The 57,671-nt window shown below is 44.6% G+C and carries 55 protein-coding genes and 1 pseudogene; 46 read left to right on the top strand and 10 right to left on the bottom strand.

Annotation, left to right across the window (positions count from 1 at the left end):
- Nucleotides 1-117 precede the first annotated feature (117 nt).
- The 11 genes from rpsF (at nt 118) to ACESPQ_RS16995 (ending at nt 9,156) form a co-directional block, all read left to right on the top strand.
- Complete coding sequence (gene rpsF / locus ACESPQ_RS17045; protein WP_002607226.1) at nt 118-411, top strand: 30S ribosomal protein S6; 294 nt, start codon at nt 118-120, stop codon at nt 409-411.
- A gap of 19 nt (nt 412-430) precedes the next feature.
- The gene (locus ACESPQ_RS17040) at nt 431-907 is read left to right on the top strand and encodes a single-stranded DNA-binding protein (protein ID WP_118001764.1); all 477 of its coding nucleotides are present in this window, start codon (nt 431-433) and stop codon (nt 905-907) included.
- A 20-nt stretch (nt 908-927) separates the two neighbouring features.
- The gene (gene rpsR, locus ACESPQ_RS17035; RefSeq protein ID WP_002607228.1) at nt 928-1,158 is read left to right on the top strand and encodes a 30S ribosomal protein S18; all 231 of its coding nucleotides are present in this window, start codon (nt 928-930) and stop codon (nt 1,156-1,158) included.
- Nucleotides 1,159-1,268: 110 nt separating this feature from the next.
- Nucleotides 1,269-2,192 (top strand): DUF2232 domain-containing protein, encoded by a 924-nt coding sequence (locus ACESPQ_RS17030; protein ID WP_002607229.1) that lies wholly within the window; start codon nt 1,269-1,271, stop codon nt 2,190-2,192.
- Entirely contained in the window at nt 2,170-4,167 is a 1,998-nt protein-coding gene (locus tag ACESPQ_RS17025; RefSeq protein ID WP_118001766.1) for a DHH family phosphoesterase, read from the top strand. The genes ACESPQ_RS17030 and ACESPQ_RS17025 overlap by 23 nt, the downstream gene beginning before the upstream one ends.
- Nucleotides 4,145-4,591, top strand: coding sequence for a 50S ribosomal protein L9 (gene rplI / locus ACESPQ_RS17020; RefSeq protein ID WP_002607231.1), 447 nt, complete (start codon nt 4,145-4,147; stop codon nt 4,589-4,591). The genes ACESPQ_RS17025 and rplI overlap by 23 nt, the downstream gene beginning before the upstream one ends.
- An 8-nt stretch (nt 4,592-4,599) precedes the next feature.
- Nucleotides 4,600-5,946, top strand: a complete 1,347-nt coding sequence (dnaB, locus tag ACESPQ_RS17015; RefSeq protein ID WP_002607232.1) for a replicative DNA helicase — start codon at nt 4,600-4,602, stop codon at nt 5,944-5,946.
- Nucleotides 5,947-6,073: 127 nt separating this feature from the next.
- Nucleotides 6,074-6,820 carry an MBL fold metallo-hydrolase gene (locus tag ACESPQ_RS17010; RefSeq protein ID WP_002607233.1) on the top strand — a complete coding sequence of 249 codons (747 nt, stop codon included), beginning with the start codon at nt 6,074-6,076 and terminating at the stop codon, nt 6,818-6,820.
- Entirely contained in the window at nt 6,817-7,905 is a 1,089-nt protein-coding gene (locus ACESPQ_RS17005; RefSeq protein WP_118001767.1) for a S1C family serine protease, read from the top strand. The genes ACESPQ_RS17010 and ACESPQ_RS17005 overlap by 4 nt, the downstream gene beginning before the upstream one ends.
- A gap of 96 nt (nt 7,906-8,001) precedes the next feature.
- A complete protein-coding gene (locus tag ACESPQ_RS17000) occupies nt 8,002-8,511 on the top strand; it encodes a hydrolase (RefSeq protein WP_373144587.1) in 510 nt (169 codons plus the stop codon).
- Between the two features lie 27 nt (nt 8,512-8,538).
- Complete coding sequence (locus ACESPQ_RS16995) at nt 8,539-9,156, top strand: TetR/AcrR family transcriptional regulator (RefSeq protein WP_002607236.1); 618 nt, start codon at nt 8,539-8,541, stop codon at nt 9,154-9,156.
- 77 nt (nt 9,157-9,233) lie between these two features.
- On the opposite strand, the gene ACESPQ_RS16990 is transcribed toward ACESPQ_RS16995, so the two are convergent.
- Nucleotides 9,234-10,067, bottom strand: coding sequence for a prepilin-type N-terminal cleavage/methylation domain-containing protein (locus ACESPQ_RS16990; RefSeq protein WP_233108908.1), 834 nt, complete (start codon nt 10,065-10,067; stop codon nt 9,234-9,236).
- Between the two features lie 350 nt (nt 10,068-10,417).
- Here ACESPQ_RS16990 and ACESPQ_RS16985 point away from each other — a divergent pair, with 350 nt between their 5' ends.
- The 21 genes from ACESPQ_RS16985 to ACESPQ_RS16885 all read left to right on the top strand — a co-directional run bounded on the left by ACESPQ_RS16985 (nt 10,418) and on the right by ACESPQ_RS16885 (nt 32,598).
- Complete coding sequence (locus ACESPQ_RS16985; RefSeq protein ID WP_257328012.1) at nt 10,418-10,942, top strand: phosphohydrolase; 525 nt, start codon at nt 10,418-10,420, stop codon at nt 10,940-10,942.
- Nucleotides 10,939-11,415 (top strand): 23S rRNA (pseudouridine(1915)-N(3))-methyltransferase RlmH, encoded by a 477-nt coding sequence (gene rlmH / locus ACESPQ_RS16980; RefSeq protein ID WP_109770906.1) that lies wholly within the window; start codon nt 10,939-10,941, stop codon nt 11,413-11,415. The genes ACESPQ_RS16985 and rlmH overlap by 4 nt, the downstream gene beginning before the upstream one ends.
- A 247-nt stretch (nt 11,416-11,662) precedes the next feature.
- Nucleotides 11,663-14,035, top strand: a complete 2,373-nt coding sequence (locus tag ACESPQ_RS16975; protein WP_373144586.1) for an ABC transporter permease — start codon at nt 11,663-11,665, stop codon at nt 14,033-14,035.
- A gap of 13 nt (nt 14,036-14,048) precedes the next feature.
- Nucleotides 14,049-14,819 carry an ABC transporter ATP-binding protein gene (locus ACESPQ_RS16970; protein ID WP_002607241.1) on the top strand — a complete coding sequence of 257 codons (771 nt, stop codon included), beginning with the start codon at nt 14,049-14,051 and terminating at the stop codon, nt 14,817-14,819.
- A gap of 6 nt (nt 14,820-14,825) precedes the next feature.
- Nucleotides 14,826-15,503, top strand: coding sequence for a response regulator transcription factor (locus tag ACESPQ_RS16965; RefSeq protein WP_002607242.1), 678 nt, complete (start codon nt 14,826-14,828; stop codon nt 15,501-15,503).
- Nucleotides 15,490-16,764: a sensor histidine kinase gene (locus ACESPQ_RS16960; RefSeq protein WP_373144585.1), complete on the top strand. Its 1,275-nt coding sequence runs from the start codon at nt 15,490-15,492 to the stop codon at nt 16,762-16,764. Before ACESPQ_RS16965 ends, ACESPQ_RS16960 begins: the two co-directional genes overlap by 14 nt.
- Before the next feature lie 375 nt (nt 16,765-17,139).
- Nucleotides 17,140-17,871, top strand: coding sequence for a MerR family transcriptional regulator (locus ACESPQ_RS16955; protein WP_002607244.1), 732 nt, complete (start codon nt 17,140-17,142; stop codon nt 17,869-17,871).
- A 643-nt stretch (nt 17,872-18,514) separates the two neighbouring features.
- Nucleotides 18,515-19,504 carry an ABC transporter substrate-binding protein gene (locus tag ACESPQ_RS16950; RefSeq protein WP_002607245.1) on the top strand — a complete coding sequence of 330 codons (990 nt, stop codon included), beginning with the start codon at nt 18,515-18,517 and terminating at the stop codon, nt 19,502-19,504.
- 265 nt (nt 19,505-19,769) lie between these two features.
- Nucleotides 19,770-20,642, top strand: coding sequence for an ABC transporter permease (locus tag ACESPQ_RS16945; protein WP_002607246.1), 873 nt, complete (start codon nt 19,770-19,772; stop codon nt 20,640-20,642).
- The gene (locus tag ACESPQ_RS16940) at nt 20,635-21,390 is read left to right on the top strand and encodes an ABC transporter ATP-binding protein (protein ID WP_002607247.1); all 756 of its coding nucleotides are present in this window, start codon (nt 20,635-20,637) and stop codon (nt 21,388-21,390) included. Before ACESPQ_RS16945 ends, ACESPQ_RS16940 begins: the two co-directional genes overlap by 8 nt.
- A 283-nt stretch (nt 21,391-21,673) precedes the next feature.
- Entirely contained in the window at nt 21,674-22,810 is a 1,137-nt protein-coding gene (locus tag ACESPQ_RS16935; protein WP_002607248.1) for a glucose-1-phosphate adenylyltransferase, read from the top strand.
- Between the two features lies 1 nt (nt 22,811).
- A complete protein-coding gene (gene glgD / locus ACESPQ_RS16930; RefSeq protein ID WP_373144609.1) occupies nt 22,812-23,927 on the top strand; it encodes a glucose-1-phosphate adenylyltransferase subunit GlgD in 1,116 nt (371 codons plus the stop codon).
- A complete protein-coding gene (glgA, locus tag ACESPQ_RS16925) occupies nt 23,927-25,366 on the top strand; it encodes a glycogen synthase GlgA (RefSeq protein ID WP_118001771.1) in 1,440 nt (479 codons plus the stop codon). Before glgD ends, glgA begins: the two co-directional genes overlap by 1 nt.
- Before the next feature lie 374 nt (nt 25,367-25,740).
- The gene (locus ACESPQ_RS16920) at nt 25,741-26,244 is read left to right on the top strand and encodes a PTS sugar transporter subunit IIB (protein WP_257335793.1); all 504 of its coding nucleotides are present in this window, start codon (nt 25,741-25,743) and stop codon (nt 26,242-26,244) included.
- 56 nt (nt 26,245-26,300) lie between these two features.
- Nucleotides 26,301-29,033: a sigma 54-interacting transcriptional regulator gene (locus tag ACESPQ_RS16915; protein ID WP_002607252.1), complete on the top strand. Its 2,733-nt coding sequence runs from the start codon at nt 26,301-26,303 to the stop codon at nt 29,031-29,033.
- A gap of 74 nt (nt 29,034-29,107) precedes the next feature.
- A complete protein-coding gene (gene agaB, locus ACESPQ_RS16910; RefSeq protein WP_002607253.1) occupies nt 29,108-29,575 on the top strand; it encodes a PTS galactosamine transporter subunit IIB in 468 nt (155 codons plus the stop codon).
- Nucleotides 29,576-29,603: 28 nt separating this feature from the next.
- Complete coding sequence (gene agaC / locus ACESPQ_RS16905; RefSeq protein WP_002607254.1) at nt 29,604-30,407, top strand: PTS galactosamine transporter subunit IIC; 804 nt, start codon at nt 29,604-29,606, stop codon at nt 30,405-30,407.
- The gene (gene agaD, locus ACESPQ_RS16900) at nt 30,394-31,191 is read left to right on the top strand and encodes a PTS galactosamine transporter subunit IID (RefSeq protein ID WP_002607255.1); all 798 of its coding nucleotides are present in this window, start codon (nt 30,394-30,396) and stop codon (nt 31,189-31,191) included. Before agaC ends, agaD begins: the two co-directional genes overlap by 14 nt.
- A 67-nt stretch (nt 31,192-31,258) precedes the next feature.
- Nucleotides 31,259-31,963, top strand: a complete 705-nt coding sequence (locus ACESPQ_RS16895; protein ID WP_002607256.1) for a 6-phosphogluconolactonase — start codon at nt 31,259-31,261, stop codon at nt 31,961-31,963.
- 70 nt (nt 31,964-32,033) lie between these two features.
- Complete coding sequence (locus ACESPQ_RS16890) at nt 32,034-32,303, top strand: type II toxin-antitoxin system Phd/YefM family antitoxin (protein WP_002607257.1); 270 nt, start codon at nt 32,034-32,036, stop codon at nt 32,301-32,303.
- Complete coding sequence (locus ACESPQ_RS16885; protein WP_002607258.1) at nt 32,266-32,598, top strand: type II toxin-antitoxin system RelE/ParE family toxin; 333 nt, start codon at nt 32,266-32,268, stop codon at nt 32,596-32,598. Before ACESPQ_RS16890 ends, ACESPQ_RS16885 begins: the two co-directional genes overlap by 38 nt.
- A gap of 221 nt (nt 32,599-32,819) precedes the next feature.
- Here ACESPQ_RS16885 and ACESPQ_RS16880 read toward each other — a convergent pair.
- A pseudogene (locus tag ACESPQ_RS16880) lies at nt 32,820-33,002 on the bottom strand (Txe/YoeB family addiction module toxin); the annotation flags it as partial.
- 210 nt (nt 33,003-33,212) lie between these two features.
- Entirely contained in the window at nt 33,213-35,636 is a 2,424-nt protein-coding gene (locus ACESPQ_RS16875) for a PRD domain-containing protein (protein ID WP_002607259.1), read from the bottom strand.
- Between the two features lie 338 nt (nt 35,637-35,974).
- Here ACESPQ_RS16875 and ACESPQ_RS16870 point away from each other — a divergent pair, with 338 nt between their 5' ends.
- From ACESPQ_RS16870 to ACESPQ_RS16835, 8 genes are all read left to right on the top strand, one after another.
- Nucleotides 35,975-36,394 (top strand): PTS sugar transporter subunit IIA, encoded by a 420-nt coding sequence (locus tag ACESPQ_RS16870; RefSeq protein ID WP_002607260.1) that lies wholly within the window; start codon nt 35,975-35,977, stop codon nt 36,392-36,394.
- A gap of 25 nt (nt 36,395-36,419) precedes the next feature.
- Nucleotides 36,420-37,187 (top strand): PTS mannose/fructose/sorbose/N-acetylgalactosamine transporter subunit IIC, encoded by a 768-nt coding sequence (locus tag ACESPQ_RS16865; RefSeq protein WP_002607261.1) that lies wholly within the window; start codon nt 36,420-36,422, stop codon nt 37,185-37,187.
- Nucleotides 37,184-38,011 carry a PTS system mannose/fructose/sorbose family transporter subunit IID gene (locus tag ACESPQ_RS16860; RefSeq protein ID WP_008818477.1) on the top strand — a complete coding sequence of 276 codons (828 nt, stop codon included), beginning with the start codon at nt 37,184-37,186 and terminating at the stop codon, nt 38,009-38,011. Before ACESPQ_RS16865 ends, ACESPQ_RS16860 begins: the two co-directional genes overlap by 4 nt.
- Before the next feature lie 13 nt (nt 38,012-38,024).
- On the top strand, nt 38,025-38,954 hold the full coding sequence (locus ACESPQ_RS16855; RefSeq protein ID WP_118001774.1) for a phosphoglycerate dehydrogenase: 930 nt from the start codon (nt 38,025-38,027) through the stop codon (nt 38,952-38,954).
- Nucleotides 38,955-38,969: 15 nt separating this feature from the next.
- Nucleotides 38,970-39,443 carry a PTS system mannose/fructose/N-acetylgalactosamine-transporter subunit IIB gene (locus ACESPQ_RS16850; RefSeq protein WP_002607264.1) on the top strand — a complete coding sequence of 158 codons (474 nt, stop codon included), beginning with the start codon at nt 38,970-38,972 and terminating at the stop codon, nt 39,441-39,443.
- 61 nt (nt 39,444-39,504) lie between these two features.
- Nucleotides 39,505-40,152: a bifunctional 4-hydroxy-2-oxoglutarate aldolase/2-dehydro-3-deoxy-phosphogluconate aldolase gene (locus ACESPQ_RS16845; protein WP_002607265.1), complete on the top strand. Its 648-nt coding sequence runs from the start codon at nt 39,505-39,507 to the stop codon at nt 40,150-40,152.
- A 137-nt stretch (nt 40,153-40,289) separates the two neighbouring features.
- Nucleotides 40,290-41,468: a hypothetical protein gene (locus ACESPQ_RS16840; protein WP_002607266.1), complete on the top strand. Its 1,179-nt coding sequence runs from the start codon at nt 40,290-40,292 to the stop codon at nt 41,466-41,468.
- The gene (locus ACESPQ_RS16835) at nt 41,461-42,507 is read left to right on the top strand and encodes a mannitol-1-phosphate 5-dehydrogenase (protein WP_373144580.1); all 1,047 of its coding nucleotides are present in this window, start codon (nt 41,461-41,463) and stop codon (nt 42,505-42,507) included. Before ACESPQ_RS16840 ends, ACESPQ_RS16835 begins: the two co-directional genes overlap by 8 nt.
- A 720-nt stretch (nt 42,508-43,227) precedes the next feature.
- On the opposite strand, the gene ACESPQ_RS16830 is transcribed toward ACESPQ_RS16835, so the two are convergent.
- The 7 genes from ACESPQ_RS16830 to ACESPQ_RS16800 form a co-directional block, all read right to left on the bottom strand.
- Nucleotides 43,228-43,998, bottom strand: a complete 771-nt coding sequence (locus ACESPQ_RS16830) for an ABC transporter permease (RefSeq protein ID WP_373144578.1) — start codon at nt 43,996-43,998, stop codon at nt 43,228-43,230.
- Nucleotides 43,995-44,936, bottom strand: coding sequence for an ATP-binding cassette domain-containing protein (locus ACESPQ_RS16825; RefSeq protein WP_373144576.1), 942 nt, complete (start codon nt 44,934-44,936; stop codon nt 43,995-43,997). Before ACESPQ_RS16825 ends, ACESPQ_RS16830 begins: the two co-directional genes overlap by 4 nt.
- Before the next feature lie 70 nt (nt 44,937-45,006).
- The gene (locus ACESPQ_RS16820; RefSeq protein ID WP_373144574.1) at nt 45,007-45,654 is read right to left on the bottom strand and encodes a TetR/AcrR family transcriptional regulator; all 648 of its coding nucleotides are present in this window, start codon (nt 45,652-45,654) and stop codon (nt 45,007-45,009) included.
- Between the two features lie 206 nt (nt 45,655-45,860).
- Nucleotides 45,861-46,616, bottom strand: coding sequence for a hypothetical protein (locus tag ACESPQ_RS16815; RefSeq protein ID WP_002607272.1), 756 nt, complete (start codon nt 46,614-46,616; stop codon nt 45,861-45,863).
- A 49-nt stretch (nt 46,617-46,665) separates the two neighbouring features.
- Nucleotides 46,666-47,235 carry a matrixin family metalloprotease gene (locus tag ACESPQ_RS16810; protein ID WP_373144573.1) on the bottom strand — a complete coding sequence of 190 codons (570 nt, stop codon included), beginning with the start codon at nt 47,233-47,235 and terminating at the stop codon, nt 46,666-46,668.
- Nucleotides 47,236-47,482: 247 nt separating this feature from the next.
- The gene (locus ACESPQ_RS16805; RefSeq protein ID WP_373144572.1) at nt 47,483-48,739 is read right to left on the bottom strand and encodes a hypothetical protein; all 1,257 of its coding nucleotides are present in this window, start codon (nt 48,737-48,739) and stop codon (nt 47,483-47,485) included.
- A 111-nt stretch (nt 48,740-48,850) separates the two neighbouring features.
- Nucleotides 48,851-51,235, bottom strand: coding sequence for a PRD domain-containing protein (locus tag ACESPQ_RS16800; RefSeq protein WP_373144571.1), 2,385 nt, complete (start codon nt 51,233-51,235; stop codon nt 48,851-48,853).
- A gap of 340 nt (nt 51,236-51,575) precedes the next feature.
- Here ACESPQ_RS16800 and ACESPQ_RS16795 point away from each other — a divergent pair, with 340 nt between their 5' ends.
- From ACESPQ_RS16795 to ACESPQ_RS16770, 6 genes are all read left to right on the top strand, one after another.
- Entirely contained in the window at nt 51,576-52,631 is a 1,056-nt protein-coding gene (locus tag ACESPQ_RS16795; RefSeq protein WP_118001778.1) for a zinc-dependent alcohol dehydrogenase, read from the top strand.
- A 1-nt stretch (nt 52,632) separates the two neighbouring features.
- A complete protein-coding gene (locus ACESPQ_RS16790) occupies nt 52,633-53,460 on the top strand; it encodes a class II fructose-bisphosphate aldolase (RefSeq protein ID WP_002607277.1) in 828 nt (275 codons plus the stop codon).
- Nucleotides 53,461-53,669: 209 nt separating this feature from the next.
- Nucleotides 53,670-54,596 carry a phosphoglycerate dehydrogenase gene (locus ACESPQ_RS16785; RefSeq protein ID WP_373144569.1) on the top strand — a complete coding sequence of 309 codons (927 nt, stop codon included), beginning with the start codon at nt 53,670-53,672 and terminating at the stop codon, nt 54,594-54,596.
- Nucleotides 54,597-54,667: 71 nt separating this feature from the next.
- Nucleotides 54,668-55,375 (top strand): RraA family protein, encoded by a 708-nt coding sequence (locus ACESPQ_RS16780; RefSeq protein ID WP_002607279.1) that lies wholly within the window; start codon nt 54,668-54,670, stop codon nt 55,373-55,375.
- A 3-nt stretch (nt 55,376-55,378) separates the two neighbouring features.
- Complete coding sequence (locus tag ACESPQ_RS16775; protein WP_373144568.1) at nt 55,379-56,533, top strand: iron-containing alcohol dehydrogenase; 1,155 nt, start codon at nt 55,379-55,381, stop codon at nt 56,531-56,533.
- 59 nt (nt 56,534-56,592) lie between these two features.
- A complete protein-coding gene (locus tag ACESPQ_RS16770) occupies nt 56,593-57,546 on the top strand; it encodes a D-2-hydroxyacid dehydrogenase (RefSeq protein WP_002607281.1) in 954 nt (317 codons plus the stop codon).
- The last annotated feature ends 125 nt before the right edge of the window (nt 57,547-57,671 follow it).

Here is a 57,671-nt window from a genome sequence, read left to right as displayed (position 1 = left end):
ATTATCACTTTACTTCATCCCTTCCCCGTGCTATAATCAATAAACGGGTAGAAATCTCTACTCCCCGCTCTATACATAACGGATATAGGGCCTTAAGACCACGAGGAGGTGTACAGAATGAAAAAATACGAAATCATGTACATCGTGAACGCATCTTTGGATGATGCAGCACGCACTAAACTGATGGACAGTTTCCACAAGATTATTACTGACCACGAGGGTACTATCGATAAGGTAGACGAATGGGGCGTGAAAGAGTTCGCGTATGAAATCAATCACATGAAAAAAGGTTACTATGTTGTCGTAAATGCAACTGCCAACAACGAAGGAATTCACGAATTCGAGCGTCTGGCACGTATCAACCACAGCATCGTACGTTATATGATTATCAAAACTCAGGACGAAGAGTAAGACTTAGGAGGATGGACATATGATCAATAGAGTCGTATTAGTCGGTCGTTTAACGAAAGATCCTGTCTTGCGTAAGACTGCAAATGGTGCATCTGTTGTTTCCTTTACTGTAGCATGTACCCGCCGTTTCAAGCAGGAGGGCCAGCCGGACGCTGATTTTATCAACACGGTTGCTTGGAATAAAACTGCGGATATCGTAGCACAGTATACACATAAGGGCTCACTGGTCGGCGTGGAAGGAAGAATCCAGACACGCAGCTATGATGATCAGAGTGGTAAACGCGTTTATGTGACAGAGGTTGTCGCAGACAGCGTACAGTTTCTGGAAAGCAAAAGCGCTGCCGCAAGCAATGCGAACAGCAATGCCTATGTACCTGACTACGATCAGGGAAGCAATCAGGGCTACCAGAGTGACAACAGCAGCTCACAGTCCTACTCCAATGACTTTACAAGCAGCGATACACTCGATATCGCAAGTGATGATTTACCATTTTAATGGTAGAAAGGAGATTTTCTATGGCATTCAAAAAACAGCGTATGGGACGTAAAAAAGTATGTTACTTTACGAAAAATAAAATTGAAAGCATCGACTACAAGGATATTGAATTATTAAAAAGATTCATTTCTGCAAACGGAAAAATCATTCCAAGACGTGTAACGGGTACACGTGCAAAATATCAGCGTATGCTGGCTACTGCAATCAAACGTGCACGCCAGATGGCTTTACTGCCTTACGTAAGCGAATAATATCGCAAGTTCACTCCATCTGTCGCAGGATGGAGTTTTTTCATAGCTGTATCCCTGCACAGAGCTGCAGGAGCATTGCTGAGGCACGGCAGAGAAAGGAAGCAGAGGGTATGAACAATCAGACACGTAAGATAACAGAAGGGGCGATGATGTGCGCCATTGTCGGACTGATTCTGTTTATCAACCGACAGCTGGGAAACATGCTGGAATATTTCATGTACTGGGTACTGACCTTTCCCATTCTGGTCTATACGGCAAAATACGGAGTGCGCAATGCACTGGTTCCCTCTGTCAGCATGCTGCTGCTTTCCTTCATGATCAGCTCACCTACAACTATCTTTTATCTCTTTAGCTGCATTGTTGTGGGACTGGTATATGGTGGCGGGGTGAGAAAAGGCTGGAAGAACGGTACGCTGCTTGTTTTCAGCGGTATCTTCACATTTTTTTCCTATCTGGTCACAACTGTTTTGCTCGCGGCTGTATTTGGTTACGATCCGGCAGAGGATATCGAGCTGGTGAAAACCATACTGGAGCTTATGAACATCCATACCGGAATCGATCTCATGAAAACTGTAACGGTCATCGTTGTTCTGGTGGCTGTTCTCATGAGCGTGCTGCAGACGATGTGTATCCACATGATTGGCAACATCCTGCTTTCCCGGCTGCATATCAGGGTACGTCCGATGAACAATATTCTCAGTATTCGTGCTCCGAAATGGAACGGATGGCTGATTCTTGTCATTTGGGTTCTATTTTACAGTGGAAATGTGCTAAAATTAAACCAGGAAGCTTCGACGATACTGCTGGGGGCCTACCTTGTCTGCAAGGTCTATGCAATCGCCTGCGGAGCGATGTGTATCATGGGACTGCTGGTGCTGTTACGAAAGCGCGCATTTGTGTTTCTGTTGATGATTGCAGTCTTTGTGCCCTATGTACAGGATGTCATTGCCGTAATCGGCATTGCGGATATCCTGTTTCTGCTAAGAGATAAAATGAAACGAGGTGTCATAAATGGATCGTTTGGAAAATTTTAAGGTTCAAATCGCAATTATTCTGATTGCGGAAGCTGCTGCATTATTTGTGCTGTATATGGCTGGGATTCCCGGTCTTCAGATTCTGCCCATGACGGTTTTGCTTATTCTGAATATTCTTGTCATTGTCTGGATCGTATTAAAATATGAGCGTGATAAGGAACAGCGGGATATTGATATCTCCCATATTCTGGGGCATGACGCTAAGGATGCCCTGTCCTTTGGTGAGGTCGGTATCATCACATACGATGAGCAGTACAATGCGACATGGATCAATGAGTTTCTGGAGGAGCGCTCTGTTAATGTTGTCGGGAAAAAGCTGACAAGCTGGATACCTGAAATCACAGATCTTTTCAACGGCTCTGTGGATGAGCTGACGGCAAGTGATCCGAATGGGGAATATGTATATGAGATTGCCCGTAAGGAAAACGGACAGGTGCTGTTTGTACGGGATATCACAAAGCTGGAAACCATAACAGAACGGTTTAAGAAGGACAGTATCGTTGCCGGGTTACTGCAGCTGGATAATTATATGGAAATTCAGCAGTATGAGGATGAAGGAACCATGGCTACCATCAATACACAGCTTCGGCAGCCACTGGTGGAATGGGCAGGACGCTACGGGATGTTTATCCGTCGCCTGCGCTCCGATCGCTTTCTCGTCATTTTGAATGAGGCGATTTTCGAACAGGTCGTACAGGATAAATTTGACATTCTGAACACGATACGTAAAAACGCTGAGGATATCGATGTATCCATAACGCTGAGTATGTCGTTTGCCCGTGGTACGGATGATTTCCGTCTGCTGGATACGATGGTGAATGATCTTCTGGAGCTGGCACAGAGCCGGGGCGGTGATCAGGCTGCTGTCAAAAAGTATGGCGAAAGTGTGAAATATTTCGGTGGGAACAGTGAGGCACGTGAAAAACGAAGCAAGGTGCGTGTCCGTGTGATGTCGCAGGCGATCAAGGAAGCCATCATGGAAGCAGACCGGGTGTTTGTCATCGGTCATCAGAATATGGATTTTGACTGCATGGGAAGTGCGCTGTGTATGTCACGGCTGGCTGCTGCCTATGGCAAGGAAGTATATGTGGTATCGGATGGCGGTGGAATCGAACCGCAGCTGCAGGAGGCTTTGATGCTGTACCGGGAGAAGCTGGAGGGACGGCACCGCTTTATCAGTGACGGTGATGCCGCGAAAATGATAGAAAACGACGATTTACTGATTGCCGTCGATCATCACAATCCAAAACAGACGGGAGCTCCGCAGACACTGGAGGCAGCTAACCGTATCGTTGTGATCGATCATCACCGCAGAAGTGAGGACTTCATCGGTAATCCGTTGCTGGTGTATGTGGAATCGAGTGCAAGCTCCGTATGTGAGCTGGCAACCGAATTCCTGCCTTATCAGAACAATAAGGTAAACCTGAGCGAGGAAGAGGCAACACTGATGTATGTCGGTATTCTGGTGGATACCAACCGCTTTAAAACAAGAACCGGAAGCCGTACGTTTGAAGCTGCTGCCTATCTGAAAAATCTGGGAGTTGACCCGATTACGGCAGAGAATCTTCTGAAGGAGGATTTTGATGATTTCGAGGCAAAAACCGAAATCATGAAATATGCAGGACAATATGCGGATGGTATTCTGATCGCCGCAGTTGATAACAACCGTGTAATCAACCGTACACTGATGTCTCAGGTGGCGGACAGTCTGCTGAATATCAAGGATATGGAGGCAAGCTTTGTCATCGGTAATATCGAAAACGGCAAAGTGGCGGTATCTGCCCGCAGTAAAGGGAAGATCAACGTACAGATTATCATGGAGAATATGCATGGCGGCGGACATTTCACGATGGCTGCCCTGCAGAGAGAACAAACAACGGTGAAGGCCGTACAGGAAGAATTGAAACAGATGATAGATACCTATCTGGAAGAAAACAAGGAGGACGACGAAGATGAAAGTGATACTGCTAAGTGATGTAAAGAAGCTGGGAAAGAAAGGGGATATCGTAGAGGTCAGTGACGGCTACGGAAGAAACTTTCTACTGAATAAAAACCTGGCGGTAATGGCAACAAAGAAAAGCATGGAGATTCTGGATGAGCAGAATCTGCAGCATGATCTGGAGGAAAAGCAGAAGGAAGCGGATGCAGAGGACCTGAAAAAGCAGCTTGCGAAGATCACGCTGGAATTCCATGTGAAAACAGGAGAAGGCGGACGTGTGTTCGGCAGTGTTTCCACAAAGCAGATTGTTGCACAGCTGCATGAAACATACGGAATTCATGTGGACAAGAGAAAGGTCATCGATAACGATGCCATCACCTCTCTGGGCTATACGGATGTAAAGGTGGATCTTTACAGAAATAAGGTAATCGGAACCATTCGTGTTCATGTGAACGGATAGGAGGCTTTATGAGTAGAGAATTGCCACATAGCACCGAGGCGGAACAGTCCATTCTCGGTGCAATGATGATTTATCCCAGCGTAACCAGCGTTGTATATGATCAGGGGCTGGATGTGCGAGATTTCTATCTGGATATCCATCAGCGTATATTCTCTGCCATGATGGATATCACGGACAGCGGTAAGCCGGTGGATGTCACCACGCTGATTGCCCGTTTACAGGATATCGAGCAGCTGAATCTGGTCGGCGGTGCTGACTATATCATCAAGCTGAGTGATACGGCGATATCCAGCGCCAACAGTGTGTATTATATTGAAATGATCAAAAGCAGAGCACATCTGCGACGCTTAATCGAAGCAGCCGAACAGATTGCCGAGGACGGCTTTGATACAGCAAATGATCTGGATGAAATCATGGATAAGGCGGAACGGGATATCCTCGGTGTTACGCGCAGCCGTCGTGCCACTGATTTCAAAAGCAGCCGGGAGGTTGTTTCCAATGTCATGCAGGAGCTGATTCGTCTGCGCTCCAGTGATAACCGTGTAACCGGAATCAAGACCGGCTATACCGACCTTGACCGTATGACCAACGGCTTTCAGCGTGGCGATTTGATTATTCTTGCGGCCCGTCCGGCGATGGGAAAGACTGCCTTCGCGCTGAATCTGGCGTTGAATGCATCCTTTTACAATCCCGGGGCAATTGCCATCTTCTCACTGGAGATGCCGGCGGAGGCATTGATGAAGCGTATTCTGAGTGCCAAGTCCGCAGTGGAATCCAATAAGCTGAGAAGCGGTGCTATTCTGGATGATGAATTCAGCAAGCTGAACGAAGCGGCGAATGAACTGATGGCCAGCAAGCTGTTTGTGGATGACAGCTCCAATATCAAAATATCCGAGGTGTTCTCCAAATGCCGTAAGCTGAAAAGTGAGCATGGTCTTGATCTGGTCGTCATTGACTACCTTCAGCTGATCAGCGGAAGCGGAAAAAGCGGAGATAACCGCCAGCAGGAAATATCGGAAATTTCCCGTTCCCTGAAGGGACTGGCCAGAGAAATGGAATGTCCGGTGATCGCACTTTCACAGCTGTCGCGTTCCGTGGAAACCCGTCCCGACAAGCATCCGATGCTGTCCGACCTTCGTGAATCCGGAGCCATCGAGCAGGATGCCGATATCGTCATGTTTCTGTATCGTGATGCCTATTATGCGAAGGATGATGAGGCGGAACAAAACAATCCGACCGATCAGACCGATCTTGATATTGCCAAGCACCGTAACGGTGCGACAGGCAAGGTGGAGCTTGCATTTCAGAAATCCATATCTGCCTTCTTCAACATCGCACACGACGGATTCTCATAGTGTCAAATATTTGTTATATAACTTTTTGCATATTGCATGTAGATAGCATACCGGCTGTGATGCGACAGCCTGTTTCCTCCAAGGGCTCAAGGAAGTGGACATATCGTATAAGAAAAGGGGGCCGCATATGAAATTTGCACTACTGGCCAGCGGTTCCAAAGGTAACTGCTGTCTGATAAAACATAAGGATACCAAACTGGTCATTGACTGTGGAACAACGCGAAAATATCTGAAAAGCTGCTTCGAACAGATCAGCTATGATCCCATGCAGAGCAATGCACTTCTGATTACGCATACACACAGCGACCATGTCGCACAGATGAAGCTGTTTGACCCCATACCAACATATGCGACACAGGATATCGCGACCAGCCATCTGCACGGCATACGCCCCTACGATCGCTTTGAACTGCAGGATTTTCGAATAACCGTACTGCCGATGAGTCATGATTGTGAAGGCACCGTAGGCTATGTCATCGAGACCGAGGATGAGAAAATGGTATATGTGACAGATACGGGATATATTAAAGATGAGGTTAAGGAATACATACGCAATGCGGACTATTATGTCTTTGAAAGCAATCACGATATCGAGATGCTGATGCAGACGACAAGGCCTGTCTATCTGAAGCAGCGTATCATCGGTGACTGCGGACACCTGTGCAATGAGGACTGCTCGAACATCCTGTGTGATGTCATGGGGGATCATACAAAGGAAATCGTACTTGCGCATATCTCCCAGGAAGGAAACACACGGGACATGGCACTTACCACACTGAAGGAAACACTGAAGCGGAAACAGAAGGATCGCGAGGATCTCCGCCTGTATCCTGCGGATCAGTTTTCCATTTATACCGGAGGGAAATCATCATGAAACGACTGACAGCCTTTCTCCTAGTGGCACTGATCGGATGGAATATTGTCCTGACGATTTTATATTTGCAATCAAAAGAGGACACAACAGCAGCAACTGCTGCACAGCAGACGAAGCAGAAGGTGGAAACCGCAAGTGTAAATATCACAAGTGATGTGACAGAGCTTGTGGCGAAGAGCGAAAATAAGGTTGTGACAGTTACTGCCAGAGCACGCGGTCAGGCACTCGACACTGGAAGCGGTGCAGTTTATAAGGTTGACGGAAAGACGGTTTATATCATCACCAACAATCATGTTGTTGCGGATGGGGATGAAGCGGTTGTCACCTTTGCGAACGGCAAGGAAAAGAAGGTGGATATCGTCGGAAAGGACGAGCTAACCGATCTTGCACTGTTGAAAACAGATGTTGATTTCAAAGCGGAGGCCTTTGTGATGGGGAATTCCTCACTTGTCAAAAAGGGGGAATATGTCATTGCCATGGGAAGTCCGCTGGGCATTGAGTATCAGGGCAGTGTATCCGGTGGTCTGATATCCGGTGTGGACAGAAGAATGGAAATGGATATCGACAACAACGGTGTTGCGGACTGGGATGTGAATGTTCTGCAGACGGATGCCGCCATCAATCCGGGAAACAGCGGCGGACCGTTAATCAATATGGCAGGAGAGCTGATTGGTATCAATTCCATGAAGATAACGGATACCTCTGTAGAGGGCTTTGGCTTTGCATTGCCGATCAATGAGGTTCTTCCCATCATTACGGAGCTGGAAAACAACGGCAAGGTGGTACGTCCGATTCTCGGAATTTCCGTACAGCCGATCGAGCAGCTGAGTATGCTGGACAAGGCATATCTGGGAATTGATTCCAAGGTGGAAAGCGGCCTGCTGATTGTCAAGGTTGCCTCACGGACACCGGCAGCCTCTGCTGGAATAAAAGAAGGTGACATCCTTGTGAAATTTGATGGTAAGGAGATCAAGGATTATAAGCAGTTCCGTCAGTATCTCTACAGTCATAAGGTAAAGGACAAGGTGAGCATTGTCGTAAACCGCAATGGTAAAGAAATCGAAAAGACGGTAATACTGGAATAAATAAAGGAACGGTATCTGATGCATGATCCTGCACGGATACCGTTTTCTAAAATAGCTGTATGTATAGGGAAAGCAGGTGACAGCAGGATATACTTCATGGCAGATTTGCACTTTTATCATGATCATATCATCCATCTTGCCAACAGACCCTATCATTATATTAAAGAAATGAATGAGGCGCTTGTGGAAAACTGGAACCGAAGGATATGCGGGGATGACGAGGTGTATATTCTGGGAGATGTAACCATGAAAAATCATGTGTATGCCCGGGAAATGCTGAAGAAGCGAAAGGGCAGAAAGTATCTGATCGAAGGTAATCACGACCGTTTTGTTCATCAAAAGGAATTTGATCAGTCTATATTTACATGGGTAAAGCAGATGCATGAGCTGAAGTATGCGGGAAATACCTTTGTCTTATTTCATTATCCGATAGCGGAATGGGACGGCTTTTATCACGGAGCAATTCATCTGCACGGACATCAGCACAATCATGCGGATGTAAATTACAGAAACCGTGATAACGGTCTGTTACGATATGATGTGGGCGTCGATGCAAACGCGATGGTCCCGGTCAGCATACAGGAAATCATAGCTTTTTTTGAATAACATATCAGGGGGTTAGGAGTATATAGTATGGAAAAATTCGAGGAGCTTTCACAGGAGAAGCAGCGGCGTATCATCGATGCCGGTATGGAAGTGTTTGGCAGATATGAATACAAAAAGGCAAACACGGAGGATATTGCGGCCAAGGCAGGCATATCCAAGGGGTTATTATTCTATTATTTCAAGGATAAAAAAAGCTTTTATATGTATCTGTTTCAGTATTGTGTAACTATCGTCACAAAGACGCTGGATGATGAGGACTTCACAAAAATCACAGATTTCTTCGCATTGATGGAATTCGGGGCGCAGAAAAAAATGCAGATAATGGTGGAGCATCCGTTTATTCTGGATTTTATCTGCCGGGCATTTTCTTCCCGCCGCGAGGCTGTCAGCAGTGATGTGGCAATGGAGCTGCATTCTCTGATGGACACGACCTTTGACCGTTTTTTTGCGCATGTGGATTTCTCAAAATTTAACAATGATGTTGATCCGAAGCAGGTGTATCAGATGCTGGTATGGATGACAGAGGGGTATATGCATGAAAAGCTCAGCTGTCAGGAAACGCTCAAGCTGGAGAACATCATGAAGGATTTTGAAGAATGGAAGGTCATGTTTAAGAAGATGGCATATAAGAAGGAGTATCAGTAAAAAAACTGCTTATATCATCAGTGATACCGGTCAAGCGTACCACAGATGCATTGCAGTTTTTTATTACATTCACATGGCTATTGTGAGATAACCTCCCAGTCCTTGATATCATCCAGCTTTAATGCAGCGTAATCGTCCTGTGTACCTCCGGAGTCTTCTCCAAGCTTAACGGAAGCATTTGCTGTCTTAACACGTGGTGTTCCGCTAAATCCATTATTTCCGGAATAATCATACTGGATAACCTTGACTTTATTTCCCTTTTTTATATCCTCCAAGGTTACCTTGCGCTCACTTATCGTTATCGTATAATTGTTATCACTTTTACTTGCATAGATTCTGAAGCTGTAATCATATCCGCTGGCTATACCAGCGTCGTTAAGCGCCTTGCGCAGACTGTTACCGGCATTTGCACCTTCCGAATTGATGAATGCCTTATCTTTTTGATCGATGAAAGCCTGAATGATGCTGAGAGGCTCTCCCTTTATTAAAGCAAGGTGAATTTCGTTTGCTTTTACAAATAGATTATCATAGGAGGTCAATATTTCATACTTCTGCTGTTGATCATCGTATCGGATATAGGTTTCCCCTATCAAAACGATAAAATCTCCGGCACCGTTATTTGCCTTGTTTTTATATATTTCCATCAGGGTCCCTTCCACTTCCGAGCGTTTCATGATATCCTTCATATTTTCATCCGTCGCCAGTAAGTCCAGCTGCTGTTTCTTTACCAGTTCGATTCCCTTCTCCTTGGAGGCTACCATGACACTTCTTGCTTCGGAAATCAGCTTGGTATCTGCCGCCTTGCGCACGTAGCTCATGACAGCCGGTACAGCAAGTGCCATCAGGATACCGATGATTACCAGAACAACAATGATCTCGACAAGTGTAAATCCTTTTTTATTCTTTTTCATACCATCACCCTTTTCTTTCATTGTACTATAAAATTCGTGGTTTGTAGACATTTTACGAAAAAATGATATGATTTTTATATTCTATATGCGTTGAAATAAACGCCTATGCATAAATGTTCATGTAGACCTGTTTCCTGAGTATCCTCACTGCTTATTCGAAGGAGATTACGAAACATTGACGCTCTTATAAAATAATCATCAGGTGATATATCCTCAGCTGCAGGTCAAAGGCTACGCTTTGAGCATTGAACATTTTTTTGCAACGGGTATTGGATACGATAAAGTACGGCTTCTGATATTTGCACTCTGATAAAAAACAGCGTACAATAATTCTCGTAGTGAGGTGGAATATGCACGTAGAGGAAGTACCGGAATTTTTAAATATAGCGAAGGAGCTGCTGGGGGATGCCAGGGTATGGGATATGCAGAAGTATATACAGCACGGATCCATCAGCTGTCTGGAGCACAGCTTCGTCGTATCCTATTACAGCTTTACACTGGTCAGAAAGCTGCGGATGTCCTGTGATGAACGCTCTTTGGTGCGGGGCGCGCTGCTGCATGACTATTTTCTATATGACTGGCATGAGGCAGAGGATTGGCACAGACTGCATGGCTTTCGCCACCCTTTTTTTGCGAATCACAATGCATTGCGCGATTTTCAAATCAGTGAACGGGAGCAGGAAATCATCCGCAAGCATATGTGGCCGTTAACCGTCATACCACCTATGTGCAGGGAAGCATGGGTGGTAAACGCAGTGGATACAGCATCCGGCATTGTTGAGGTGCTCGCAGAATATCGGATGTTTAAAAGACTGCGCCGCAGATGGCTGGAAAGTAAGCTGGAGCTATTGAAGCAGGTAAAGGAGAACTTATGATAAAAATTGTTGCAGTAGGAAAAATAAAGGAAAAGGCACTGCGTACACAGATTGAAGAGTACGAAAAAAGGCTGCGGCCGTTTACAAAGCTGGAAATCATCGAAGTAAATGATGAAGTGGCACCGCAGAGCAACAGCGATTCACAGAACAATCAGGTTAAGGAAAAGGAAGGAGAACGCATTCTCGCCAAAATAAAGGAGCAGGAATATGTAATCCTTCTCGATTTATGGGGAGAAATGGTGGATAGTGAGCGGTTTTCCATAAAGCTTGATCAGCTACAGACCTATCAGACCAGTAACCTTACATTCGTTATCGCAGGCTCTCTGGGACCGGGCAAAAATGTCTATGATCGCTGTAACTGGAAATGGAAGCTGAGTGATCTGACCTTTACCCATCAGATGACAAGAGTGCTCGTACTGGAACAGATTTATCGTGCCTTTATGATACAGAACAACAATCCATATCATAAATAGTGTACAAAGGTCATACCTGCGCCATCCTTTTCAAAGATGAATACAAAGCAGGAGCATCCGCAGAGGTTTAGAACAGCTTCTGCTTTCTTTATGAAAATATATGGCTGATATTGAAATAAATATGGTTGAATCTGATTGAAAAAGAATATATATGAATAAATGGTAGGGATGAAAGCTTTCTTCGGTATTTAAGGATTTTTTAAGAAAGACTGCGGTATTCTTAGCTTGTAGAAAGGGTGTGACGGCAATGCTGAAACGAATGTTGAAAAAAGATTTAATGCATAGAAAGAGTGTCAATCTGATTCTGTTTCTGTTTATTACCATTGCGACGGTATTTCTTGCAAGCAGTGTAAATAATATTCTTGTTGTAAGCTCCTCTGTGGATTACTACATGGATTATGCAAATATACCGGATGTGAATCTGGTGGCAGTAAATTCCGGGGAAAAAGAGAAGATCATGAAATGGATAGAAACCGAGGCTCCGGGTGTGAAGGATTACGGTTATCAGGAAATGCTCTCTGTGGAACAGAAAAATTTGCACAGGGAGAATGGAAAGAAGTTTAACGCGGAAGGACTCAGCCTTTTCCTGTCCGAGGAAAGAAGTGACTATTGCAAGGGCTTTGATCCGGATGGGAGAGATCTTCATTTAGCGGATGATGAAATCGGAATGCCTGCATTTCTGATGGACAAAAACGATTTGAAGCTCGGCGATAAGGTGCGTATCATGATCGGCAGTGAGGATAAAACCTTTACTCTGACAACCGTAGTAAAGGATGCGGCGTTTGGAAATGATATGGTTGGTATGTCAAGAATCTTTCTGAATTCAGATATGTATGAAAAATTTAAAAAAGCGGGCAGTGACCGGACGTATTCTTTATACTTCATCAATGTGGACTCTATTTCTGAATTCACGGAAGCACAGAACCTGCAAAGCTTTCCCTCCGTTTTAAATACGGTTTCACGCAGTATGTATTCCATGATCTATTCCTTTGATCTGATTCTTGCTGCTCTGTTGATTCTGGTGGGCATCTGCATGATTTTGATTGCTTTACTGGTTCTTCGCTTTACCCTGCTGTTCACCATGGAAGAGGAGTACCGTGAAATCGGTATTATGAAGGCAATCGGCCTGAGGGATAAGGCAATACGACGGCTGTATCTTGTGAAATATGCATTTCTTGTCAGCAGCGGGGCGTTTCTCGGTCTGTTGATCAGTGTGCCGATCAGTCGTGTCATGGTGGCGGGAGTCAGTGTGAATATGATTATGGAGGACAGCGGTGTTAATTTTTTTGTAAATATTCTCTGTACCCTGCTTATCATCTTTCTAGTCATGCTGTTCTGTATGAACTGTACACGAAAGCTGAGCCGCATTACTGCGATATCCGCCATTCGGGGCGGACACAGCGGAGAGAGCTTTGCGAAAGCGTCGGCCTTGTATTTGTTCAAACAGAAATATCTGCGTGTTCCCGCATATCTGGGTATCAATGACATGCTGACGCATCTGAAACGCTATGCCCTGCTGCTGGTTACCTTCTGTATCAGCTTTGTTCTGATCACAATTCCACTGAATACCATCAATACCATGCAGAGCAGTGAAATGGCATCCAAATTCACCGTGAATACAGACAGTGCTGTATATATAAAGAAAATTGAAGGAAAACAGGATTCCGCATACAGAAACTCCGCACAGCTGAAAAAGGGAATGCAGCGTGTGGAGCGGGAAATGAAGGAAAAGGGCTATGATGCTGAGCTGACGGCCTCCTCCATTTACTTCCTGCCGTTTCATGCTCCCGGAAAAAAGGGCAATACGAAAATCATGTCCCTGCAAATACAGGGGCGCAATACGGAATATCTGGATTATCTGGAAGGCAGTGCTCCTGTGCTGGAAAACGAAATTGCCTTCTCCCGCCTCATTCTGGAGGATAACAACTGGCATATCGGAGATCGTATAGAGGCCGATCTGAACGGTGAAACCTACAAGTTTATCATTACAGGAAGCTACGCCGATTATATGCAGCTGGGAAGCAGTGCCCGTCTGAATGCAAAGCTTGATCTAAGTAAGGTGGACATGTTTGAGTATTGGAATGTCAATGTTGATATGAAGACAGACAAGAGTCAAACGGAGCTGAAGGATACCCTGCAAAAGCAGTTTCCTGATTATGAATGGTATACGGCTCAGGAAATTGTCGATCGCAATATCGGCGGTATTCAGGAATCTCTGAGTGAGCTTCTGATTCCGATGACTGCTATGCTCTGTGCTGTTATTATGCTGATTACACTCTTGATGGAAAAGCTGTTCATCGTACGTGAAAAGGGAGAAATCGCTATGATGAAGAGTATTGGATTCCGTAACAGCAGTATTCGCAGCTGGCAGGTGATTCGGATGATTCTGGTTGCCCTGGTATCCATGCTTGCGGCAGTTCCATTGTCCATGCTCAGTAACCGCTTCATGCTGGAGCCGATCTTCGCCATCATGGGTGCGGATGTGCATATCCAGATAATTCCAGTGCAGGTTTATCTGATATATCCGGGTGTACTGCTGCTGGGAATCATCTGTGCAACGATATTTGCTACCGGTCAAATCAAGCGTATCCATATACGTGAAATGAACAATATGGAATAAGGAGGAAGCTATTATGAGTGGAATAACAGTAAGCAATCTGTGTAAGACATATATCGTAAATAAACGACAGAACAACGTATTGAGAAATGTCAATCTGACATTGGAAGAAAAGGAAATGATCGCCGTCATGGGACCATCCGGCTCCGGTAAGACAACCCTGCTGTATACCATCAGCGGGATGGACAGTGCGACAGCCGGAAGTGTGAAATTCTTTGAGCGTGAGCTAACGGATATGAGCCGCAATGAGATCAGCGATCTGCGCCTGGAGGAAATGGGATTTGTCTTCCAGCAGATGTATATGCTGAAAAACCTGTCCGTTTATGATAATATTATTTTACCAGCCTATCAGTCTGTAAAGGGAAGAACGAAGCAGGGAAGAAAAGAAATCAATGCCTATGCCGCAAAGCTCATGCAGAAGCTTGGCATCAGTGAAATTGCGGATAACGATGTGAATGAGGTATCCGGAGGACAACTGCAGCGTGCCTGTATCTGCCGCAGCCTGATCAATCATCCGCGTATTCTGTTTGCGGATGAGCCGACAGGTGCCCTGAATAAGCAGAGCTCTCATGAGGTGATGGAGGAGCTGAACCGTATTCATAAGGAAGGGACAAGCATACTGCTGGTAACCCACGACATGAAGGTAGCCTCACGCTGTGACCGTGTGCTGTATATCGAGGACGGAAATATCCGGGATGAAATGCAGCTTGGCGCATGGGAAGACTGTACGGATATCCGCAAGCGTGAGCGCAGATTAAATGAATGGCTGATAACGTTAGGATGGTAATTGCCTATGATAGATATATTACTTGTAGAGGATCACCGTGAGCTTGCCCAGCTGATCGTAAGCTTTTTAAAGCGGGATGGATTTCAGGTGCATCATGTGGAGAGCGGGGAGGCTGCGCTTTCCTATCTTGCACAGACAGAGGTACGTTTGCTGCTGCTTGATATCATGCTGCCCCATATGGATGGCTTTACGGTATGCAAAAAAGTGCGGGAGCATAAAGCGGTTCCGATACTGATAATGAGTGCGCGAAAGGATCGAAATGATCAGCTGAACGGCTATGAGCTGGGGGCGGATGATTATATCGAAAAGCCTGTGGATCCGCAAATACTTGCCGCCAAAATACGTGCTGTTTTACAGCGTACATCCGATTTGCATCGCAAGGAAACCATATCCTGCTGCGGTGTGGTCATTGAGCGTGCACAGCACAGAGCCTTTGTGGATGGAAATCTTATGGAGCTGAACGCGAAGGAATTCGAGCTGTTGACACTGCTGGTATCCAACGCAGGGAAGACCTTACGCAAGGAATATATTTTCGCAAGCATATGGGGCATGGACAGCTTCAGTGAACAGCAGACACTGACCGTTCATATCAAAATGCTGCGTGACAAAATAGAGAAGAATCCAAAACAGCCGCAGCGGATTAAAACAGTCTGGGGCGTGGGGTATCGCTTTGAAGAAGTATAATATCCTGATCCTTTCCTGTTTCCTGCTGTATCTGGGCATTGCAGCCTTTCTCGGGTGGAGTATTCTGCAGATGGAGGAAACCATGGACCATGCATATCGTGTGGAAATCAATCGTATCCTGCAGCAGGTGGAAAAGGGTACGAAGGCTGAGGATATCGCAAGGAACAGCTATCCGCATATCGAAAAGCTGCAATGGCTGTCCGCAGAGGAAGGAAGCAGAGAAACAGCCTCTGCCTTTTTCCAGGAGGGAAATAATATGGATATGCATGTGGTACCCGTCTACAGAAAGCAAAAGCTGACAGGATATCTGCGCTTTGATTATCATCGCTCGCTTGTGGATACCAACGGACTGATGCTGCGCACACAGCTTTCTCTCACCGCTTTGTTCGCAATGCTGCTGGGTGTTCTTCTCTATCTGAGAAAGCACCTGTTAAAGCCCTTTGATCGAGTGCGTAAGCTTCCCGGTGAGCTTGCGAAGGGACATTGGAAGGGGATCGTGAAGGAGGAAAAAAGCAGATATGCACATGATTTCCTGCTTGGAATCGGACAGCTGAAGGATTCGCTGGATACTTCCAGAAGGCGGCAGCTGGAGCTGGAAAAGGAAAAGAAGAAGCTGCTGCTTTCTCTGTCACATGATATTAAGACACCGCTGAACACCATCCAGCTGTACGCGCGGGCTTTGGAGGAGCATCTGTATACGGATGAGGCACAAAATGTACACGCAGCTCATCAGATACAGGAAAAGGGGAAGGAAATTGAACATTATGTCGAGGAAATCATGAAGCAGTCCCGTCACGACATACTGGATATACAGGTCCAAAACAGTGAATTCTATTTGAAGGAGCTGATCGACAAGGCTGTTCACGCGTATAAAGAGCCATTGCGACTGCGGCGTATGGAGCTGGTGGTAAAGCCCTATGAAAACCTGCTGCTGAAGGGAGACCTGGAGCGCAGCTTTGAGGTCGTGGAAAACATTATGGAAAATGCCTTGAAATACGGAGATGGAAGAAGGATAGAAATATCGTGCTATGAAGAGGACTATTGTCAGCTGATTCGTATTTTTAACACTGGAAATACAGTGAGTGACACCGAATTTCATCATATATTTGAAAGCTTCTTTCGTGCCAGCAACAGCGAGGGGAAGCAGGGCAACGGTCTTGGACTTTATATATGCCGGGAAATCATGCGGCGTATGAATGGGGAAATTTTCGCCGAAAAGGAAGCGGATGGTATGGCCTTTCTACTCGTGTTCCCTTATTGAATACCAAATGGTGCAGCTGCCTGCAAATGCGGATACCGTGGATGCAATGCTTTGCTTGGAATACGTGAAGAGTGCATCCTTTTTCATGCTTTATAAAGCGAATAGGGAGAAAAAGCTGCTTTGCTTCATCATACAGTAAAAGAACGATCGCAGTCTCATAGAAAATATAGGAACTCTCCTGAAGCTTACATGAATACTGCAAAAGGGCTTGTCCTGCAAACAACGCTGTTATAGAATATCAGAGAAAGAGTTTCGTAAAAACAGGAAGGGATGTATTGTACGGTTATGCTTTCATAGTATGACTTGCAGGTAAAAAAAAGGGCTGCCTGTGATTCAAAAGGGAAGGCAGCTTGGAAAGCCAGAAAGGAGAGAGAAATGCTGTTGAAAGAAGTTATGGAGAAAAGCGGTCTTAGCAGGAAGGCTGTACAGTATTATGAGGATCAGGGCTTTGTAAAGCCGGTAAAGCTCGAAAACGGCTACCGCGATTATGATGAAGACTGCCTGAAAACATTGCGAGATATTCATGCCATGCGGCAGATGGGACTGCATATAAAGGAAATACGTGCAATCCTTATAGAGGAAGAATATGCACCTCAGGTCTATGAACAGCTGATTCATGAGCTTGATATGCAGATGGTGCGCCTGCAAAGTCAGCGCATGGTACTACGAAAACGTATGCACCATGAGGAGGCAGAAATGGAATATACAAACGAAATGTGTCCATATGTATATATCCGAAAGCCCTCCCTATTGCTGGGGGTAATCCAGTGCATGCTGGGCGCCACCGGCTTTCTTCTGTTTCCCTGGCTACCGGGTACAACCAATCTGTGGCTGATTGCTCTACTGCTTGCTTTCATTTTGCAGCTTATACAAAATATGTATTACGATACGAGAATTCACGGTCTGCAGTATATGGAAATCGGTTGGAAACAGCTCGGACTGACCGCTGTGCTTGCTTTTATCTGTGGTATTCTGACAGCGATTTCCTGCAAGGAAGCATATATGCAGCAATCTGGTGCTGTCTTTTGTATCACTGCTGTAACTGCCATCCTGCAGCTATGGAACGGATTTCATCTGTATGGAAACTCGCAGGGAGAACACGGCTAGGCAAAACAGATATGGCTCTATTATCTCCAACGCATCACCATTTGCCCGCCCGCCAGGCAGTAGGCTTCTGTGAATGCAGACATTATATAGGGTAGCACATTCACCTGATTACACAGAGACGATGCAGCTGCAAGCAGACAGACGCTGTTCCTTTAAATGGTGAAAATGTTTTCAGAATAAAAAATGTAAAATTTCAGAAAAAGTGTTGACAAGCAAAAAGAAGAGGTGTATCCTATAGGAAACCATAGACAGAGAGATCAAGCAGAAAGATGCGCTTATAGAGAGCACGCGGATGGTGGAATCGCGGCAGAAATGCAGTTTTGTAAATGGACTCTGGAGGGCAAGGTGAACGGCGCAGCTCAGTATCCAAGACGTATGCCTACGTTACAGGGCTAGAAATGTGTCGGCATTTTGATGAGAGGATGGTTTCCAATAGATGGAACGATCAAATCAGGTGGTACCGCAGATGAACCTAACAGCATCTGTCCTGAAGTCAACAGACTTTTGGACGGGTGCTTTTTTTATATAAGGGAGGTGGTCATTGTGTTACAGAGCACAGAGGAATGGCGATGGCATAAGGGAAAACAGACGTCATATAAACGAAGGAAACAAAACAACACAGTGAAAGAGAGGACAACAGGTCATGAAAAAATTATGTAAGGCAGCAGCTGCATTTCTATTATGTGCAGGCGTATTAACAGGATGTGGAAGCAAGGAGGATACGAAAACTGAGAAAAAAATACCGGTGGTATCGGTAGCGCAGATTGTAGAGCATAAGTCACTGAATACGATTCGTGACAGCTTCAAGGCAGAGATGGAGGCACTGGGCTATAAGGATGGAGAAAATATCAAGCTGGACTTCAAGGATGCCGGCGGGCAGCAGAACACGCTGAATTCCATCATGTCGACATTTGCCGGAAACAAGAGTGATGTCATCGTGGCAATTGCAACACCGACAGCCATGGCGGCAGCGAAGTACAGCAAGGATATTCCGATCGTATTCTCCGCAGTCAGCGATCCGGTAGGTGCAGGTCTGATGGATGATCTGAAAAAACCGAACAACAACATTACCGGGACAAGCGATGAAATTCAGGTGGATCAGATACTCGATCTCGCATTGAAGGTAGACCCTAATCTGAAGACACTGGGCTTTATTTACAACAGCTCTGAAGCGAATTCCGTAAGCAATCTGGCAAAGGCAAAGGAATTCTGTAAAAAACACGATATCAAGCTGGTGGAGGGAAGCGGCGCAAACATCACGGAGATTCAGAGCGCAGTCAGTGTGCTTACCGATAAATGTGATGCAATCTTTGCACCAAACGATAACACGGTGGCAAGCTCTATGAGTGCTCTTGTGGAAACTGCAAACAAGAAAAAGGTTCCGGTATATACCGGTGCTGATTCCATGGTAAGTGACGGCGGCTTTGCGACGGTTGGTATTGATTACACAGAGCTTGGCAAGGAAACGGCAAGAATGACGGATAAAATTTTGAAGGGCGAGGATGTGGAGAATCTGCCGGTTAAGGTCTTCAAGGATAATCTGAATATCTATGTAAATGAGAAAACGATGGAGACACTGGGCATTCAGCTTCCAAAGGATGTAGAAGACAGCAAAAATCTGGTCATGATGTAAGCCTGTGCACAATAGGAACAGGCCTGTCATATATAAAGATATAAAAGATATATAAACGGAAGATAATCGTGCTAGGTACAGATTTCTATTGATAAACAGGACGGAATCTAAACAGATTAAGAAAGTAATACACGTTTCGTAATGGAATCTGTATCATACAGCCATACAGCCGTATGAAAAAATCTGTAAGGAGCATAGGGCTGGATAGGCAATGTAAGAAGTAAGCGGTACAGGTAACAGTATAGTAGAAGAGAGGATGAGGGTTATGGCATTATCAACCATACAGGATGCGGTGATACTCGGCATGATATTTTCCATCATGTCGCTGGGGGTGTTTATTTCCTTCCGCGTTTTGAATATTCCCGATCTGACGATTGACGGGAGCTTTACAACCGGATGTGCGGTATCTGCCGTATTCGCAATGAATGCTCACCCGTTTATTGGTACACTCATGGCGTTCCTTGCCGGAGGTCTTGCGGGGCTGGTAACCGGTCTGCTGCAGACCAAATGCAAGGTGCAGTCCCTGCTTGCCGGTATACTGACAATGACAGCCCTGTATTCCGTCAATCTGAAAATACTGAACGGCATGCCGAATGTATCCCTGTTCGGAAAGAAAACCATCTTTACACCGCTGGAGGCAGTGCTTGGTGATCATGCCTATGGTGTAATGATTGCCGGGCTTCTCATCCTTCTGATCCTTCTGCTGTATCTGTTTTTGAAAACACAGCTGGGAATGAGTCTTCGGGCAACCGGTGACAATGAAGCGATGGTGCGTGCCAGCAGCATCAACTCGGATTTGATGAAAATCATGGGTATCGCACTTGCAAATGCCCTAGTGGCGCTGGGTGGTGCAGTCTTCGCACAGAATCAGGGCTTTGCGGATGTGAGCGGAGGAATCGGTATGATGGTTGTCGGTCTGGCGAGCATCATTGTCGGTGAGGCATTTATCCGCAGAAAAACACTGGGCTTTCAATTTGCGGCTGTCGTTGTGGGCGCAATCGTCTACCGGTTTATCCTGACCGTTGCCCTGCAGCTGGGAATCGGTGCAAGCGATTTGAACCTGTTCTCCGCAGCTCTTGTGGCACTGGCGATATCACTGCCGCATCTGAAAAAGAGAAGGAGGGGGACGCATGCTTGATTTAAAGGATATCAGTGTAACCTTTCATGCCAATACCGTCAATGAACGAAAGGCTCTGGATCATCTGTCCTTCCATGTGGAGGATGGTGACTTTATCAGTGTGCTGGGGACCAACGGTGCCGGAAAAAGCACGCTGCTGAACGTAATCAGTGGAACGATACCGTGTGACTCCGGGACAATTTTGCTGGATGGAAAGGATATCACAGCTTATCCTGAGTACAAACGGGCAAGAGAAATCGGCCGCCTGTTTCAGGATCCCCTGAAAGGGACGGCCCCGCACATGACCATTGAGGAGAATCTGGGACTGGCATACAGCCGCGGCAAGAGAACGACGCTGAGCCGGGCAATAAAAAAAGGGGATCGAAGCTTTTTTATCGAAAAGCTGAAGGAGCTGGGACTTGGTCTGGAGGATCGCATTTCCACAACCGTGGGATTGCTGAGTGGCGGGCAGCGGCAGGCACTGACACTGCTAATGTCCACGATCGTCACACCGAAGCTTCTTCTGCTGGATGAACATACGGCGGCGCTCGATCCGAAAACGGCCGCCTCTGTCATGGATATCACAGAGAGAATTGTAAAGGAGAACCATATCACTACGCTCATGATTACGCACAACATGAAGCAGGCACTTGAATACGGCAACAAGACGATTATTCTGAATGAAGGGAAAATCGTCAAGGTGCTGGAAGGGGAAGAAAGAAAGAACACAACGGTCGATGACCTTCTCAACATGTACGACTTTGTCTGAAAAAGGAAGTATTTGGCAGATTGTTTTTCTTGGAATAATCTGCCGCATACGATAATATAATGAACATGCGAGTATAAGATTGAGCATAAATTTCATGAAAACCAGAAAAAAATCAATGAAATTTTGACTTGACTTTTCCGCGTGTTTTTGCTTTTGGCGTCATTTATGCCCGAAAAGCTGAAAACGCATACATAAAGTTCATTTTTCTTACAAAAAGGGTGGAAATTTATGTTGAAAATCATTATACTTAATATATAGAAAAAATTCCTAAGGGGGGATTTACATGAGACAAAACAACATGCTGGCTATGATACTAGCCGGAGGCCGAGGAACACGACTGTATGCCTTGACCAAGAAGATTGCAAAACCTGCAGTGTATTACGGAGGGAAATATCGAATTATCGACTTCCCGCTGAGCAACTGTGCCAACTCCAACATCAACGTTGTCGGGGTACTGACACAGTATGAGAGTGTATTGCTGAATTCCTATGCAGCAGCTGGACAGCGCTGGGGACTGGATGCAAAAGACAGTGGTGTATACGTACTGCCGCCTCGTGAGAAAGACGGAGCAGCATTTGACGTATATCGCGGAACTGCAGATGCAATCTCACAAAATATCGATTTCATCGACAGCAACAATCCGGAGTATGTTCTGATTCTGTCGGGAGATCATATCTACAAGATGGATTATTCCAAGATGCTTTCCCATCACAAGGCATGTGATGCGGATGCAACGATCGCCGTATTACCGGTTCCGATGAAGGAAGCAAGCCGCTTCGGTATTATGAACACGGATGAAACAGACCGTATCGTTGAATTCGAGGAAAAGCCGGAGCATCCAAAGAGCAATCTGGCTTCCATGGGTATCTATATCTTTAACTGGAAGCAGCTGCGAAAAATGCTGGTCGCAGATATGGATGATCCTAACAGCAACCATGACTTCGGAAAGGATATCATTCCTGCCATGCTAGCGGAGAACAAGCGTCTGTATGCATGGAAATTCAAGGGTTACTGGAAGGATGTAGGAACCGTGGATTCCCTTTGGGAAGCAAACATGGACCTGCTGAGCAAAAACAACGAGCTGGATCTGAATGATCCAAACTGGAAAATCTATACAGAGGATGTATCAACCGTGCCGCATTATATCGGACCGAGCGGCAAGGTGGATAACGCATATATCAACCAGGGATGTGTCATCAATGGTGAAATCAACAACTCAGTCCTGTTCACAAACGTGAAGGTTTCAAAAAATGCAAAGGTCAATGATTCGGTTCTGTTACCGGATGTGGAGGTCGGCGAGGGTGCCGTCATTCACCGTGCCATCGTTATGCAGGGTGTCAAGATTGATGCCGGTGCTGTCGTAGGTGATCCGAACAGTGAAGAAATCGAACTGATCAGCAAGAGAGTGAGGGGTGAGTAATATGTGCAATGCAATCGGTATTGTTAATTATGAAGGACCTAATGTACAGGTCAAAGGTATGCAGGATTATCGCCCGGTATCCGCCTTCTCATTCCTGGGAAGATATCGTCTGGTCGACTTTCCAATTTCTAATCTGAGTAATTCCGGTGTAAATCATATCAAGGTGTTTGTAAAAACAAATCCGAGATCTCTGCTGGAGCATCTGGGAACCGGACGTCATTACAACATTAACTCCAAGCGTGGAAAGCTGCACATCCTGCCGGCAAAAAGCATGGATGAAAATGATTTCTACAGCAATGATATCAATTCTTATATGTACAACATGCAGGCAATCGAGGATGCCAATTATCCTTACGTTGTTCTGACACCGAGTCACTTTGTTTTCCGTCAGGACTTCAGTGCGCTGCTGGATACGCATATCGAAAGCGGTGCGGATATCACCATGCTGTATCAGAATGTGGATAATGCAAAGGAATCCTTTGTGAACTGTGATGTTGTGAATCTGAACAAGCAGAAGGGTGTTCTGTCTCTGGAGAAGAATCGCGGAAACTCCAAATCCAGAACGATTTCTCTGGAAACCTATATCCTGAGCAAGGAGCTGTTCATGGATCTGGTTAAGAAGGCAGCGAATATATCTTCCCTGTACTGGTTCCGTGATATCGTAAACGATGAGTGTGCGAAGCTGGATATCCGTGGTGTTGCACACCGTGGCTTTGTGGCATGTATCAATGACTTCAAGAGCTACTACAATGCCAATATGGATCTGCTGGACTATGATAAGGCGATGGATCTGTTCCATACAGACTGGCCGGTTTATACAAGAACCAACGATTCCTGTCCTACACAGTATTACGCAGGTGTCACTGTGAAAAACAGTATGGTTTCCAACGGGTGTCTGGTAGAGGGTGATATTGAAAACAGTGTTATCGGACGTGGTGCGATTATCAAGAAGGGGGCAGTTGTGAAAAACTGTGTGATCCTTCCGGGTGCCATGATCGGTGAAGATGTGCATATTGAAAATGTAGTAGTGGATAAGAAAGCAAGAATCGTCCGTAAAAAAGAACTGCTGGGCCTTGCCGACACTCCGCTGTACGTGAAAAGGAATGATAAAATTTAATGGCAAGAATATTGATGGTTGCTGCCGAGGGTCTTCCCTTTATTAAAAGCGGAGGACTGGCAGATGTAATCGGCTCCCTGCCGAATGAGCTGGCTAAAAAGGGTCATGAGGTGCGTGTTATCATGCCGCTGTACCTGAAAATTGCTCAGAAATTTCACCATGAATTTACGCTGGAGGCTCAGTTTTCCGTGAGTATTGCGTATCATGAGGTGCCGGTAAATATCTGGTCAACCATGCGCAAGGATGTAAAATTCTATTTTGTTGAGCACAAGGGATACTTTGAGCGTGAAGAAATGTATGGACATATCGATGACGGGGAACGCTTTGCTTATTTCCAGAAGGCTGTCATTGAAATGTGCAATCAGCTGAACTACTTCCCGGAAATCATGCACTGTCATGACTGGCATACCGGGATGATTCCTGCTATGTGCAAGGAAGGTCACAGCTTTGATGAACGCTATCGCAATATCCGCTTTGTTTATACGATTCACAATCTGGCTTATCAGGGGAACTTCGGTGTGGAAATGCTGGACAGCTGTCTGGGACTGGATTATCGAATTTATGACAACGGAAATGTACGCTACGACGGTGGAATCAGTTTCATGAAGTCCGGTATTCTGTATGCGGACAAGGTGACAACAGTTTCCCCTACATATTCTCAGGAGATTCTGACGCCGCAGTACGGCGAGCATCTGGAAATGGTGCTGAATATCCGTAAATATGACCTGTGGGGAATCACAAACGGTATTGATATTGAATACTGGGATCCGAAGAATGATCCGGAAATTCCATATCACTACAACAAGGTAAATGTAAAGAAAGCCAAGGGCTTGAATAAGGAAGCACTGCAGAAGGAGCTCGGTCTGAATGTGGATCAGAATGTACTGCTGATCGGTGTTGTTTCCCGTCTTACCTGGCAGAAGGGCTTCTATCTGATGATGGAAAAGCTCTCTGAAATCTGTGCTATGCCGATTCAGCTTGCTGTGTTGGGAAGCGGAGAGGCAAGCATTGAGGAAAAGATGGGACAGCTGGAAGCAGGAAACAAGGGGAAAATTGCATTCTACAAGGGATACAACGATTCTCTGGCACACCGCATCTATGGCGCATGTGATCTGTTCCTGATGCCATCCCTGTTTGAACCGTGTGGAATTTCTCAGCTGATTTCCATGCGTTACGGCACACTGCCGCTGGTACGTGAAACCGGAGGGTTGAAGGATACCGTAACACCGTATAACGAGTTTGAAAAGACCGGTAACGGCTTCAGCTTTGCAAACTACAACTCTGATGAAATGCTTCAGGTGATGTACAATGCCATTGATGTCTATTACAACCGTAAGGAGGACTGGAAAATTCTTGTCCGTAATGCGATGAATACAGATGTCAGCTGGGCAAAGAGTGCGGAAACCTATTGTCAGCTGTACGGTCAGCTGCATCCATAAGGAAACAGAAAGGCATATTGTGTAAAACAGTATGTCTTTTTTTAGCTTGCGAGTGGTAGCGAACCTGTACAGCTTTTCGACATTAGGATAGAAAAATTTACATACTGTACAGTTCATGATTCAAATCACAGGGCATTCCGATATAGATAGTTATCATTCCTGAAGGTGAATTCCTCTTTCTGATATGGTAGAACGGTTATACTATGCGCATATTCGCTTTTTATAAGCAGGGTGCATATTCCGAATCTGATGAAAAGGCAGTCTTTTGTAACTGTTATGGATTTACAGCATGTACCTGCGGTTGTATTATAATTTTTTTTAGGATATCATTTCTTTGAAAAATGGGTTAAAATGAAAGAAATGAGGTGGTTCATATGAAAGCAAGAATTGAATTGACTAGAATTGACAACCGGCTTGTCCATGGACAGGTTGGTCTTACATGGGGAAGTACCTTAAATATTGACACGATTGTTGTTGTGGATAACCTGACTGCCGCCAGCAGCTTTGCACAGAAGCTGATGCAGAGTGTTGCCTCTGCCGCAAGCCGTCAGATCCGCTTTTATACAGTACATGACTTCATCCGCGCATACAATGACAACACAAGTCATCAAAAGCTGTTCGTTGTCGTACAGTCACCGCATGAGGCGCGTCTGCTGGTGGAAGCGGGAATTGAATTGAAGCGTGTCAATGTCGGCAATATGCATTATGAAAAGGGGAGAGTCGCATTTAACCGAAAGGTATATCTTACACAGCTGGATATTGAGGACATAAATTATATGATTTCACAGGGGACAGAGGTATTCTATCAGGATGTTCCCGGATCGGCTGTTGAGAAATTCAGTGAGCTTGATTATGAGACAATGAAGCGGAAAAGGTAAATGGTCTTCGCTTTTGTATACATGCATGTTGAGAATGGAAAGGCAGGCGCAACGCAATGAAGGAAATCGTATTTGAAGAATTGAAAAAACGCTGTGAGGAATATGCCATAGAGGAGCACACGCGATTTACAGCAGCCAGTATTGCCGATACACTGCATATCAGTCGCAATACGGTATCCCAGTATTTGAATGAAAGGGTAAAGACAGGGGATGTAATCAAAATCAATTCCCGCCCGGTATACTTTTTTGTACGTGAGGCTGTGGAAAACAAACGGAGCGGTGTTGTGACCAAATGCACCTTTGATTCATTTGAACAGCTTGCGCAGGAGCTGGTGGGAGATGCACAGGATTTTGAACAGCTGATCGGCTGTAACAATTCTCTATCCAGTGTGGTGGAGCATTGCAAGGCGGCAGTATCCTATCCCGGAGGCCTGCCGATTCTGATCAACGGTCCGACCGGTACGGGGAAAAGCATGATTGCCTCCATGATGTATGAATATGCGGTGAATCAGAATATTATCGGAAAGAACAAGAAATTTGTAGCGGTAAACTGCTCGGAGTATGCAAATAATCCGGAGCTGCTGACAACCAATCTGTTCGGAAATGTAAAGGGAGCCTATACCGGAGCGGATGAGGATAACCCCGGGCTGATTTCACTGGCAGACGGCGGATTGCTGTTTTTGGATGAGGTGCACTGTTTGAAGGCGGAATGTCAGGAAAAGCTGTTTTTCTTTATGGACAAGGGCATGTATCACAAGGTCGGGGATAATGAAAACTGGTATTATTCCAAATGCCGACTGGTTTTCGCAACAACGGAGGACCCGCAGAATGTTCTGTTAAAGACCCTGCTGCGAAGAATTCCGATAACGATTACTGTTCCGGCATTGAAGGATCGTCCGCTGATTGAAAAGCGGGAGCTGATCTACACGATTTTCACAAAGGAGAGCAAGCGCCTTGGAAAAGAAATCCTCATCAGCAATCTCGCCTATCAGAGTCTGATGGATTTTGAGTTTATCGGTAATGTCGGGGCATTGAAAAATGCCATCAAGGCAGCCTGTGCAAATTCCTTCCTCGTCCATCAGGGAGAGCCGAAGCTGAAAATACAGGTGGCTGATTTGCCGGATTATATCTTTCCATCCCTGACCTCCGTGCAGCTGAAATCCTCCACCCACGGCATGCAGGAGGCTATGATACCAATCGAGCGGCTCAAGGGCTCGCTGAATCAGGCGTCCCCGCTGCTGCATCTGTACAGTCAGCTGGTCACGCAGTATGAGGGATATCAAACCTCGACAAATGCCTTTCCTGCGTATATGGAAAAAACCGGAATTCTCATACAAAGCTATATTGATTATGTCATGTTTCATAACCGCTATCAGAAAAATACGAGCGAGGCATACCTGTTGAAGCTGCTGGATAAAATCTATTCCATCGTTATGAATAAATACTCCATCAACATACCGAATAATGAAATCAAAATCTATTCCCGCATCCTTGTTGAGTATTCAAAATGTGCAACCGATGCCAATGTTTGGATCAGTGCGCATCAGAAAACGGTAAAAGCGCTGGTGGAGGAGGTTCAGGAGCGAATGCCGAGAATCTTCCATATAGCAGAGGAAATTGTGGAGAATGTGCGTCTGAATCTGGATTTGGAGCTGGATGAGCTGCTGCTGGTGATTATCGCCATTGCATTTGCGGGCTATCAGAATGAAGAGGTCAGCTCCTGTGTCGGTGTTATTCTATGCCATGGCTACTCCACCGCAAGCAGTATTGCGGATACAGCGAACCGTATGCTGGGGCAGTATGTGTTTGACGGTATCGACATGGAAATCAATATCACCATCGATAAGGTGGCGCAGCTGGCAGATGATTATCTGAAGCGCAAGGGAACCATACACGAACTGATTTTTCTGGTGGATATGGGAAGTCTGGAGGAAATCTATACAAGAATCAAGCCGATGTCCGATTATAATATTGCGCTGATCAACAATGTATCTACCGCTATGGCATTGGAGGTCGGCAACTACATCATGCAGGGAAAACGCGTGGAGGAAATTTTGCAGCTGGTGAAGGAGCACCATCAGCTTTCCACACACTATCTGAAAAGCAGAAAAAAGAAATCTGCCATCCTTTCCATCTGTGCCACCGGCTTTGGGGCAGCGAAAAAAATCAGTGAGCTGCTGGAGGGCTCACTGCCACGCAAAATCGATCTGGAAATCATCCCCTATAATTATCAGCAGCTGGTTGAAAACGGGAACCGTGATTCCATCTTCAACCGGTATCAGGTGGAGCTGATTGTCGGAACGCTGGATCCCAAGGTGAGCGGCATTCCGTTTATGGCGATTGAAAGTGTTATGATGAACGATGAAATCGGCGTTCTGGAACAGCTGATGCAGCGGTATCTGGGAGCTGTTGATCTGGAAGCGTTCAATCAGAATATTACAAAGAATTTCACTCTGTCCAATATCGTAAATCATCTGACTATTCTGAACGGAGAAAAGATTATCGACGATGTGGAGGAAATTGTGGAAAATCTGGAGGAGGATTTGAACGAGGAGCTGGATGCCACCCGCAAGGTTGGTCTGTATGTACATATCAGCTGTCTGATCGAACGCCTGATCCTGAAACAGGGAATTGAGCATGTGGAGGGTATGGAAAAGGCAGTAGAAGGTAAAAAGGATCGTGTTGACAAGGTCAAGGATGCCTTTAGTGGCGTGGAAATGAGATATAGTGTCGAACTTCCGGCGCCGGAAGCACTTTATGTATTGAATTACTTCAAAAACCCTAAATAAATCAAGCGAAACGTGCTGCGACAGAAAGTTGGCACGTTTCTTGCTGATTATAAAAGTGAATGGAGGTGGAATATATGCCGAATATTCTATTAACAAGAATTGACAACCGTCTGGTACATGGACAAGTTGGGGTCACATGGACAAAGACGCTGGGAGCCAATCTGATTGTTGTGGCAGACGACACTGCTGCAGAGGACAGAATCCAGCAGTCACTGATGAGTGTCACAGCAAAATCATCCGGTGTGGGAATCCGTTTCTTTACGATTGAAAAAACGGCTGCCATCATTGGCAGGGCAGCACCGGAACAGAAAATCTTTATCGTATGCCGTACGCCGAAGGATGTCCGCCGTCTGGTGGAGGCCGGTGTTGCTCTGAAGGAGGTAAATGTGGGAAACATGCATTTCTCCGAAGGGAAACGCGCTATGACGAAGAAGGTCTATGTCGATGATGAAGACATGGATGATTTGAAGTATCTGGTATCCAAGGGCATCAATGTGTATGCACAGGATGTACCGGGAGATCCGAAATTCGCTATTGAATAACAAAAACTGAAAAGGAGATGAAAGTAATATGGAGATTACACTTTTACAGGGAATCCTACTGACCATTATGACGATTATCGTCGGTCTTGATTTCTTCCTCGAAGCGTTCTTTATCTTCCGTCCGCTGATCGTATCGACACTGACGGGACTGATTTTGGGTGATATTACCTTGGGGCTGAAGGTTGGTGCATTGATTGAGCTTGCATTCGCAGGGCTGACACCGGCAGGTGGTACGCAGCCGCCAAACCCTGTATTCGCAGGTCTGATGGGGACAGTACTGGCGTATACAACCGGTTGTGATCCGAAAGCTGCACTGGGTCTTTGTCTGCCATTCTCTTTCCTGGGACAGTATGTCATTCTGTTCTATTATTCCGCTTTCTCATTCTTTATGGGAAAAGCCGACAAGTGTGCTGCAGAGGCTGATGTAAAGGGAATCCGCCGCATCAACTTCACAACCATGACCATTATCTCACTGACCTATGGAGCACTGGCATTCCTGTGTACCTATGTTGCACAGCAGCCGATGGCTGACTTTGTAAACGCACTGCCTGCCGTTATCACACACGGACTTGAGGTTGCCGGCGGTATTCTTCCGGCAGTCGGATTCGCTATGCTTCTGCGCGTTATGATGAAGGTAAAATACACACCTTACTTTATTGCAGGCTTTTTGATGGCATGCTTCTGTGAAATGCCGAACCTGCTGCCGGTAGCGCTGCTTGGTACCGTATTTGCACTGATTGACTTCTTCGGTGTGAAGCAGAGAAAAGACGAAATCGAAGAAGCTGTGAAAAACGCAGGGATAACTGGAGGTGACACGAATGTCGGCATCTAAGAAATTAACAAAACATGATATTACAATGCTTGGTATACGTTCTTCCTTCCTGCAGGCATCCTTCAACTATGAACGTATGCAGGCCTGTGGCTTTACATGGGCAATGCTGCCTGCTCTGGAAAAGGTATACGGAGATGACAAGGAAAAGCTGTCTGCCGCAATGACAGATAATCTGGAATTTATCAATACACATCCAAACCTAGTCGGCTTTCTGATGGGCTTGATGATGTCCTTGGAGGAAGGTGGAGGAACCCGTGATGCAATCAAGGGTCTGAAGCTGGCCCTGTTTGGACCGATTGCCGGTATCGGTGATGCAATCTTCTGGTTCACCATTCTGCCGATTGTCGCAGGTATCTCCTGTTCCTTTGCATCACAGGGATCCGTTCTGGGACCGATCATTTTCTTTGCGACCTATGTGGTTATCTGGATTCTGCGTATTGTCTGGACCCGTCTTGGCTACACCCTTGGAACACGTTCCATTGATATCATCACAGAGAACTCTGATATGATTGCCAATTCCGCTACAATTCTGGGTATCACGGTAATCGGTGCGCTGATTGCTTCCTATGTTACGATTAACCTGCTGCCTGTCATTAAGGTAGACGGTGGTATCGAGGTTGCGGTACAGGCTGAGTTCTTCGATCGAATCTTCCCGAACTTTTTGCCAATGTGTGTTACCCTGCTGCTGTTCTGGCTGCTGAAAAAGAAACAGGCGAATCCAATCGTTCTGATTGTATCCATTATCGTGCTTTCCATTCTGGGCGCATGGATCGGACTTGTTTAAAATATGATAAAATAAAGCTATCCACATAAGAATTTCGGATAGCTTTTTTCAAAAATAGGAGGTAATTATGAAACTGATACATACAGAGAATTATGAAGCAATGTCAAAAGAGGCTGCGGATTTGCTGCTGGATACACTGCGTAAGAAGCCGGATGCAGTTATCTGCCTTGCGACCGGAAGCTCTCCGGCGCGGATGTATGAGCTGGTATGTGAAGCAGTGAACAGGGAACGAATCGACCTGTCCGAAATCACATTCGTGAAGCTGGATGAATGGTATGGAGTAGAGCCGCAGGCAGCCTGTACGTGTACCACCTTTATCAGGGAGCATCTGCTGGATCAGCTGTATATGCAGCCAAAGGCGGTCGTTGAATTTGTGTCCGATGCGGCAGATATCAGGCAGGAGCTGGATAGGATGGATGTGTTTTTATCAGAGCATCCTATTGATGTCATGATTCTCGGACTGGGAATGAATGGACATCTCGGATTGAATGAGCCTGCGGATTTCCTTACACTGAACGCACATTATGCAGAGCTGGATGAGAAAACAAAAACACACGATATGGTAAAGGGCTATGAGCCAAAGGGAGGTTTGACGATAGGACTGCAGGGAATCTTTACATCAGGGCAGATTATTATGCTGGTTTGCGGGGATCGAAAGGAAGCAGCCTATCAGGCATTTATGAGTCAGAGAATAGCAACCTCTACTCCGGCATCTCTATTATGGCTGCATCCGAACTGCGTTACGCTGGTGGATGATACCATACAGAAATAACTTTTTATGTTGTTATTGTGATAAAATTATGATAAAATTATGATAACAAAATAGAGAGGAGTAGATTGATATGATACAAATTCGTCCTGTTTCTGATTTGAGAAATAAATTCTCTGAAATTGAAGAGATTGTAAATGGTGGGGAACCCGTTTACCTTACAAAGAACGGCTATGGTACAATGGTGGTTATGAGTCTGGAACGGTATGCAAATCTTACAGATTTTGTAGAGACCAAGCTGGATGAGGCTGATCGTATTGCGGAAACAAGTGAGGAACGATATTCGCACGAACGAGTGTTTGGCGATGTCAGAAAAGCTGTTGATGGAAATGAAGACCTATAAGCTGCGTTATCTTCCGCTTTTTGAAGAGGATGTAAAGAATGTGGCAGCATACATTTCCCATGTATTGCAGAACCCGGATGCGGCACACAATTTAATTGATGATGTGGAAACGGCCATTTTGAACATGCTATATCATCCTGCAATTTATGAAAAAGTCTTTTCACAGTGTGAACGAGTGAACCCATATTATCGAATATACGTGAAAAACTATACCATTTATTATGTTATATTGGATGATATTGTGGAAATTAGGCGTTTTCTATATAATGGAAGAGATATGAATCGTTTGATCTGACGTTATGATATCACATATTTTATGAAAGAAACCAGCAAGTACAGGTATTATATTCTGCACATGCTGTTTATCATTTTTTGAAGAGCGCTTCTATTATAGACTTTGAAGATATAGCTATATCAGAGACATTTTGTATCTCTATTGGTGTATCTTTGAAGATAGGCGAAAATGAGATAAAAATTACACATGGAATAGAAAAGCGTCCTGAAAAGTTCGGGACGTTACATATCACCACAAAGAGTACGACATTGGAAAATTTCAATACGCCCTTCAACAATGCGATAGACGAGACGGTTAGTCTCATCAATACGACGGCTCCAATAGCTTTGAAAATCACCCTTTAGCTGTTCAGGTCTTCCAAAACCGGTATGCTTGTTGCGGTCTATATCCTGCAATAATAGTTTGTTGCGCTTTAAGTTTTTTTATTATCATTGCCTTTCGAAAAGGAGGCAGCCTTATGTTCCTGCATTCCATCCCATCACATACGTCCTTAGGATAAAGCAGCAGTGAGCTGCAACCCCTACATCGTGCTTCTTCCCGCTGCTTTTAGGTTCACCTTTCGTTTGACCTTGTTTGCTTTCATGATGGAACGCTAGAAAGTAAGCGAACACATCCTACATATATGGCAGGAATATCTCCATAATCATCGCCATTTCGGAAGAAGGGATCGTCACGTTGAAAATTTCAGAGATAATTTCAAAATTTTTCTCCATGATATAATACATCTGATCATACTGATTGATGATGCCTCTGGCCTTTGGATAGGACAGGGGCTCTTTTCGTATGCATCGCTCAATCATAAATCCACTGTGGAATATGAACTTAATCAACAAATCATCCGTATAGGAAATATTCAAATCATGTAGAATATTGATCAATACATTAAACAGAGACTGACAGACCTTATGCGGATTCAGAAATACCAGTGACTCAGACAGTACCTTGTTTGTGATATCATTCAGCAGCTCCTGTGCATGTGTTTCCGTTTCGCTTACACTTGCTGCATCCCTTGTGTTTTCCTGTCGGAAATATTGGATGGAACTTAAGGTGGAACCGAGTGATTCCATCTTTTCCACAATCGCCATCAGTGTTTTTACCGATATATCACTTACAATGGTAAACGCAGCATCACTCAGTTTTTTCAGCATGGCTTCACTTGCTGTGACTGTACTGCTGTCTGTGGCAATCACAACACCCTTCCCGCGATTGATGGAATGCATCGTATCGGAAATCAGCCTGCAATTCTTTTCATGGGAGGTCTGTGAATGCAGACGAAGGTAGTGAATTTCAGTTTTGAAGGACAGGCTGTTCAAATAATCGGCATACTCCTTTGCTGTATCGTTATCCACACTGATAATCAGCAGCTGAATATAATTGCTGTCGATCCATTGTGAGGAAAGATACAGATAGGTGGCGATATAATCCGTTTCCTCGGCAGGAAGCTGCAGCTCCTGATGCGTGTGAATGTGTGAAACAATGCTTTGCGCACAGTCATAATCCTCCTGCTTGGCGATACGGTACTCTGCCCGGCGAAAGCCAAGCTCCTGATTACCACTGCGTATGCGGCTGATGGAATTGGATACATGCAGAAGTAAACCGTACAACAGATTTTCATTCTTACAAATCGGATTGTTTTGCAGAATCGGATACAAAAGATCATAAACCTGCTTCAGCATTACGGAGCGAATCGTATTCAGGTGGATACCGATTGCTGCATTGATATCCTGTATACACAGATTGATCAGCTTATCATCAATGCTGTCCAGATAGCTGTCCTTTTTGCTGGTACTGTCATTGAGATCATACAGCAGCTCCAGCTCCTGATTCTGTTTCAGCGCTGAGAAAAACAGATACTCACCGGCAAACAGATTCAGAATGTTATCCAGTTCACTCATGCGTTCATTCACGTCATAAATATCCGTTAATACCTGTGTGGAAATATCATCATAATCAACACTGACAAACAGAGCCTCCTGATCCAGATAGCTGCGAAAGGCGTGTGCACAGGCCTGCTTGATTTCCGCATGCAGATGAGGCAGGTTCCCGGAATAGTCCGACATAACAAAACAGCTCAGTGCGCCCTTTGATATCCGTATGGTTTTATTAATATGTGCAGCCTCCTGCTGGAAATACTGCATCGTCAGAACAAGCATTTCCTGAATGGATTTCTCCCGCAGACAGGGGATATGTATCTGCATAGGGAAGCAGCGGCGTATGTCCGGATTCAGTATCATGTTTTCCGTGTTGGAGATACCCACTATCAGGGAGCGAATCGGATATTCCTTGGAAGGAAGATGCAGTGGCGTATAGGATTGGCTGATCATACTGTTGTACAGGCTGGTCAGGGCGGAAAAGGAAAGACGATCCATGTGATTCAGAATGAGCATACCGTTTCTGCTTGCTTCCAGCAGCCCCTTTTTCAAATGGCTGCCATCATAATAGCCATACAGCTTACTGAGTATTTCCTCCGGCTCCTGATCGGCATAATTCAGACAGTCAAAGACAACGATCCGTGATCCATGAGTAAAGATTTTCCTTTGCAGGCAGAATTCAAACATCGTTTTCGCAAAGTTAAGCTTTCCGACACATGGATCCCCGTATAACAGAATATTCAACCCCTGCGGCGGATACAGCAAAGCGGATTTCGCCCGTTGAATCGGCTCAAACATACTGCTGGTATTGCGGTTTGCGAGATACTGACGGAAAACATCCGCCTGTGTCTGTTCGTTTTTTAGCTCCTGCTCCTCCTTCAGGTAGCTTTGAATGCTCTTCCCCTTTGGAATGACACTGGGGATATGTACATCCGGATGCTCATTTTCCAATGGTGTTTTGGCAAAAAACAGAGTCGGACGTCCCTGCGTCTTGATCAGTCTTCCCTCATGATGCAGCTGGTTTAAAAGTCTCGATACATTGGAGCGGTCCATTTGCAGATCAAGACTGATATTCAAAGCATCCCTTCCCAGACTTCCGCGCTGCTGCAGCTGCTTTGCTGTATGACGGATGAGATGCTGATACACCTCTTCTTTTTTCTTGTCCATATAGCCTAACCTCCTTTTTGACATTATAACAAAAATATCCGGTATTTGGTGTAAAATGGGCGAGTCGCTTACACACTGCTGTTCAGAATGTATTTTTAATTCACCATGATTGTGCAAAAACTTACGCACATATGTATGGATAGGAAGAAAAGCGGTTACTTTTTCTGTAAAAATAAAAAGAAACCGCTGATATATACATGAAATATCGCTTTACACAATTTGTTTACTGTGTAAAAAAAGCAACGATTTTGTGTGGCGAAAACAGCGTGATACAATACACTCGAAGTTGAGAACGACTGTCGAACAACCGGCAGCTGGTGAAATGAGGAGGTAGAAATATGGTTGCAGTGTTATTGGTGACACATGGCGATCTGGCACAGGCGCTGTTGTCAAGTGCGGCACTGATTATGGGAGAAGCAGCGCTGATTGAAAGTCATGGTTTATATCACGGAGACAGTGTTGATAATCTGAAGGACACGATTAAGGAGGCGATAATCAGATTGTCTGAGTGCTCACAGGGAGACGGTGTTCTGATTCTGACGGATTTATTCGGAGGTAGTCCGTCCAATGCGGCAGCAAGGGCGATGCACGAGCTGCAGGATAGCGTTCACTGTGAGTGTATCACCGGGGTGAATCTTCCGATTCTTCTGGAGGTGGCTACGAGCAAAACCTTTATGAAGCTGGAGGAGCTGAAGCAGCACGCATTAGAAGTTGGTGGGAACAGTATTCTGGATCTGAGAAATCAGTTTCAGTTATAAGCAGATTGCTGAAAGGAGATAAGTTATGCAGATTTCAATTATTCAGGCCATTCTGATTGGTACGCTTTACTATTTAACAAACAACGGGGTTCCCTGGCTGACCGGGCTGGGCAGTGTTTCCATCCGCCAGCCGATCTGTGCGGGAACGATTGTCGGATTGATTCTCGGGAAGCCGGTGGAAGGCTGTATCATGGGTGCTACGATCAATACCTTGTATCTGGGCTTTGTAAATGCGGGAGGTACGTTGCCAACCGATCCCGGAATCGGCGGAGTCGTAGGAACAGCACTTGCGCTGAGTGCCAATGCCACACCGCAGGTCGCTATGTCGATTGCAGTTCCACTTGGCGTTATGGGGACGATGGTATGGACGCTCCGTCAAACGGTAAACATTTATTTTGTACACCAGATGGACAAATATGCAGTCACCGGTGATATTAAAAAGATGGCATTCTGGCAGCTCGTACCGACGCAGCTGTTCGGATATGCCGTGACCATGATTCCATGTGCGCTGCTGGTTTACTTCGGTGCCCCGGCTACACAGGGACTACTGGATATGCTGGCAGGAAAGCCGCTTCATATTCTGAGTGTGATCGGCGGGATTCTTCCTGCCATTGGTATTGCCATGATTATCCGTATGCTGAATACAAGAAACGGAATCCTGATTTTCTTTACACTGGGATTCTTCCTGGAAACATACTCCGGACTGAGTATGCTGGTGGTATCAATTTTTGCGGCAATCGCTGCTTACTTCTATGGTGAATTGAAATTCGGAAAGGCAGGGAATGAGGAATGAGTGAACAGGTGACGGAAAGAAAGCTGACAATAAAGGATCTGAATACATCCTATTTCATGTTTGAGGTGTTTGCACAGGCCTGCTGCAGCTATGAACGATTGCAGGCACCCGGATTTTTCTCCGGTATGAAGAATGTTATCGCGAAATTATACACAGACCCTGAGGAACGTGCAGAAGCATGTCAGCGTCATATGGAATTTTATAACTCGGAATTTGCGCTGGTAGGGCCGGTAATTCTTGGTCTTACGATTGCCATGGAGGAAGAAAAGGCCTGTGGTGCGGAAATCGACGGACTTGCGATTAGTGCGGTCAAGACTTCTCTGATGGGACCGCTTGCGGGAATTGGAGATACCCTGCGGCAGGGAACACTGATTCCGATCATCGGCTCCATCGCGATTTCCATCGGGCAGGAAGGAAATCTTCTGGGACCGATCTTCTATTTCTTTGTGACGCTGGCACTGAACTTCGGTATCAGCTATACGCTGTACCGCAAGGCATATGACAAGGGGCGCGATTTCGTCGGTGAATTCTTCAGCGGCGGGAAGATGGAGAAAATCATGACAATGGTAACCGCTATGGGCTCCATCACCATCGGTGCACTTGCCGCCACGACTGTAAAGCTGACTTCAACTGCCGAGATTGCTCTGGGTGACAACAAGCTGGCGGTACAGACCGATATTCTGGATAAGGTTGTAAACAATCTGCTTCCCTTTGGCATGGTCATGCTGACGTTTTATCTGATGAATAAAAAAGTTAGTGTAAACAAGGTTCTGCTCATTCTGTTTGCCATCGGAATCATCGGTGGACTGCTGGGAATCGTTTAGGCAGGTGCAGTATATGAAGGTTCTGATTACATCCAACAGCTTTGGAAAATTTGATGAGGCACCGCGGGAGCGGATGCTGGATCTAGGCTGGGAGCTGCTTGATAACCGCTATCATCATATTATGAGCGAGGAAGAAATGATGAACGAGGTTCCCGGCGTGGATGCGATTATACTTGGCTCTGATATTGTCAGTAAACGGGTGCTGGATAAGGCTGACAAACTGAAAATTATATCCAGATACGGTGTGGGAATTGACAACATTGATACCGTGGAGGCTGAAAAAAGAGGCATTGCTGTCACGGTGACGAAAAACTGTAATACGGAGGCGGTGGCAGATTATACGATTGCCCTCATGCTGGCGACCCTGCGCCATGTATGCAATGTGCATTCCTCCTTGCAAAAGGGGATATGGAAAAAGGAAACCGGTATGGATTTATGCCATAAGACAGTCGGAGTATTCGGTCTGGGCGCAATCGGCCGTCAGGTTGTAAAACGTCTCAAGGGATTTGAATGTAAGATATTAGGGTATGATATATTCGCAGATGAAGAATACTGCGAAAAAGAGGGAATCTGTCTGCTTTCCCCACAGGAGATTTTCAAACAGGCAGACATCATTACACTGCATGTTCCCGGCAACGCGGATGGAACACATTTCATCACTCAGCAGGAGCTGGAGCTGATGAAGCCCGAGGCTGTCCTCATCAATACCGCAAGAGCTTCTCTCATCGATGAAACGGCCATGGTTCAGGCATTGCGGCAAAAACGTATCTATGGGTACGGAACGGATGTCTTTGATGGGGAACCACATATGAATCCGGAATTTATCGGTTTGAACAATGTGGTATGCAGCCCGCATACAGCCGCCGTCAGTGTGGAGGCAGTCAATACCATGTCACATGCCGCCGTGGAGCATCTGATGGAGTATTTTGGAGTAACAAAATGATAGGAGAAACCTTATATGAAACATATCGTTTGGACAAGAATTGATGACCGTCTGATTCACGGTCAGGTCATGACACAATGGATTCAGTATACCGAGGCGAATGAGGTACTGATCATCGATGATGGCGTCGCAAAGGATTCCTTTCTGCAGATGGTTATGAAATCCAGTGTTCCCGGTAAAATCAGTTTAAAGGTGTTAAGTGTCAAGGATGCAATCGGATACTTGAATGAAGATGGAAAGCATGAGAAAATTATCATTCTTGTAAAGACACCGGTGGTGTTGGATGAGCTGACCGATGCCGGTGTCCGTCTGAAGAGCATCAATGTCGGAGGAATCGGCGCGAAGGCCGGAAGAAAGCCGATGTTCAAAAACATATCTGTCAGTGAAGAGGAAAAGGAAGCCTTCCGCAATCTGTTAAACAAGGGAATCAACGTGTTCCTGCGTGTCATTGTTACAGAACCGGAAGAGGATATCGCAAAATATTTATAGAAAGGAAACGGTATACCGATGCGTATCAGAAGCAGTCAGGTCGTATACCGGAGGTAACAGGATGAATGAAATTGTAGAATTTATCGCAAAGCACAAGGTGGTCGTTATCTGCCGCGGCTTGTATGATAATGAGCTGATCAAAACAATCAGAGCGCTGTATGATGGCGGTATACGTGTAGTGGAGGTTACCTTTGATCAGGCAGACCCCGATGCGGTAGAGAAGACATGCGGTGCAATAAGGACAATCAAAGAGCATTTTCCACAGATGAAGGTGGGAAGCGGCACAGTAACCTGTGTAAAGCATGTGCTTGCCACAAAGGAGGCAGGGGGAGAATTCTGCCTGTCACCGGATGTGAATACGGAGGTGATTCGTGCAACGAAAGAAGCCGGTCTGATTTCTATACCCGGAGCAATGACCTCAACAGAAATTTTGCAGGCACACAATGCCGGAGCGGATATCGTGAAAATATTCCCTGCAGGATGGCTGGGACTGTCCTATCTGAAGGATATCAAAGGGCCGATCAATCATGTGAAATTCCTTGCGGCAGCCGGTGTAAATGAGGAGAACTTCAAGGAGTATCTGAACGCCGGATACTGTGCAGCAGGCATCAGCGGCCGCTTTATCGATCGAAAGGTTATCGCTGAAGGAAATTTCGAGGAGCTGACACGTCGGGCAAGGATATTTACCGATATCGCAAAAGCGTGTTAATTCAACCCCCGCCGCACAACTGCTATAGGCGGGGGTTCTTTTAGAATCATACCAACAATCTACGACTGTTCTCTATGCAGGAAGTGAGGGAATCAGCGTATGCAGGAAAGCAGAAAATTATACGAGGAGGATAACAGATGAAGGCTATTGTATTTGGTGCGGGGAAAATCGCCCGTGGATTTATCGGGCAGCTGCTGTATCTCAGTAAGACGGATATCACGTTTGTGGATATCGATCAACAGCTGGTGGATCGTTTGAATAAGGATCAGAAATACCATGTGTATATTCTGGGAGATTCTTCATTGGATAGTGATGTTACAGGCTTTCAGGCGGTACAGCTGGAGGATGAAAAACGCATTGGTGCTGCCCTTGTGGAAGCGGATATCGCCTTTGTTTCCGTAGGTGGTGCAAACCTGAAGTCACTGGGTGAGAAAATTGGAAGAATATATAAGGAAAACGGCATACCGAAAAAGCCGTTTAACTTCGTGACGTGCGAGAACTGGAGACATGCGGGAGCGTTTCTGTATGAAGGGATTACGGCAGAGATGGAGGAACAGGAGAAAACGATGTTTGATCAGTTTGTCGGTGTGAACGAGGCAGTTATCATGCGCTCTGCGACCCAGCCCAGTGATGAACTTGCAATGCAGGATGCAACAGGTGTATGGGTACAGAATTACTGGTATCTTCCCATCAGTGCCGAGCATTTCAAGGGGGAGCTTCCACCGATTCAGGATGCGGAGCTGATGCAGAACTTCGGCGATTTTTTAACCCAGAAAATGTATACCAATAATACAAGCAACGCTGTCATCGCCTATCATGGCTATCTGGCAGGCTATGAGCTGCTGGCAGAGGCCGCAAACAGCCCGGAGGTTTCCGCCTTGCTGGATGAGGTATATGAGGAAATCAACCAAACACTGGTGGCGGAGCTGCATGTCGATCCGCAGCAGCAGAAGGCCTTTGCGGAAAAGGCAAGAGCAAAATATACAGACTGGACGATTGTCGACCGTGTCATACGGCATGGAAAGGATCCGCTTCGCAAGCTGGGAGCACAGGATCGGCTGATTGCACCGGCAAGAATGGCATTGAACCATGGGGTTTATCCCCGGGTGATAATTGAAACCATCGCAAAGGCACTGTTCTTTGATGAGGAAAGTGATGCGTCCGCAAGGAAGCTGAAAGCAATGCGAAGAGAGCACGGGATACCCTATGTATTACAGACCGTATGTGAACTGAACGAGCAGGAGCCACTGTACCGGGAGGTGCTGAAGGCTGTGGATAGGATATGTAAGGAAGGGCTGGTCAAGGGACGTGAGTAAAAATGTAATCATCGGTGCCGGATTAAGCGGGCGGGGCTATTTAAACCGTCTGCTGTATCTGTCAAAGGAAGAAACCGTTTTTTTGGATTGTGATGAGAGCCTGATCCGGCAGCTGCGCAAGGAGCCTTCGTATACGATTCGCTTTGGAAGTGAGCGGGAGCCACTGAAGGTGAATAATTATACAGCCTATACGACAACAGATGAGCGTGCACAATCAGAAGTCGCACAGGCTGAACGTATCTTTATCAGTGTCGGTGCCGATCACGTTGCGGAGCTGCTGCCCTTTTTGCAGGCAGCATTGCAGGAGCGAGATAGGCGTTCTTTGGATATCCTTGTTGCAGAAAATGGAATACAGCCATCCTCACCCCTTGCTGTATTGCGCAGTGATTCCCGAATACACTTGAGTGAAGCTGTCATATTCTGTACAACGCTTGGACAGTGTGATTCACTGGATATCTTAAGTGAAAATCTGGACCATCTTCCCTACGACAGCGTAGCATTGGGACATGAGCTTCCCTTATACGGCTTTGTACAGGAAACACATTTTTCCGATTTGATGGAGCGCAAAATCTATACGTATAACTGTATCAGTGCATGTATAGCCTATCTGGGGTATGAAAAGGGGTATACGGATTATGCCGAAGCCGCGAATGATATTGAAATAACTGAGAAAATCAAACGGATAGCGGAAGTAATCAATCGCTGTATCACTACTGTGTATAATGTTTCCATGCAGGAGCAGACCGCGTTTTCTGAAATGGCGATTCGAAAGTTTCAAAATCGAAATATCAAAGATACCGTAGCGCGCAATGTTCGGGATGTTGAAAGAAAGCTGAAGCCTGAGGAAAGAATCCGCAAGCCGTTGTCTTTGATGCAGGAGCAGGGGGAATACAGCAGAGAGCTGCTGGAGGTTCTGGCAGCGGCACTTCGATATGGCATGAAAACAAAAGAGCTTTCGCAGGATTGGGAGAAGCTGGTGGATTTCTACACACAGGGGATGTGCGAGGAGTGGAAGCAGGTTTTGCATCGCTGTAAATGATCGGGCTGTAAGGCATCTGCTATACGTATGAAGGCTGCTGGTTCGCTAAAGCGCAAGGTGTAAAAGGGAATCGTGTATTCCTGCTTCTTGCCCGCATTAAAAGACAAGCATAAAAAAAACAAAAAGAAGAAACAAATTCCTTTTCACAGGAGCTTTCTTTCTTCTTTTTTTTCAGTCAATTCAATTATCTATTTCCGGTTTAAAGCCTGTTCATGACGATCCCTGTTACAAGCAGTGCAAAACAGTTGTCTTCCTGAGAGAGAACAGGAATGTCTGTAGTAAGGAACGGGTTTTCCACAGTTGCCGTGTTTGTTTCGGCTGGATAGACAGAACGTCTCACTTATTGTTTAGCTTTGCAGAAATATCCCGCAGCTCCAATGCGATATAAACCAGCAGTAGAAATTTCATGATATCTATGATCATACCTAACATATCCACACAACCTCCTATTCATAAACGGGGGAACAGTATACTCTGCAGGACACTGTTTCCTTTGTTTCTTCCAGTTAAACTTTACTGTAAATAGCCTGTGGTGTAAAGCTGAATCAGTAATGAATTGAAAGGATCAGATTTTACAGGTCTTAGATACCGCAGGAGGGAAGCTTTCTAAGGGATGTATACGGAATATAGCTGCTCTCATCCTGCTCCAGTACCTGTCGGAAAAATTTTTGAACTGCTAAAGCAAACAAATTCCTTCCTCAGCTTTGCATGAGACAGCTGTTAGTGATTGCTTTTCTTTTTAAATGCTCTTACGGATAAAATATAGAATAACAGAAGCAGCATCGTACACCACAAAATTGCAGAAAGCAGTGTACCGGTCTTTAATGACTCATTCAGAAGCAGGGCACGCAGTGAATCAATGACAGGGGTGATCGGCTGGTATTCGGCAAAAATCTGCAATGCTTTCGGCATGGTGTCGATTGGTACGAAGCCGGAGCTGATGCAAGGCAGAGCAATCGCCAGAATTGAGAATGAGCCCGCTCCCTCCGGACTGTTGGCAATCATTCCAAAATATACGGATATCCAGGATAAGGTGAGAATGTACAAAGAAATAATCAGCAATGCGGCACACCAACTAAGTAAATCCGCATTTGGTCGAAAGCCAATCAGGAATGCCACGAGGAGAATCAGCAGGGCAGTTACCATATTTCTGATAAAGGCTTCCAGTACATGCCCGTTTAAAATGGAAGAGCGTTTCACAGGCATGGTGCAGAAGCGCTCCATGATTCCGCTTTTTATATCTGAACAAACGGCAATCGCCGTGGTAGCGGCACACTGTCCGAGGCATTGCAGAATGATTCCTGGAACAATGAAATTCACATAGCTTGTTTCACCCGTCTGCATGGCGCCGCCAATTACATAAGCAAATAACAGCATGGTGAGTATCGGAGCGATGATGCTAGTTAAAATCGTATCGGGATTTCGTCTGGATAAGAGCAGACATCTTCCGCTCATCGTCAGAATATCCTTTAGTGTCTGTATGGTTTTCATTGTACATCCTCTCTTTCATGAACCAGTGTTAGGAAAACATCCTCCAGATTTGGCAGCTTTTGATAAAATTTCAGGATTTTGATATCATTTGAAGAAAAAATATGAAACAGCTCAGACAGTGCTTCGGCACTGCCGTCCGTATATATAATCAGCTTATGCTCTTCCATCACCGGCTTCGTCGTATAGTCCCCTGTACATGATATGGCAGCCTCCAGCATACTGCTGTCAGGAAATTCAAATTCGACGATTCCCTGTGGCAGCAGCTTTTTTAATTCCGCAGGAGTACCTTCAGTAAGAATCCTTCCTTGATCCAGAATGGCGATATGATCCGCCAGCTGCTCCGCTTCTTCCAGATACTGCGTGGTAAGAAAAATAGTGATTCCCATTGAATTCAACTGCTTTATGATGCTCCACATACTGTGACGGCTCTGTGGATCCAGACCTGTGGTCGGCTCATCAAGAAAAATAATCTGCGGATTTCCGGCAAGGCTCATCGCGATGTCGAGCTTTCTGCGCATACCGCCGGAATAGGTGCTCACCATACGGTTAGCGGCTTCTGTAAGAGAGAAATACTCCAGCAGCTCGTTTGCCTTTTTCTTTGGCATCTTCAGATGATTCAGCTTTCCGATCATCACGAGATTTTCATAACCGCTCAGCTTTTCATCCACACTGGCAAACTGCCCGGTGAGACTGATCAGCTTTCGAACGGCTTCTCCCTGCGCAGTGACAGAATGACCGCATATGGAAGCTTCACCGCTATCAAAGGCCGCAAGTGTTGTCAGTATCTTAATCGTCGTTGTCTTTCCGGCACCATTGGAACCAAGCAGACAATAGATAGAGCCTTTTTCTATTTCTATATTCACATCCTTTAATACCTCTGTATGACCATAGCGTTTGGTTAACCTGTGAACAGAAACAGCGAGATTTTGTGTCTTCATATTTATATTCTCCTTTTTATATACATTCAGAATGTATGTATTTTGGTAAAATAAAATTGCATATGCAATCTTATTTTGTTGGAATGCTTTGGACAATCGTCTGGGCATGCTGAAGGATTTCATCATCAATGAGGTAGATTCCCATACTGTCCAGCATGTGTTTGGTGAGCAGCAGGCGTTCCAGCAGATCTTCCTGCGTACAGGGGACGATGGAAGGAATGAACCACACACTGGTTATCATTACAAATAAGCTGGCCAGTGCCTTGGGATATTTGATATCCGGAATGGAGCCGTCCTGAATGCCTTCCAGAAACAGCTCTTCGAAAAAAGGTGTAACGATTTGCAGATTGCTTTCCATGTAATCCGCAAGAATCTTCGGATTCTTCAGCAGTGGAACAGACATCTGGTTCAAATCGAGCTGATCCTGATTCTGTGCCTGCAGCTTGATGATCTTCTTCAGCTTTTCAAGGCCGCTTAGCCTCTTTTCCTTACGAACTTCCTCAAATGGATTATGCTCCAGAAACATTCGGTCACTTAACGCATCCAGCACTTCCTCCTTGGATTTGAAATGGTGGTAGAAAGCACCGCGGGTAAGTCCTCCCAACTCTCCCACTATATCCAAAACGGTTGTTTCTTCATATCCTTTTTTCAGAAACAGCTTCATGGATACATCCAGTATTTTCTGAACCGTTTCCTCCGGATACTTATTGCGCGGCATTGTATCACTCCTTAATACATACATTGTGTATCTATAATTTAACATACACTGTGTATGTTGTCAATGGAAAGTATATGCTCCTTTTTTTTATCGATGGAATTATAGATAAATACAGAATCTGGCACTTAAGCCTTATCGAATGACATCATTATAAGATGAAAACGAGGATATCACTTTATTGAATATCCTCGCACGATGATTTAAATTTATGAAGGAAAGTACAAATCAATAAATTCATCTAAAGATTCAAATTCCCCTGTATCATTGTTTTTCACTTGAAGTGTAGATTCATTAGGAAGTTCCCTGAATAGACTGCTTTTGGATGATGGTTGATAAATTTCTCTTGTTCCATATTGGACACCATTAACTATATAAGTATTAGTTGAACTTACATAGTTCATAAAAAATAAGTAGGTTTTACCAGTTTCTAAAATAATATCATTTTCATAACGAAGCTCTACATAAGTGCTTGCTTTGTCAATTTTCTCCTGTCCTGCTTCTTTTCTATGCTTATCGTCATTTTCAATCATTTCTTTTGGGGCATTTTTTTCGTAATCAGCAATTGAAATTACACCACCATTTCTTGCGAAATTTATAGTGTTTGAATTTGTCTGACCCTTCAGGTTTTTTAGAACAGAGATTTTACCATATTCATATGGTATTGGATTAAATGCATTTTCAGCGGCTGTTGTACTACAGCCATCTATACTTTCCACTGTTCCGATAAAAACATTACTATCAAAATCCCTTAACTGATTAACATCACTGATATCAATACTTTGATCTGCAGATACCGTAGCTATATCTATGCTTTCAGAACTAATTTTATCACGATAGTTATAATGTTTAATTGTTTCCTCTTTTTCATTTGTTTTTGGTATCTGTGTTTGATCTGTATTTTTGAGACTTGCACAGCCAGTTACGATAAGAGAGGTTGCGATAATTAATAAGAATTTTTTCATGATTGACCTCGATTCCCCATATACATATTTATGGATTTCATTACACAAGTTAGTATCTGCCATAGATTGAAACAACTTCTTCACTATCTACTTTTTGAGGTTTATTAACTTTTCTGCCTGCTCCTGTTTGACACATGATGCTGTTCACGTTCTTGTTATTTTCGCCAAGCCCAAAAACATGGCCGAATTCATGCGCCATTACTGCATTATGATTTATGCTGGTATCATTAATGTACTTATTATTTAAAAATATTTTGTTCCACCAATAATTAGAGCTCGGGTTCTGTTGCTGGTTATTTTTATTAAAGAAAATAGTATAAGCGATTGTTGATGATGCACTATCGTTATAAGAATATATATCAACTGTACTTCCTGTTGTGCTGGATACAGCTGTCATATAAATGGGATTATCATAACCTGTATACATCCAGTTATTAGCGGCTGTATTGATATTTGGAGTATAAGGAGATGCTCCTCCGTTTACTGTATAGGTGATATTTCTAGGACCATTTATTAATCTTCCCCCTAATTTCACTGCATGAACTTCTGTAGTGAAACATACAATTGTAATTAGAATTATAAAACTGAGCATTAAAGTTTTGCAATTTTTCTTAGTCATATTGTCTCCTTTTTTTGAATATGAGGATTATCAAGATTATCCTTTTATGTTATCTCCTCTTCCTAAAGGTTGAATGCCTGAGTCATTGTTAATAGGTATAATAAGAAGAAACAGGCATAATAAAGGCAAAAACAATACACCGATTTTTTTCATTTTCCTCATCCTTTCTATACGTACTATATAACCTTTTTTTTATTTATAGTCAAGGTATATGTAATTTGATGCAGAAATACCAATGTGAAGACACTTATTTCAATATATTTTCATTTTTCAGTAGAGCATGAAATCTAAAATAATTAACATAACTTCCACTTTCAGAGCTCAGTCTTGTTATCTCATCACTTACTATTCTTGTATAAATTTTATCAAATGCAGTTAAATACGGGCAAACCTTGTCTTGAAGAAATTTCATTCTTTCTTTGTTGTTCTTAAAAGTTTGCTTGTAGTAAGAAAAGAGCGAATATTCAAGTTGATCATCATATTCTGATGTTAGATTATCATTAACAAAAAGTGTTTTATCTTTTTCTTTGTTAAGCATTTGATTACAATATGAAAGTAAAATGATATTACTTGTATAGTGTCTTTTTGGATTCAATACAATATAAGCTTTTGTATAGTTGCTACAGCGTACATAATTTCTGAGCATAAGATATCGATTCGCTAAATTTAATAAAATCATTCCTTTTAAATTATTGTCTTCATGTTCTTCGGTAAGCATTTTTTCCAGCATATGAAGATAGCTGTAACATAATTCTATATCGATGTGTAAAGCGATGCTGCTTAAAATAATATATATGTATGCTAATTGGTTTTTACTTCCTTTTTCTCTGGCAACAGGTTCTGCTTCTTTCAGAATAAGGTATGCACGTAATTCTTTGTTCTCTTCATAAAGCTGATTTGCATAATTAATGCGATTTGGTAAATAAGCTGATGCTTCCATAGAGTATGAACTGAAAAAAGCAGATAGCTTCTTTTCATTTGCACCGCTTGCATGGATGTAAAGAAAATCCATGAGGATATCTTTGAAGCCTTTAGGAAATATATTTACAAGCGGAAATAATAAAGAATATTCCTGATCATTCATAAAGATACGATCTTTTAAATATAAGAACAGCTTTCCTAAGAAAAATATGCACTCTTTATAATAGACATGGTGCCTTTGGCTTTTTAGAGAAAGCAAGGTAGTCTCAATTATCCGTATTGCTTCTTCATATCTTTCTGTTTCCATTACACAGTAAAGCTGTTTACTTTGCGTTATGAGATAATGATCTATTTTCTGTGAAATATGCAATTGCTCATTCAAATTAAAAAGCAGCTCCTGATACTTTTCATCTTTTATAAAAACCTGTTCATGATTTTCTAATTTTTTGACTGTGGCTGGAGATATGATCCATTTATAATTGCCGTGTCTTCGATATACATCATTTTGTGATAGCTTTAATACTCTACGATAGTATGGTATTAGGATATGAAGTCTGTCATGCCATTCTTTTGATATTCTCATATAATTTCCCACCCCTTTAATATTAGTATAACATATTTCTTAATTGGACGAAAAACCGGTCTGCAGACCGGTTCATTTTCAATATTTGAATGAGCTGTCAGAGGAATCGCATTATTTTCGCTCTGCTTGAACATCAATCTCCATCTGATAATTGAGTATAACATCACACAAAACGGCGATTTCCTCCTGTGAAATGGAAAGTGTCATAAAATCCCGGATTTTCAACAAATTCGTTTTCATGATGTGAAACAGCTCGGTATGCTCCATCATAAAGCTTTCCAAAAGATTATAGCGGATTTTCTGCTTCTTCACACAGCGGTCCAGCATACAGGTGCCGTGAAACAGGAACTGTATAATGATGTTATTGGAAAGCGGCAAATTGCATTCCGTGCAAATATTGAGCAGTACGCGGTACAGGGCTTCATTGGACTTTGCTATATTGATGGTGGGGAAGGTTGCCTGAAAGCGCTGAAAGATATCGCTGCTTTGACGCTCATTTTTAGAGGTCAGACTCTTATCATTCAAAAATGCCTTTATTTTCTTCTTTCGGTTCACTACATCACTGAGCAGAGCCAACAGATGCATGGTCTTCTGTGAAACCACTTCACTGGTTTCATATAATAGTGGAAGAGAAACCGGATACAGGGAGAAGGAGGGAATGTTTAACGTGGAGATAATGGACTTATCCAATGTCGTAAGCGGCGGCTTGTCACCCACGATGAGTACGCCTTTTCCTATATCAATATATTTGATCAGCTTATATATCTTATCCGTAAACTCATGAAAATCATGCGTCTGATAATAGAGATTATAATCGAAGGAAAAGAAACAGCGGCTTCCCAGAATCTGGTTCAGATGCTGGGCATAATTTTCCGCAAGACGCTCTCCGTGACAGACAATCAATGTCATAATGGTATTCTGACTGATAGATTTTAATGCATAGTAGATAAAATTGCGAATATAGCTTTTATATACCTTCAGAAGACTGATATTGAACTTGTTTTCCACTGTGCTGATCACATTGTCACTCAGCTCCTGGGAATATGCCGTTTCCTTATAATCCAGATGCTCCAGCTGGAATTGGTAGGCAAAGGTATTATCCAGCATATGCTGAATCTGAATGTAGAGCTTACTTAAAATCTGGCGGTCATTTTTCAATTTTGTTTTCGTAAACAATGGGGTCAGAGCCTGATAGACCTTGGATTGCATTTCTATGGATGAGGAATCCAGAAGCTTTGTCCGCGTCATCAGGACATCCTCTTTCGCCTTTTCTATGATGTTTTTCAGCTGCGCAGTTATGACAATGCTTGCATTGAGCTGCGTCTGTAATAGATTTTCCAGTGTTTCACACGGCTGATCCGGATAAATATCTATGATTTCCGGAAGGAGCTGTGTAACTGTTATTCGAATATGGTCCTCCAAAGAATTATCTGCACTCTTGTTTTGAATGACATTCTTGGATATGTTCTCATGTGTGATGACGATTGGTTCATGGTTGCTAATCACACTGGAATACAGATTATTGGATAGGGAATAAACGATCTCATTGCGGAGCTGAAAGAGATTGTAGGTATAATCTGCGCTGAGAAAGGAGGCAATCGCATTTCCGGTTACCTTGATGCGGCTGTTCAGATTCACTGCCTCCTCCTGCAGGAAGGTCAGCACAAGCTCAATCATTTCTTTTGTTGTGCGCTCTTTTACATTGGGATACTTCGCTGTATAAGGTGTCAGCTGTGAGAAATATGCAAAGTTTTCAACGCTCTTATCTATCAGAAAAATCATGATAGGTAAAGGTTTGTTTTCGTTGCTGCAAAGATTGTTGAGATCGTTCCAGAACCGGTAAATCTCACTTTCCTGAAACGGGGTGTAGATTTCCATGATGACCATGGAGATATTACGATCAAGAAACTGCTGCCGTAAAGTGGAAAAGCTTTCATTTATGGAACGATAATCAAAGGTGAAGCTTCTGCTTTTTTTGGAAATACGCTTATTCTGTACGGCCAGATCGAAAAGCTTTTTACAAAAATATTTCTTGCCTGAGCCTTTTTCTCCCTGTAAGGCAATCAGTAACGGCTTGTTCTGGTAATAAGAAATGGCAGGGGTGATCTTACTGATAACCGGTGTCAGTGATTCCTCATAACCGTTTCCAATAATATTCATACCTTTTTTGTAAAGACTGGCGTCACTTGCATCATATACGAATAAATTTTTCAGGTTTTCTTTTCCGGGTATGATTTGGGGAATATTATTGAAATGATATTCGCTGACAATAACATCCTTGGATAAATATAGAGTGGGTCTTCCTTCCACCTTGATGAGCTGTAGATCGTTAAACAGCTGATTTAAAATTCTGGATACGTTGGACCGGTCCAGCTTCAGGTCCAATGCGATATCAAAGGCATTGCATCGTTCAAAGCTGAAGGATTTGTCCGCAAGACTTTCACTGGTGTATTCTCTGACCAGATTCATAATCAGATCCCGTCTGGTTTTCGCCATACTATCACTCCTATTGCTTTTTTCGTGTTAAATCAATGGGTGAAATAACACACAAGCTAGGAAAATATTAACATAATCCATATGAAAAGTACATACTTCCTATGATTTTGCGTGAAATGTAAATGATTTCATCACTTTGTTGAGGTTTCTCTTCGTAAGATGCCTTATTGTGATGACACACTGTTGCTTTTTGTGTCAATTTGACACTGTAATCGTTTTCAATATGATTATAGGTGTCAGATAAATATAAAGATTCAGTAAGAAAGAAGCTTCAGGAGGTGAAGAAAACTGCTTCTTTTCAGATATAGATAGGGAATAACAAATATGAGAGGAGAATCCTATGGAAAAAGCAAGAGCATGGGTGATTGAAGCAAAGGATAAGCTGGCAATGCGTGAGCTGGATATCCTGGAGCCGGGGGATTATGAGGTACTGTTTAAAACAGAGGTATGTTCCTTATGTACCGTGGACCGCAGAACATACAAAGGAACAAGGAACTACGGATATCCGTTTCTTGGCGGTCATGAGTGCAGCGGGACGATTATAAAGACAGGCAGAGGTGTTGTAGGTGTAAAGGCAGGCGATAAAGCAATTTTTACATCCGGATATTGTAACCAGTGTGAGCTGGATCGCTCCGGCAGAGGAACGCAGTGCAATCGCAAAAAGGAAATGCCGAAACGCTCAAGTCTGGATGGGAATATACTGGGCGGCGGCTTAAGTGAATATCTGGTGATTCCTGCATGGCAGATTATCCGTATGCCACATGATGTGGATATGCGGCATGCAGCACTAACAGAGCCTCTGGCATGCTGTATTCACAGTATACGCAAGGCAAGATTAAAGTTTGGTGATACTGTTGTCATTATCGGTATGGGTATTATGGGGTACTTCCATGTGAAGCTGGCTCAGATGTGCGGTGCACGCATTATTGTGAGTGAAACCGATGAAGAAAAGAGGAAAACGGCGATTCGTGAAGGGGCTGCCTATGCCTTTGATCCAAGTCAATGTGATGTCGGTGAAGAAATTCGCAGGCTGACGGATGGGCTGGGGGCAGATGCTGTCATCAACACCATACCGTTCAAAGAGGTGTGGCAGCAGGCAATTGACATGTTGGCACCATATGGCAGACTGATTGCCTATAGCTCACAAAACAGCAAGGAACCAATCGGTGTGGATTTCGGCATGGTGCATAGTCGTGAAATAGAATTTATCGGAACGCTGAATCCGACGATTGAGGATAATCAGATGGCGGTCAAGCTGATCGGTTATCAAATGATTGATATGGAGAAGGTGATTGACCGTGAATTCAGCTTTGCACAGGGAAAAGAAGCCTTTGATTATGCATGTAAACCGAGTGTTTACCGTGTCATGATCAATTACGGAAAGGAAGATAACTGATATGCTAGTAACATTAAAGGAAATTCTAACAAAGGCAAAGCAGGAGAATTATGCCGTGCCTGCCTGCAATATTGATAATGAACATAATCTGCGTGCTGCCATCGAGGCGGCAGAAGAAATGAATACCGGAATTATATTGAATACAACACCGGTTGCCAATCCGGATCTGGAAAGCTTTGGACGAATTGCAGTGGATCTTGCCAGACGCTCCCGAGTAAAGATTGCCCTGAATCTGGATCATGGCAAAACCTTTGAAGACTGTCTGCTTGGCATTCGCGCAGGCTATACCTCCATCATGATCGACCGTTCCTTACTGCCGTTTGAAGAAAATATCAGAGAGGTGCAGGAGATGGTACGCATTTGTCATGCACTGGGAATCAGTGTAGAAGCTGAGCTTGGTCATGTAGGTGTTGGTGAGCAATATCATACTGACGGACATCAGGCATTTACCCGTGTTGAGGAAGCAGTGGAATATGTAAAGCAGACCGGAGTGGATGCACTTGCGGTTGCCATTGGTACTGCACATGGCGTATATAAAGGTACTCCGCAGATTCATTTTGACCTTCTTCATGAATTGAAGGATGCACTGGATATTCCGCTCGTTCTTCATGGCGGCAGCGGTACCGGGGATGAAAATCTGGCACGCTGTGCAAGAGAGGGAATCAATAAAATCAATTTGTCCAATGATTTGAAACGCAGTGCGATTGAAAATCTGGTTAAGGAGGATTTGAGCGGCAATGCCGTTTATCAGCTGTATCCGCTGCTTGCGGAGGGATTCAAACATAAAATCAAGCACTATATCCGTCTGTTTGGCTGTGAGGGCAAGTAATGGAAAGCATTCTGGCTTCTGTTAAGAGGGAGCCGGCTGTCATCCACTTTATCTTTTTCATCCGGATAAGACATTGCTGCATATGACATGACACCGCCGGTGTTGACGTTTGACTATTTCCGTTTATTGGAAAAAGCATTTCGCAGTTAAGACGATTCGGTAGAAAAACAATTACCGGACAATATTGAAAATACAGGAGGAAATCGCTTATGAAGGTTTTGGTAACATCCAAGTCTTTTGGTAAATTAAGTAGGAAACCGATACAAAGATTACAGGGTGCAGGCTTTGAGGTCTATGGAAATGAAAAGGGAAGACTGCTGAATGAGGAGGAAATGGTGGAAGCCGTTCAGGGGATGGATGCTGTCATTTTAGGGACAGAGGTTTTCAATCGCAATGTCATTGATCATGCGGATAAATTGAAAATCGTTTCACGCTATGGTGTGGGGCTGGATAAAATTGATGTGGAATATTTAAAGGAAAAAGGCATTGCATTACAAATTGCACGCAATGCAAATACAAACTCCGTAGCGGATCACACCATAGGACTTATGCTTTCTCTTTGTCACAATATTACAAGAAGTGATGCCAATATCCGCTCGCATGTGTGGAAAAAGCCGATTGCAAAGGATTTGTATCAAAGCACCGTCGGTATCCTTGGGCTGGGTGCCATTGGAAAAGCTGTTGCACGAAGACTGAAGGGGTTTGATTGTCATATACTCGCATTTGACAGCTATTATGATGAGGCGTTTATCCGGGAGTATGGCATACGCAAGGCGGATATAAACGAGATCGTGAGCAGCAGTGATTTTCTGACGCTGCATCTTCCTGCACTTGCAGAGTTTTCACCGTTACTGGATGCGAAGGCTCTTTCCAAAATGAAAAAGGATGCGATTATCATCAATACGGCACGGGCGAAGCTCATCGACAGGCAGGCATTGTATGATGCTTTGCACAATGGGCAGCTTTACGGCTACGGAAGTGATGTGCATTATATGGAGCCCGGCTTTGATGAGGAGCTGATCGCCTGTGAGAATACCGTTCTGACACCGCATATTGCCGCAAGCAGTGAAGGGGCAATCAATCGCATGTCGGATATCGCGGTTGATCATGTGCTGGCATATTTCGGCTGTCAGTAGCCGCTGGGTAATTGAAGAATGCATACAATTTGCTTTTTGTTTCAGATAGCTTCATATACAGGAGGATGAACATGAAAATTGATGATAGGCTGGAAAAGCTGAAGCAGTTTGATACACCGTCCATTACCAATGTGGTCGCAACCTATCCGGATAAGGAATATTGCCTGGGACTGTATCATCCATGGCGCGGACAATGGTATACGGATGAGCGTGCAAGGGTTATGTATCCAGAGCTAGGCAGAACCGTCGGCTATGCGGTTACGTGTACCTATGGTCTTGCGGACCCGAACTATGAGTGCCTGAAGTTCGCAGATGTGTTAAAAGCAGTTGCAGCTGTCGGAAAACCGGTGGTACTGATTGTGAAACAGGATATGCCGGAAGAGATTAAGTGTCGTAACGGCTTGCTGGGTGGAAATATGATGACAGCACTTCGTTCTGCCGGCTGTGTCGGTGTCATCAGTGACGGTCCGAGCAGAGATGTGGATGAGATTCGTCCGCTGCAGATGCAATACGTGTTAAGCGGTGTTACGGCAGGTCATGGAAAATGGGCAGTGCAGTCCGTGAATACCGGTGTGGAGGTTTTTGGGATGCAGGTTAGTCCGGGGGAAATCATTCACATGGATGAAAACGGAGCGGTGAAGTTTCCGGCATCCGTCATAGATCAGGTAATTGAAAAAGCAGAATATCTGCAGAAGTTTGAAGAAAACAGACAACGGAGGATGAGAGAAACCGAAGATGTGGATGAACTGATCAAAATCATGTCCGGCTTCTACGATTGATATATGGAAAATTTTATTTATGATATACCGACAAAGGTGTATTTTGGAAAGGGACAACTGCAGCAGCTTCATACCATTATGAAGGAATTCGGAGAGCGGGTCTTACTTGTTTACGGAGGAGGCAGTATCCGTCGTAACGGTATTTATGACGAGGCGGTTACAGAATTGCATACGGCGGGAAAGAAGTATGTGGAGCTGTTTGGTGTAGAGCCGAACCCGTCCCTTACAACGGTGGAAAAGGGAGTGGCGTTATGCCGCAGGGAGAATGTGGATGTTATTGTGGCAATAGGAGGAGGCAGTGTGATTGATTGTGCCAAGGTTGTGTCTGCCGCTGTATGCAGTACCTTGTCGCCATGGGAGCTGGTGCTTCACCCGCAGGAAATAAAAAAAGCGATTCCGGTTATTGCGGTTTTGACAATTGCGGCTACCGGCAGTGAGATGGATCATATTGCTGTTATCACGAATCCGGATACAAAAGAGAAAATAGGTACACGGAATCCACTCCTTCGCCCAAGGACTGCGATACTGGATCCTACCTTTACCTTTAGTGTAAACCGCTATCAGAGTGCCTGTGGTGTGGCTGATATTATGAGCCATACGATGGAGTCTTATTTTGCACGGGAGGATGCCGGTTTACAGAACCGGTTTGCGGAAGGTATACTGAAAATCTGTACAGCATACGGACCGCTCGTATTGAAGGAGCCGGATAATTATGAAGCAAGAGCCAATCTCATGTGGGCAGCAAGCTGGGCAATCAATGATATGCTGAAGCTGGGGCATATGACACAGTGGAGTGTTCATCCGATGGAACATCCGCTCAGTGCCTTTTATTCCGTTACACACGGCGAAGGTCTGGCTGTTCTGACGCCGCACTGGATGGAGTATGTTCTCAGTGAGGATACAGTGGATATGTTTGCGCGTTTCGCCAGAGAAATCTGGCAGGTAACAGAAAAGGATCCGTGGGATATGGCACGTGAGGGAATTGAATGTCTGCGAAGCTTTTATAAACAGCTGCATCTGCGCTCATCCTTAGGGGAGCTGGGTATCGATGATACGCACTTCGATGCAATGGCACAGGATGCCGCAAAACAGACGGTGAACGGATTTGTGTCACTGTCCGCAGAGGATGTGAAGAATATTTATCGCAACAGCTTGTAAAGTGTTTTATAATATGATCAGGGAAAGGAGATAAGGGTGCTGACTGGCATCCTTTACATATGTATATGAAGCTTGTAGTTTTGGATGGTTATACAGAAAATCCGGGGGATCTTGACTGGAGGGGGATGGAGGCGCTTGGTGATTTGACGGTGTATGCACGCACGGATCACTCGCAGGTAAAGGAAAGAATGCAGGATGCGGATGCCGTGATTATCAATAAGGTGCCGATGACAAGAGAGCTGATGCAGGAAAGTAAGCAACTTCGTTACATCGGTGTACTGGCAACCGGCTATGATGTTGTCGATATCGAAGCCGCAAGTGATCTCCATATCGCAGTTACCAATGTTCCCGGGTATGGTACGGATACGGTTGCACAATATGCCATTGCACTTTTACTGGAGGTGACATCCAGGATCGGGCATCATGCAAAACGTGTAAAGGAGGGGGAATGGGCAAACAATGCGGACTGGTGTTTTTGGGACTATCCGCTAATGGAGCTGTCAGGCAGAACAATGGGGATCATCGGATTTGGACGCATTGGCAGGAAGGTCGCTGAAATCGCACAGGCACTGGGAATGCATGTCCTGTTTCATGACGCCCATGCCGACAACGACACGCACGCTGAAAAGGTTTCTCTGGAGGAATTACTGCGGCGAAGCGATGTGGTAAGTCTGCATTGTCCGCTCACAAAGGAGAATGATTCGCTGATAAACAAGGCTACGCTGGCTTTGATGAAATCAAATGCCATCCTGATCAACAATGCCAGAGGAAAGCTGATCAATGAATATGACCTTGCGCAGGCATTACAAAACGGTACGATTTATGCGGCCGCTTTGGATGTGGTAAGGGAGGAGCCGATCCGTAATGATAATCCGTTGCTGGAATGTGATAACTGCCTGATTACGCCGCATATCTCCTGGGCAAGCAAAGAGGCTAGGCGCAGAATTATGGATACTGCCGTTGAAAATCTGAGATGCTTCCTACAGGGGAAGGAACAGAACCGTATTGTGTAGATTGTTTATGCGCAATAAAGTGATTAAAGAAAACGCCACAAACATGAAGCAATGTCATCAACTTAAGGTATCTTGACAAAAAAAGAGTATTCAGTATAGAGAACAATCAATATGTTCCTATAGAG

Source organism: Clostridium sp. HGF2 (assembly GCF_964240115.1).
GTDB lineage: Bacteria > Bacillota_I > Bacilli_A > Erysipelotrichales > Erysipelotrichaceae > Clostridium_AQ > Clostridium_AQ innocuum.
This window is presented reverse-complemented; position numbering and strand designations above follow the sequence as displayed.

Excerpts from the sequence above, each read along its gene's own strand:
- ACESPQ_RS16780 (WP_002607279.1), top strand. The coding sequence starts at position 54,668 with ATGAAAATTGATGATAGGCTGGAAAAGCTGAAGCAGTTTGATACACCG.
- ACESPQ_RS17005 (WP_118001767.1), top strand. The coding sequence starts at position 6,817 with ATGAAACGACTGACAGCCTTTCTCCTAGTGGCACTGATCGGATGGAAT.
- ACESPQ_RS16770 (WP_002607281.1), top strand. The coding sequence starts at position 56,593 with ATGTATATGAAGCTTGTAGTTTTGGATGGTTATACAGAAAATCCGGGG.
- ACESPQ_RS16810 (WP_373144573.1), bottom strand. The coding sequence starts at position 47,235 with ATGACTAAGAAAAATTGCAAAACTTTAATGCTCAGTTTTATAATTCTA.
- ACESPQ_RS17030 (WP_002607229.1), top strand. The coding sequence starts at position 1,269 with ATGAACAATCAGACACGTAAGATAACAGAAGGGGCGATGATGTGCGCC.
- ACESPQ_RS16795 (WP_118001778.1), top strand. The coding sequence starts at position 51,576 with ATGGAAAAAGCAAGAGCATGGGTGATTGAAGCAAAGGATAAGCTGGCA.
- ACESPQ_RS16955 (WP_002607244.1), top strand. The coding sequence starts at position 17,140 with ATGCTGTTGAAAGAAGTTATGGAGAAAAGCGGTCTTAGCAGGAAGGCT.
- ACESPQ_RS16985 (WP_257328012.1), top strand. The coding sequence starts at position 10,418 with ATGCACGTAGAGGAAGTACCGGAATTTTTAAATATAGCGAAGGAGCTG.
- ACESPQ_RS16935 (WP_002607248.1), top strand. The coding sequence starts at position 21,674 with ATGAGACAAAACAACATGCTGGCTATGATACTAGCCGGAGGCCGAGGA.
- ACESPQ_RS16845 (WP_002607265.1), top strand. The coding sequence starts at position 39,505 with ATGAATGAAATTGTAGAATTTATCGCAAAGCACAAGGTGGTCGTTATC.
- ACESPQ_RS16775 (WP_373144568.1), top strand. The coding sequence starts at position 55,379 with ATGGAAAATTTTATTTATGATATACCGACAAAGGTGTATTTTGGAAAG.
- ACESPQ_RS17025 (WP_118001766.1), top strand. The coding sequence starts at position 2,170 with ATGGATCGTTTGGAAAATTTTAAGGTTCAAATCGCAATTATTCTGATT.
- ACESPQ_RS16830 (WP_373144578.1), bottom strand. The coding sequence starts at position 43,998 with ATGAAAACCATACAGACACTAAAGGATATTCTGACGATGAGCGGAAGA.
- ACESPQ_RS16800 (WP_373144571.1), bottom strand. The coding sequence starts at position 51,235 with ATGGCGAAAACCAGACGGGATCTGATTATGAATCTGGTCAGAGAATAC.
- ACESPQ_RS16875 (WP_002607259.1), bottom strand. The coding sequence starts at position 35,636 with ATGGACAAGAAAAAAGAAGAGGTGTATCAGCATCTCATCCGTCATACA.
- ACESPQ_RS16820 (WP_373144574.1), bottom strand. The coding sequence starts at position 45,654 with ATGCCGCGCAATAAGTATCCGGAGGAAACGGTTCAGAAAATACTGGAT.
- ACESPQ_RS16975 (WP_373144586.1), top strand. The coding sequence starts at position 11,663 with ATGCTGAAACGAATGTTGAAAAAAGATTTAATGCATAGAAAGAGTGTC.
- ACESPQ_RS17010 (WP_002607233.1), top strand. The coding sequence starts at position 6,074 with ATGAAATTTGCACTACTGGCCAGCGGTTCCAAAGGTAACTGCTGTCTG.
- ACESPQ_RS17000 (WP_373144587.1), top strand. The coding sequence starts at position 8,002 with ATGGCAGATTTGCACTTTTATCATGATCATATCATCCATCTTGCCAAC.
- rpsR (WP_002607228.1), top strand. The coding sequence starts at position 928 with ATGGCATTCAAAAAACAGCGTATGGGACGTAAAAAAGTATGTTACTTT.
- ACESPQ_RS16895 (WP_002607256.1), top strand. The coding sequence starts at position 31,259 with ATGAAACTGATACATACAGAGAATTATGAAGCAATGTCAAAAGAGGCT.
- ACESPQ_RS16970 (WP_002607241.1), top strand. The coding sequence starts at position 14,049 with ATGAGTGGAATAACAGTAAGCAATCTGTGTAAGACATATATCGTAAAT.
- ACESPQ_RS16990 (WP_233108908.1), bottom strand. The coding sequence starts at position 10,067 with ATGAAAAAGAATAAAAAAGGATTTACACTTGTCGAGATCATTGTTGTT.
- ACESPQ_RS16840 (WP_002607266.1), top strand. The coding sequence starts at position 40,290 with ATGAAGGCTATTGTATTTGGTGCGGGGAAAATCGCCCGTGGATTTATC.
- ACESPQ_RS16920 (WP_257335793.1), top strand. The coding sequence starts at position 25,741 with ATGAAAGCAAGAATTGAATTGACTAGAATTGACAACCGGCTTGTCCAT.
- ACESPQ_RS16995 (WP_002607236.1), top strand. The coding sequence starts at position 8,539 with ATGGAAAAATTCGAGGAGCTTTCACAGGAGAAGCAGCGGCGTATCATC.
- ACESPQ_RS16915 (WP_002607252.1), top strand. The coding sequence starts at position 26,301 with ATGAAGGAAATCGTATTTGAAGAATTGAAAAAACGCTGTGAGGAATAT.
- ACESPQ_RS16940 (WP_002607247.1), top strand. The coding sequence starts at position 20,635 with ATGCTTGATTTAAAGGATATCAGTGTAACCTTTCATGCCAATACCGTC.
- ACESPQ_RS16805 (WP_373144572.1), bottom strand. The coding sequence starts at position 48,739 with ATGAGAATATCAAAAGAATGGCATGACAGACTTCATATCCTAATACCA.
- ACESPQ_RS16965 (WP_002607242.1), top strand. The coding sequence starts at position 14,826 with ATGATAGATATATTACTTGTAGAGGATCACCGTGAGCTTGCCCAGCTG.
- ACESPQ_RS17040 (WP_118001764.1), top strand. The coding sequence starts at position 431 with ATGATCAATAGAGTCGTATTAGTCGGTCGTTTAACGAAAGATCCTGTC.
- ACESPQ_RS16860 (WP_008818477.1), top strand. The coding sequence starts at position 37,184 with ATGAGTGAACAGGTGACGGAAAGAAAGCTGACAATAAAGGATCTGAAT.
- agaC (WP_002607254.1), top strand. The coding sequence starts at position 29,604 with ATGGAGATTACACTTTTACAGGGAATCCTACTGACCATTATGACGATT.
- rpsF (WP_002607226.1), top strand. The coding sequence starts at position 118 with ATGAAAAAATACGAAATCATGTACATCGTGAACGCATCTTTGGATGAT.
- ACESPQ_RS16945 (WP_002607246.1), top strand. The coding sequence starts at position 19,770 with ATGGCATTATCAACCATACAGGATGCGGTGATACTCGGCATGATATTT.
- ACESPQ_RS16850 (WP_002607264.1), top strand. The coding sequence starts at position 38,970 with ATGAAACATATCGTTTGGACAAGAATTGATGACCGTCTGATTCACGGT.
- ACESPQ_RS16855 (WP_118001774.1), top strand. The coding sequence starts at position 38,025 with ATGAAGGTTCTGATTACATCCAACAGCTTTGGAAAATTTGATGAGGCA.
- ACESPQ_RS16870 (WP_002607260.1), top strand. The coding sequence starts at position 35,975 with ATGGTTGCAGTGTTATTGGTGACACATGGCGATCTGGCACAGGCGCTG.
- ACESPQ_RS16885 (WP_002607258.1), top strand. The coding sequence starts at position 32,266 with ATGTCAGAAAAGCTGTTGATGGAAATGAAGACCTATAAGCTGCGTTAT.
- dnaB (WP_002607232.1), top strand. The coding sequence starts at position 4,600 with ATGAGTAGAGAATTGCCACATAGCACCGAGGCGGAACAGTCCATTCTC.
- glgA (WP_118001771.1), top strand. The coding sequence starts at position 23,927 with ATGGCAAGAATATTGATGGTTGCTGCCGAGGGTCTTCCCTTTATTAAA.
- ACESPQ_RS16785 (WP_373144569.1), top strand. The coding sequence starts at position 53,670 with ATGAAGGTTTTGGTAACATCCAAGTCTTTTGGTAAATTAAGTAGGAAA.
- rplI (WP_002607231.1), top strand. The coding sequence starts at position 4,145 with ATGAAAGTGATACTGCTAAGTGATGTAAAGAAGCTGGGAAAGAAAGGG.
- rlmH (WP_109770906.1), top strand. The coding sequence starts at position 10,939 with ATGATAAAAATTGTTGCAGTAGGAAAAATAAAGGAAAAGGCACTGCGT.
- ACESPQ_RS16790 (WP_002607277.1), top strand. The coding sequence starts at position 52,633 with ATGCTAGTAACATTAAAGGAAATTCTAACAAAGGCAAAGCAGGAGAAT.
- ACESPQ_RS16865 (WP_002607261.1), top strand. The coding sequence starts at position 36,420 with ATGCAGATTTCAATTATTCAGGCCATTCTGATTGGTACGCTTTACTAT.
- ACESPQ_RS16815 (WP_002607272.1), bottom strand. The coding sequence starts at position 46,616 with ATGAAAAAATTCTTATTAATTATCGCAACCTCTCTTATCGTAACTGGC.
- ACESPQ_RS16890 (WP_002607257.1), top strand. The coding sequence starts at position 32,034 with ATGATACAAATTCGTCCTGTTTCTGATTTGAGAAATAAATTCTCTGAA.
- glgD (WP_373144609.1), top strand. The coding sequence starts at position 22,812 with ATGTGCAATGCAATCGGTATTGTTAATTATGAAGGACCTAATGTACAG.
- agaB (WP_002607253.1), top strand. The coding sequence starts at position 29,108 with ATGCCGAATATTCTATTAACAAGAATTGACAACCGTCTGGTACATGGA.
- ACESPQ_RS16825 (WP_373144576.1), bottom strand. The coding sequence starts at position 44,936 with ATGAAGACACAAAATCTCGCTGTTTCTGTTCACAGGTTAACCAAACGC.
- ACESPQ_RS16950 (WP_002607245.1), top strand. The coding sequence starts at position 18,515 with ATGAAAAAATTATGTAAGGCAGCAGCTGCATTTCTATTATGTGCAGGC.
- agaD (WP_002607255.1), top strand. The coding sequence starts at position 30,394 with ATGTCGGCATCTAAGAAATTAACAAAACATGATATTACAATGCTTGGT.